This is a genomic window from Arthrobacter sp. cf158 (assembly GCF_900106835.1).
GTDB lineage: Bacteria > Actinomycetota > Actinomycetes > Actinomycetales > Micrococcaceae > Arthrobacter.
In genome coordinates, this window is record NZ_FNNR01000002.1 from 568,468 (window position 1) to 626,138 (window position 57,671).

Below are 57,671 nucleotides of genomic sequence, written 5' to 3' on the forward strand. Positions count from 1 at the left end.
TTTCCCTCAATACCGCCCACGGCGTTGACCGCGTGGTGCGCGATGCCTTCCGCCGTGCCAGCGAGCGTCCGCGCAAGCACGTCACGCTGGTCCACAAGCACAACGTACTGGTGTACGCCGGTCACTTGTGGAAGCGAACCGTTGAAGCTGTGGCCCAGGAATTCCCGGAGGTCACTCACGATTACCTGCACATCGATGCTGCCACCATCTTCATGGTGACCGATCCTTCCCGCTTTGATGTCATCGTCACCGACAACCTCTTCGGCGACATCCTCACCGACCTCGCTGCAGCCGTTACTGGCGGCATTGGCTTGGCGGCATCGGGCAACATCAACATGGACCGCACAGCACCGTCCATGTTTGAGCCCGTCCACGGCTCCGCTCCGGACATCGCCGGACAGCAGAAAGCCGATCCCACCGCGGCCATCCTCTCCGCAGTGCTTCTCCTGGACCACCTTGGCTACACCACGGCGGCCCGCAAGATCGAGGCGGCAGTAGTCGCCGACGTCGAGAGCCGCACCGGCGAGCCACGCAGCACAGCTGCCATTGGCGACGCTATTGCGGCCGCACTTTAGGCCCAATACTCAGGCGTAAGCTTGTCTTGAATTATTTACCTGCTTCCCTGGTCCATCGCTGAACCACACCCTTTTTGGGGCCCGGTTCGCCCTGCCAGGTAGCTGACTGTGGAGGAAACATGACTCAGACTGCCCATGGCGTCGAATTCAGCCAGCAGCTTTCGGAAACCCCGAAGTCTGCTGAGGAGCGTGCAGCCGTCCTGGCGAACCCGGGATTTGGCGACTACTTCACCGACCACACCGCCGTCGTCGACTACAAAGTTGACGCCGATGGCAATGGCGGTTGGCAGAATGCCCGGATCGAGCCGTACGGACCCATTTCCCTGGACCCCTCGGCTGCGGTCCTGCACTACGGCCAGGAGATCTTCGAAGGACTCAAGGCCTACCGCCACGCCGACGGCTCGGTGTGGACCTTCCGGCCCGAAGCCAACGCTGCACGCCTGAACAAGTCGGCACGCCGCCTCGCCCTTCCTGAGCTGCCCGAGGAGTACTTCCTGGGCGCTATCCGGGAACTGGTGCAGGCAGATAGGGAATGGGTTCCGTCCGGCGACGGCGAAGCCCTGTACCTGCGTCCGTTCATGATTGCCACGGAGGCATTCCTCGGAGTTCGGGCTGCCCGCGAAGTTTCCTTCCGGGTTATCGCTTCACCCGCCGGCAACTACTTCGGTGGCGAGCTCAAACCTGTCTCCATCTGGATCTCCCGTGAATACGCCCGCGCGGGCCGCGGCGGAACGGGTGCGGCCAAGTGCGGCGGCAACTACGCTGCTTCGCTGATCGCACAGCAGGAAGCCGAAGCAAACGGCTGCAAGCAGGTGCTTTTCCTGGACCACTTCAACGACGACGCCGTGGAAGAACTGGGCGGCATGAACGTCTTCTTCGTCATGAAGGACGGTTCCCTGGTCACTCCCGCGCTCAGCGGCACCATCCTGGAAGGCGTGACGCGCATGTCCGTTATCCAGGTGGCCAAGGACATGGGCCGTGAGGTCACCGAGCGCAAGATCACCCTGGACGAGTGGCGCGACGGCGTCGCTTCCGGCGAGATCACCGAGGTCTTCGCTTGTGGCACTGCAGCAGTCATCACGCCGATCGGTGTGCTCAAGGATGCCACCGAGTTTATCGGCGCCGAGGATGCCAAGGCGGGCGAAACCACCATGGCCATCCGTGAGCAGCTCCTGGGCATCCAGACCGGCACCGTCGAGGACACCCATGGCTGGCTGACCCGATTGGTCTAACCAACGGATTTCCCCCGCACAACTGAAACGCACGAAACGCACGACGGCGGTCCTGCCTCTTGGTCACCAAGCGGCAGGGCCGCCGTCCTGCATCCCGGACGCTCTCTCACTGTTCGTCGCTTTTTGGTGGATGCTCTCTCACCTTTTGTCGTCTTTTGGTGGATGCTCTCTCACTGTTCGTCGCTTTTTGGTGGTCGCTCTCTCACCGTTTGCCGCTTTATGGCGAACCTTCACTCTTCCGCCGCGAGCCGATCCCTGGGGGTGGTGAGAGAGGGTTGGTGTGGTGGGGGTGTTTGGTGAGAGAGGGTTGGTGTGGTGGGGGTGTTTGGTGAGAGAGGGTTGGTGTGGTGCCAAGATGGGACAGTGACTTCTGAATCCATGGCGACTCCCGGCAACGAAACTCCCGGCCCCACATCTTCCGGCTTTGGCTCCTCCCCTCAACGCGGCAGCGACTCTTTGCAGCGAAGCAGCGAGCTCACTCGATTCCGGCTGGCCCCCAACCCCGGTCCGATGAGTCTTGACGGCACCAACTCATACGTCATAGGCGCGCCGGGCTCCACCCGTGTGGCTGTGGTAGACCCAGGCCCGGAGGACGAACAGCATTTGTCCGATTTGGCAGCAGCCGGCGTGGTGGATGTAGTACTTATTACTCATCGCCATGCCGACCATACCGAGGCTTCTGCGCGCTTCCACGAACTGACGGGGGCGCCGGTCCGGGCTCGGTCCGCCGAGTATTGCCATGGTGGTGACCCCCTCCACGATGGCGAAGTGCTGCATGTGGGCGGTGTCGAAATCCGCGTTGTAGCCACCCCTGGCCACACGTCCGATTCGCTCTGTTTCCACCTGCCCAAGGATGGGCCCACGGGTTCCGTCCTCACAGGGGACACCATCCTGGGCCGCGGTACCACAGTGCTGGACTATCCGGATGGCAAGCTGGGGGACTACCTGGCGAGCCTGGACCGCTTGGAAGCACTCGGCGCCGCGACACTCCTGCCGGCCCACGGACCGGTGCTGCCAGCGCTGGACGAGAAGTGCCGCGAGTATCGGGACCACCGTGAGCAGCGTCTTGACCAGATCAGAACAGCCCTGGAAAACCTGGGACAGGACGCGTCAGTCGAGGCGGTCACGGATGCTGTGTACCCCGACGTCGACCCGTCCGTTCGGTGGGCGGCCGAGACTTCCGTGGCTGCCCAGTTGGATTACCTTCGAGGCTGAGCGCTGACGGTAGGCTTGAGCCCATGCGTATCGCCCGGTTTGTAGTTGATTCTGATCCCCTTTACGGCGTTGTTGAAGGCGAGCCCGGCAGTGAGGAAATCACTGTCATCAACGGCGACCCCTTCTTCAACGGCGTTGAACGTACCCATGTGAAGCACAAGCTCGAGGACGTGCGGCTCCTGGCGCCGATCATTCCGCGCAGCAAGGTGATCGGCGTGGGCCGGAACTTTGCGGAGCACGCCGCGGAACTCGGGAACGAGGTTCCCCAGCAGCCGCTGCTGTTCCTCAAGCCCAATACGTCCGTGATCGGCCCAAACGATCCCATCATCCTTCCCGAGTTCTCCGAAGAAGTGTCCTTCGAAGCTGAGCTGTGCGTCGTTATTGGCCGCATCTGCAAGGACGTCCCGGAGGAGCGCGCAGACGACGTCATCTTCGGCTATACCTGCGGCAACGACCTCACCGCCCGTGATGTTCAGAAGACCGACCTCCAGTGGGCACGCGCCAAGGGCTTCGACACTTCCGCCCCGCTGGGTCCGTGGATTGAGACGGAACTCGACCACGAAGACCTGTCCATCCAGGGACGGCTCAACGGTGAACTTCGCCAGGACGGCAGCACCAACCAGATGATTCGCGGTGTTCGCGAGCTCGTCTCGATTGTCTCCCACGCGTTTACGCTGCTCCCGGGGGACGTCATCATGACAGGTACCCCGGCCGGTGTCGGCCTGGTCAGCGAAGGCGACCGCTTCGAGGTGGAGATCGAAGGCATCGGCCGGCTCTCCAACCCGGTGGTCCGCCGCTAGGCGCCCAACCGCAAGCTGGAGCCCGACGGCGGCACGCACTTTTCGTACGGAAGGTGCGTGCCGCCGTCGGGCACTTCCAACGGGGAAACCGACGCGGTGCCAAGCGGTAAAGTTGGAACCACTATGACTACTGCTTCTGCGTCGAACGCTGCCTCCAGCGCCATCCCTGCCGTCAACGCCGAGACTCCGGTCCGCGTCCGTTTCTGCCCGTCGCCTACGGGAACCCCGCACGTTGGCCTGATCCGTACGGCCCTGTTCAATTGGGCCTATGCGCGCCACACAGGCGGCAAGTTGATCTTCCGCATTGAGGACACGGACTCTGCCCGTGACAGCGAGGAGAGCTACCACCAGTTGTTGGACGCCCTCAAATGGCTCGGCATCAACTGGGATGAGGGCGTGGAGGTGGGCGGCCCGCACGAACCGTACAGGCAGTCGCAGCGAGGTGACATCTACCAGGACGTCATTGCCAAGCTCAAGGCCGGGGGACACGTCTATGAGTCCTATTCCACTCCTGACGAGATTGAAGCCCGCCACAAGGCAGCCGGCCGCGACCCCAAGCTGGGCTACGACGGATTCGACCGCCACCTGACAGAAGAGCAGCTTGCCCAGTTCAAGGCCGAGGGCCGGGAAGCTGTGCTGCGCCTCCGCATGCCGGACGAGGACCTCACCTTCAACGATCTTGTCCGCGGCGAAATCACCTTCAAGGCCGGCTCGGTTCCCGACTTCGCGGTGGTTCGCGCCAATGGTGCTCCGCTGTACACGCTGGTGAACCCGGTGGACGACGCGCTCATGGGGATCACCCACGTCCTTCGTGGCGAGGACTTGCTGAGCTCCACCCCGCGCCAGATTGCGCTGTACCGCGCTCTCTACGCGATCGGTGTTGCGGAGTACATGCCTGAGTTCGGCCACCTGCCATATGTCATGGGCCAGGGGAACAAGAAGCTTTCCAAGCGCGACCCCGAGTCGAGCCTGTTCCTGCACCGCGAGCGTGGCTTCATCCCCGAGGGCCTGCTCAACTACCTCTCGCTGCTGGGCTGGTCCCTGAGCGCGGATGAGGACATCTTCACGGTGGAGCAGCTGGTGGCCAACTTCGACATCCACGATGTCTTGGGCAACCCGGCGCGCTTCGACATCAAGAAGGCCGAGGCCATCAACGGAACCCACGTCCGGATGCTTGCGCCGGAGGACTTCAAGGAGCGGCTGGTTCCGTACCTCCGCGCCGCCGGTTTTGTAGGGGAGATCCTCACTCCGCGGCAGGAAGAGATCCTCGCCGAGGCGGCTCCGCTGGTCCAGGAACGCATCACCCTCCTTGGCGAGGCTCCTGAAATGCTGGCCTTCCTGTTCAAGGCCGATGACGCCATTGACGTTGCGGACGACGCCCGCAAGGGCCTCCCGGCCAATCTGGAGGAAGTCCTGGACGCGGCCATTGCGGCGCTGGAGCCCATCCAGGACTGGAATGCCGAGAACATTCAGGCGGCGCTGAAACAAGCGCTCGTGGAGGATCTGGGCATCAAACCGCGGGCGGCCTTCGGGCCAGTGCGCACGGCCATCTCCGGCCGCCGGATTTCCCCGCCGCTGTTCGAGTCCATGGTGATCCTCGGCAAGGATTCCTCGCTGGCCCGCGTTCGCGCCTTCCGCGGCTAGAAGCGGCACCCGTCATGGCGATTGCAAGCTCTTTCGGTACTATCCGCGGTGTTCTGTTCGACATCGACGACACTTTGGTGGACCTTGAGTACGCCATGACCACAGCATTGCGTGACGTCAGTGAACATCTCCTGCCCGGCCTTGACCAGGCCGGGTGGGTGAAGTTCGGGCGAATCTTCACGCACGAAACCACGCATTTCTACGACCGTTACCTGGCCGGCGAGCTGACCTTTAACGAGCAGCGGCTGCTTCGCGGCAGGGCTGCATTGGGTCATTTTGGTGTGGAACTGGCGGAGGGCGAGGCGGCGCAGGCCTGGGTCATGGAGTACCACCAGCGCCAGACGGCTTACGTGCGGCCTTTTGATGATGTCCAGGATGTCCTGGATGAGCTCGATGCCGCAGGGATTCCCTATGGAGCTGTGAGCAACAACGTCCATGACTACCAACGCGCCAAGCTGGATGGCGCGGGCCTGTCGCGGATCAAGATCCTCGTCGGAACAGACACCGTGGGCGTGCCCAAGCCGGATCCGGCAATCTACCTCGAAGGTGTGCGCCTGCTTGGCACCAATCCGGGCGAGACCCTTTATGTTGGTGACAACCGGCTCCTCGACGCCGAAGGAGGAACGGCTGCCGGCCTGGTGGGCGTGTGGCTCAACAGGACCGGTGAAGTAGTGGACGAATTCAAGGGGCGCCAAGTGGATTCGCTGTCCCGGCTGCTGGTCAGGGCTTCCACCGCGGCATAGGGCTCCCACGGACATCCAAGGCCCCCATGGCACTGAGTGCCTCCGCGGCGGGCCGGGATTCATGTGATGCAGGTAACGCCTTCTCGATTTGTGCAGGTGGCAAGACTCCGGTAGAGTCATTACTCGTGCTGAGGGGCACGGAGGGAAAAGTCAAGGGAAACCGAGACGAGGAACTCCGGTCCAAAAGTCACTTTGGGATATGGTGTAATTGGCAACACTACGGTTTCTGGTACCGTCATTCTAGGTTCGAGTCCTGGTATCCCAGCTCTGAAAATCCGCGTAAACACGCGGATAATTCGGAACTACCAAGTCGCTAAGGCGATTTGGAGAGAAGCTGAAAGTATGAAATACTCATTCAGCTTGATCGCCGGAAACGGTGATAAAAAGTGCAAGGCCCCATCGTATAGCGGCCTAGTACGCCGCCCTCTCACGGCGGTAACGCGGGTTCGAATCCCGCTGGGGTCACCAACAAATCCCCCGGAACCACGGTTCCGGGGGATTTCTTTTTTCCTCTTCCGCCCGCCTCAGCGCTGATGGCAGCGATCCGGCTGGCATGATGATGCTGTGACCGCAAACGAAGACTCCGCCGCAATCCGGGCAACCCCCTCTGACCACGCTGCGGCCCTTAGCCAAGGTGCGGCCGCCGCCGTCGATATCCTGGAAGCTGCCCGTACGGAGCTTGCGGACACCACGCTTCCGCTCGCCGTGCCGGAAGCGCAGGAGGCCCGGCATTGGATCCGGGAGTCTCTCGCGCAGTTGGACGATTACGTGATTCCCCGGTACCGCAGCCTGGACGCACCGCTGCTGGCCGTCGTCGGCGGTTCAACCGGCGCGGGTAAGTCCACGCTGGTCAACGCGCTGGTTGGCTATCCGGTGACACGTGCCGGCGCCATCCGGCCCACGACCCGCCAGCCTATCCTTTTGCACCACCCCCAAGACGCGGGGTGGTTTGAAGGGCACCGCATCCTGCCGAGCCTGGAACGTATCCGCGGGAACGTATCAGCGAGCCCCGTGCCTGCCAATCAGGCAGGCGCCGCCCCGGATGCCCAAGCGATCACGTCGTTGGTGCTTGTGGGGCACCACCATGTACCTCAAGGCATCGCTCTGCTGGACGCGCCGGACGTCGACTCGATCTCTGATGACAACCGGAGGCTGGCGGGGCAACTGCTGGCCGCTGCGGACCTTTGGGTGTTCGTCACCACAGCAAACCGATACGCCGACGCCGTCCCGTGGCGCTTGCTCCTGGACGCGGCTTCCCGCGACATCACGGTTGCCGTGGTCCTGGACCGGGTGCCGCCCGCCGCAGAGAATGAAGTCAGGACCGATTTGCAGTCAATGCTGGACCGGCAGGGGCTGGGGGCCGCGAAGCTGTTCGTCGTTCCGGAGAGCCCGCTGGATGACCTCGGAATGCTGCCTGAGGAATCGGTGGCACCCTTGCGCCACTGGTTGGGGGCCTTGGCCGCGAACGCCGGGGGACGGGCGGATGTGGCCAGGCGAACACTCAATGGCGCAGTCAACGCCGTCAGTATCCGCATGGAAGGCATCGCGGCTGCAGCGGCGGCCCAGGACCTTGCGGCGCGCGAACTTGAGTCGAGCTGTCTCCATGAGTATGAGCAGGCACTCATCCGGATCCTCGACGCCACCAAGGATGGAGCGCTGCTTCGGGGTGAGGTGCTGGCGCGGTGGCAGGATTTCGTGGGGACCGGGGAATTCTTCAGGGCCCTGGAACAGAATATTGGCCGCATGAGGGATCGGGTGGGGGCGTTCTTCCGGGGTGAACCCGCGCCCGCGGTGAAGGTCGAGACCGCCATCGAGACGGGGCTGCAGGCTGTGATTCTGGACGAAGCCGCCACCGCAGCTGAGAACGTGGACAGGCGATGGCGTTCGGATACTGCCGGCCGACATCTGCTCGGCGCCGACGATCTCTCTGGAACCGGCAATGGCTTTGACGCGAAGGCCGCTGCTGCCATCCGCTCCTGGCAGGAAGGTCTGATGGAGATGATCCGCACGCAGGGACAGGGGAAAAGAACCCAGGCCCGCTGGCTCTCCTTCGGCGTCAACGGGCTCGGCGCTGCGCTCATGGTGGTGGTGTTTTCCATGACGGCAGGCCTGAGTGGTTTGGAGATCGGCATCGCGGGTGGAACTGCTGTGGTGGGCCAGAAGCTGCTGGAGGCTGTGTTTGGCGAGGACGCCGTTCGTCGCCTTGCCCAACAAGCCAGGGACGACCTCCACACGCAGTGCCAGCGGCTTCTTGATGATGAGAAAGAGCGATTCCTCAGCCGCCTAGCTGCAGCCCATCCACGCTCAGGCACTGAACTATTCCGGCATGCCAAGGCCCTTCGCAGCTTGGCAGGAGCCGCATGAGCCGGCATAGCCAGGTCCGCGAATCCTCGCAATTGCAGCGCAGGCTTGAGGCGCTCAACACTGCCCGTGAGCTCGCTGAAGGCGTTCTCCCGGATGATGCACTCCACTCCGCATACGAGGTCCTGGAACGTGCCACGTCCCGGCGCTCCTTGTCCGCGGGGCATACCGTGGTGGGCTTCTTCGGGGCAACCGGCAGCGGTAAATCGTCCTTGTTCAATGCAGTGTCCGGAAGCGGTCTGGCCACCGCGACGGCGCGGCGTCCTACGACGTCCCAACCCCTGGCCGGTATCTGGGGCGAGGATGGCAGCGGACCACTGCTGGACTGGCTGGACGTGAAAGAGCGTCACACGCTGCCACCTGTTCCGGGGTTGGCCGACGCAGACACCGGACTGGTGCTCCTGGATCTGCCGGACTTCGACTCCACCAGGGCGGAGAACCGGGAAATCGCCCAACGCATGGTGGGCATGGTGGACGTCCTGGTGTGGGTATTGGACCCGCAAAAGTATGCAGATGCCGCAGTGCACAATGATTTCCTGCGGCCCATGGCTTCCCACGGCGCGGTCACATTGGTGGTCTTGAACCAAGTGGACACGCTGAGTGCCGCCGATGCATCTGCTGTGATGCTGTCCTTGGAAGGGATCCTGGCGCGTGATGGTCTCGGCGCTGTTCGGGTGCTGGGTACATCGGCTGTAACGGGCGACGGCGTCCCTGCCGTCCGCGGGGCCATCAGGAACGTCGTGGTCCAGCGGGAGGCGACCACCAAGCGTTTGGCCGCCGACGTTGCGAAGGCGGCCGCCGAACTCGCGGCGGTTTCCGGGGAAGGGGAAGCCCGGGGCATCCATGGAGGTGCCAGGGCCCGCCTGGCGTCTGAATTGGCGACGGCGGCGAACGTGCCCGTGGTAGTGGACGCCGTCCAGCGATCTTTCGCGAGGGAGTCGGCCCGCAGGACGGGTTGGCCGGTAACGCGGTGGTTACTGCGCTTCCGTCCTGATCCGTTGCGGAGATTGAATTTGGGCAGGGGGGATACCAGGCCCGAACTGAACCGGACGTCCTTGCCCCCTGCTGGCGCTCCTGAACGTGCGCGAACTGACGCAGCTGTGAGGGATTTCGCCGATGAAGCGTCCGCTGGCGCTCCAGGTCCATGGCGTGCCGCCATCCGGAGTGTGGCCAGGGACGGCCGCGGCCAATTGCCTGATGCACTGGACCAAGCCATTGCGGGAACGGACCTGAAGGCCACCAAGCGTCCGCTGTGGTGGGTTCTCTTCAACACTTTGCAGTGGCTCGCGCTGCTGCTTGCAGTGGGTGGCTTGGGCTGGCTCGGCGTGCTGGCCGCGCTGGGTTATTTCCAGATGCCCGTCCCGGAAGTTCCGCGCACTGAAGGATGGCCATGGCCCACGCTGATGGTGACTGGGGGAGTCGCGCTGGGAATCGCCCTGGCGGTTGCGGGCCGTATTTTGGGTGGATGGGCGGCGCGAGCCCGGGCGTCCGGTGCGGCGAAGCGCCTGAAATCTGCGGTGGCAGTGGTGGCTGAGAAGTGGATCGTGGAACCCGTGGACGTAGAGATCACACGCCTGAAGGCGTTCAACGCCGCGTTGAAAGCGGCGCGCTCGGCCTAGAGGGCCGCTGCTGCGTCGCTGACCTTGATAAGCGTGCGCAGGTTCCTGGTGGTGGTGCTGGCTTTGTAGCGTGCCTTCGCGGAGAGCTTGCTGAATGGGCTGTCCAGCGTGCCGCCCGCGGGGGCCAACCATGCGGACGCTTCAGGGCCCAGACGCACCTGTTCCACGCTGCCCAGGTCCTCGCCGGCCTCGAAGAGTTCATCCAGCATGGCAGTGTCTGATGCCAAAGTGATGTAGCTGTGAGTGGCCTTGTCGTCAGCGGGGTAGGGGCAGGCCTGGACCAGTTCGGCAACCCTGGCTGCCGTGAGCACCACCACCCAGGCGTCGTAGCCGAAGGTTTTCCGCAGGCACGCCTCAAACTGTGCTTTGACGTCCTTGCTGCCGAGTTCGCTTTGCAGGACAACGTTTCCGCTGGCCAGCAAGGTCTTGACCTTGCTGAACGGGTAGTCCTGGAGCGCGGTTTTGAGATCGGCCATCTTGATGTTGATGCCGCCCACGTTGATTCCGCGGAGGAATACGGCGTAGCTGTTCATGTTAGTCGTTGTTCTTGCGCAGGGCCTCGGTGAGTACCCGGGCGGCGTTACAGACAACCTCGGCATGCAATCGGCCCGGCTGGCGGGTGAGGCGCTCAATGGGGCCGGAAATTGATACAGCGGCGATGACCCGCCCGGAGGGTCCGCGCACTGGAGCGGAAACCGAAGCGACCCCCGGCTCGCGTTCGCCCAGACTCTGACCCCAGCCCCGGCGTCGTACTCCTGCCAGGACGGTGGGCGTAAAGCGGGCGTTCTGGAGCCCCTCCAACAGGCGGTCGTGGTCTTCCCAGGCCAGCAGGACCTGGGCGGCGGAGCCGGCCTTCATGGAGAGCTGCGTACCCACCGGAATGGTGTCGCGAAGACCGATGGGCCGTTCGGCCGAGGCCACGCAGACGCGCCAGTCGCCTTGCCGGCGGAAAATCTGGGCACTCTCGCCCGTGGCGTCCCGCAGTTGGATGAGGACAGGGCCGGCCGAGGCGATGAGCCGGTCTTCACCTGCAGCGGATGCCAGTTCCACCAGCCGGCTGCCGAGCACGAACCGTCCTTGGATGTCCCGACTCACCAGGCGGTGGTGAACCAGGGCCAGCGCGAGCCGGTGAACCGTAGGCCGGGCCAGGCCCGTTGCCGCTACAAGTTGCGCGAGTGTCGTGGGCCCGGCCTCGAGGGCATCGAGTACCTGGGCCGCTTTATCAATGACACCGACTCCACTAGAATTGTCCATGTAATGATATTGCCGTCTCAATATCTGAGATGCAAGTTGTTTCACTGGCCTATTTCGCAACCGTGCTGGTTCAGTGGAAGAAGAACAGTTCAGTGGATGACGACCATCCAACCGCAGTGAAGGGAGCAAGGCCGTGGGAAAAACACTGGCCGAGAAAGTCTGGGACGCGCACGTAGTGCGCAAGGGTGAAGGCGAAGGAGCCAATGCCCAGCCCGATCTTCTCTTCATCGACCTGCACCTCGTTCATGAAGTCACCTCACCGCAGGCATTCGAAGGCCTGCGCCTGGCCGGACGGCCTCTGCGTCGCGTCGATCTCACCATCGCCACGGAGGACCACAACACTCCCACGCTGGACATCGACAAGCCGATTGCCGACCTCACCAGCCGCACCCAGATCGAAACCCTGCGCGCCAACTGCAAGGAGTTTGGTGTTCGCCTGCACTCCCTGGGGGACAAGGAACAGGGCATCGTGCACGTCGTGGGACCCCAGTTGGGGCTGACCCAACCCGGAATGACCGTAGTGTGCGGCGACTCCCACACCTCCACGCATGGCGCTTTTGGTGCGCTGGCCATGGGCATTGGTACGTCCGAGGTTGAGCACGTCATGGCCACGCAGACGTTGTCGCTGAAGCCCTTCAAGACTATGGCCATCAACGTTGAAGGTACCCTGCGCCCCGGCGTGACGGCGAAGGACATCATCCTCGCAGTCATCGCAAAGATCGGAACCGGTGGCGGCCAGGGCTACGTTCTGGAATACCGCGGCTCTGCCATCCGGGCGCTTTCCATGGACGCCCGAATGACCATCTGCAACATGTCCATCGAAGCCGGTGCACGTGCCGGCATGGTGGCTCCGGACCAGATCACCTACGACTACATGCATGGCCGCCCCCACGCGCCCGAAGGGGCGGACTGGGATGCCGCCGTCGAGTACTGGAATACATTGCACACGGACGACGACGCCACCTTTGACGTTGAGGTGGACCTCGACGCCGATACCCTGGAACCGTTCGTCACCTGGGGCACCAACCCCGGCCAAGGCGTCTCCCTCTCAGCCAAGGTCCCGTCCCCGGAAGATTTCGGTGACGAGAATGCGAAGGCTGCTGCCGAGCGTGCGCTGCAGTACATGGGCCTTGAGGCCGGCACACCCATGAAAGACATCCGCGTGGATACCGTCTTCCTGGGCTCCTGCACCAACTCCCGCATTGAGGATCTGCGTGCTGCTGCGGACATCATCCGCGGCCGGGCCAAGGACCCCAACGTCCGCATGCTGGTTGTTCCGGGCTCCGCCCGCGTCCGCCTGGAGGCCGAGGCTGAGGGCCTGGACAAGGTATTCAAGGAATTCGGTGCTGAATGGCGATTCGCCGGGTGCTCCATGTGCCTGGGAATGAACCCGGACCAGTTGGAGCCGGGGGAGCGGTGCGCATCAACGTCCAACCGCAACTTCGAGGGGCGCCAGGGCAAGGGCGGCCGCACGCACTTGGTTTCACCCGTAGTGGCCGCGGCCACGGCAGTCCGCGGCACGCTGAGCTCGCCGTCGGATCTTGAGTCCGCCCCCGCAGGCACACTGACCGGAATCGCAGTCTAGGAGGATCCCATGGAAGCATTCACAACCCACACCGGCATCGGTGTACCACTGCGCCAGAGCAACGTGGACACCGACCAGATCATCCCCGCTGTGTACCTCAAGCGCATCACGCGCACCGGCTTCGAAGACGCCCTCTTCGCAGCATGGCGCAAGGATGAGTCCTTTATTCTCAACCAGGCACCGTTTTCTGCTGGTTCCGTGCTGGTGGCCGGGCCCGATTTTGGCACCGGATCATCCCGTGAGCATGCTGTGTGGGCTTTGAAGGACTACGGCTTCAAAGCTGTCCTGTCCTCCCGGTTCGCCGACATTTTCCGTGGCAACTCGGGCAAGCAGGGGTTGCTGGCAGCACAGGTTGCACAGGACGACATTGAACTGATCTGGAAGGTCCTCGAAAACGATCCCGGTACCGAGGTCAAGGTGGACCTGGTCAGCAAGACGGTGGAGTGCGGCAACGTTGTGGCTCCCTTCGACATTGACGATTACACCCGCTGGCGCCTCCTGGAAGGGCTCGACGACATCGGTTTGACCTTGCAGCACGAGGAAGACATCACCGCCTACGAGGCCACCCGTCCCTCCTTTAAGCCCAAGACGCTCCCAGCGAAAGTTGATGCCCAGTAGCGTTTGCTGAAGCAGCCGGATTGCGCTGGAAGAGGACCGCCGAAGCCCCAAAGGAGGGCTCGGCGGTCCTTTTTCGTGGGGCTCCTGCGGGTGCCGGATCCTTGTGGCGCGGGGCGGGTCCATTTCGGTTCGGTAACGCGAGCTTCTATGCTTAGCTGGAGCCTTTGTAAGTTTGGGGGGCGAGTAGTCGTGAGGAAACCGGTATAGATGAGTAGTGTTCTGACAATCCGCGGTGGCGTCCCGTTAACAGGGCGAGTGACCGTTCGCGGTGCCAAGAACCTGGTGCCCAAAGCCATGGTGGCGGCGTTGCTGGGCAGTGAACCATCGGTGCTGAGGAACGTGCCGGAAATCAAGGATGTAGAGGTTGTCACCAGCCTGCTGCAGCTGCACGGCGTGACCGTCGTCAAGGACCCGGTATCAGGTGACCTCACCTTGGACCCCAAAGATGCCAAGACGGCGTCCAGTACCGCCATTGACGCGCACGCCGGGGATTCCAGGATTCCCATCCTGTTGTGCGGGCCCCTGATCCACGCGATCGGGGAGGCTTTCATTCCTGACCTCGGTGGTTGCAAGATCGGCGACAGGCCCATTGACTACCACCTCAACGTGCTTCGCCAGTTCGGGGCAGTGGTGGAGAAGCGCCCCGGCGGCATCCATATCTCCGCTCCGCACGGCCTGCACGGCGCCAAGATCTCCCTTCCATATCCGTCCGTTGGGGCCACCGAGCAGGTCCTGCTGAGCGCGACCCGCGCTGAGGGCATCACGGAACTTATCGGGGCGGCAACTGAGCCGGAGATCATCGACCTCATTGCGGTCCTGCAGAAGATGGGCGCCATTATCAGCGTCCAGACTGATCGCACCATACGCATCGAGGGCGTCAAGGATTTGCGTGGCTATAACCACCGCGCGCTCCCGGACCGCAACGAGTCCGCCTCCTGGGCCTCAGCTGCACTGGTCACCCGTGGCGACATTTTCGTTGAGGGCGCCTCCCAGCGCGACATGATGACCTTCCTGAATACTTACCGCAAAGTGGGCGGCGGGATGGACATCGGGGACGATGGAATCCGTTTCTACCACCAGGGCGGCAAACTTTCACCGCTCGTCCTGGAGACCGACGTGCACCCTGGGTTCATGACCGACTGGCAGCAGCCGTTGGTGGTCGCCTTGACGCAGGCCGAGGGCGTCTCCATCGTTCACGAAACGGTTTACGAGAACCGCTTCGGATTTACTGACGCGCTGGCCCGCATGGGCGCCAACATCCAGGTACATCGCGAGTGTTTGGGCAGCGTTCCGTGCCGGTTCGGACAGCGCAACTTCCTTCACTCCGCCGTGATTTCCGGTCCGACTCCACTCCGGGGTACCGACATCGACATTCCGGACCTCCGGGGTGGGTTCAGTCACCTCATTGCGGCGCTGGCTGCCACGGGCACATCGCGGGTCACAGGCATTGACATCATCAACCGCGGCTACGAGCGCTTCACCGAGAAACTGGCCGGCCTGGGCGCCGACTTCGATATCACCACCACCAAGTAGCGGGGGATCCTTTGAAGGAATCGGCCAAGAGCCGTGCCACGTTCATCTTGCTGGCGGGCCTCGCGCGCCCATTGATGAACATCCTGATGTCCAAGAAGTGGGAGGGCCTGGAAAAGCTGCCCGCCGGCGGCTTCATTGCAGTGCCAAACCATTGCACGGAGATCGACCCCATCGTGGTGGGGCACATGGTGTACAACCAAAAACGCCCGCCGCACTTCCTTGCGAAGTCCGGCCTTTTCAAGGTTCCTGTATTGGGCGCCCTGCTGCGTTCGACCAACCAGATCCCGGTTGAACGCTCGACGGCGGGGGCGAACCGATCGCTGCAAATCGCCAAGGAGGTGGTGGACGCCGGTGGCGCCATCATCATCTACCCGGAGGGAACCCTCACCAGGGACCCTGACCTGTGGCCGATGAAGGGGCATACCGGTGCCGCCCGCCTCGCACTGCAGACGGGTGCGCCCGTGGTTCCGGTGGCTCAGTGGGGTGCCCACGAGGTTTTTCCCCGCTATGCCAAACGCTTCCATGTATTCCCCCGCAAGACCGCACGCGTGCTGGTCGGCGAGCCGGTGGACCTGAGTGCCTTTGCGGACAGGCCCCTGGACAGGGCAACGCTGACCGAGGCAACCGACGTCATCATGGACGCCATCACGGCGCTCCTGGAAACGCTCCGCGGCGAGACCGCTCCGTCTGAGCGTTGGGATCCGGCAGTTCACAAACAATCCAAGCACGGCCGCTTCGTTGAGCGGGGATCCGCCGATGCCCCGGATACGGAGGAAAGTCAATGACAAGTCTCCAGAGTCCTGTTGACGCGCCCAACGTCGTAGCTGTTTTGGGGGCGGGGTCGTGGGGTACCACGTTTGCCAAAGTCCTGGCGGACGCTGCCGCCGCCACCGGTGTTGACCGCAGCATCCGGATCTGGGGACGCCGGGCCGAGGTAGTGGAGCAGATCAATTCGCTTCACCGCAATGAGCAGTATCTGAAAGACATTGAGCTTCCGGGATCGATTACTGCATCGACGGATGTTGCAGCGGTCCTGAAGGACGCAGGCATGGTGGTCCTGGCTGTCCCCGCCCAATCCCTGAGGCCCCAACTGGGCGAGTGGAAGCCGTTGCTGGCGCCTGATGCCGTGGTTGTGTCGCTGATGAAGGGCCTGGAGCTGGGTACTGACGCGCGGATGAGCGAAGTCATAGCCCAGGAGCTGGGGTTCCCGGCGTCGCGTGTAGCCGTGGTTTCCGGCCCCAACCTTGCGATGGAGATTGCCAGGGAGCAGCCAACCGCGTCCGTTGTTGCCTGCAGCGACGGCGAAACGGCTGCCGCCATCGCTTTGTGCTGCACGGCGCCGTATTTCCGCCCTTACACCAGCACCGACGTTGTGGGTGTGGAGATCGGCGGGATCGTCAAGAACGTGATTGCCTTGGCCGTGGGTATCTGCGAAGGCCGCCAGATGGGTGACAACACCAAGGCATCGGTCATTACCCGGGGACTGGCTGAAACCTCCCGGCTGGCGTTGGCCCTCGGCGGGGAAGCCCACACCATGGCCGGCCTTGCCGGACTGGGCGACCTCGTGGCCACCTGTTCTTCGGCCCTCTCCCGGAACCACACGGCTGGCCGGTTGCTGGGCGAAGGACTCAGCCTGGACCAAGTGGCCGAGCACATGACGCAGACTGCTGAAGGTATCAAGTCCGGTCCTGCAGTGCACGAGCTGGCCGGCAAACTGAATGTCGAAATGCCCATCACAGCTGCCGTTGTGGCAGTTCTGGAAGGCAGAATGTCCGTTGATGATCTGGGCCCGCGACTGCTGGCCCGGGCACTGAAGTCCGAAGGCGACTACTGATAGTGACTGAAGAATCTCCCCGCATTGCAGGCAGCCGTCCCCGCGTAGCGATCCTTTTTGGCGGTCGTTCCAGCGAGCACGCCGTCAGTTGTGTCACGGCTGCCGGCGTCATGGGAGCCATCGACAAGACCAAGTACGAGGTCATTCCCATCGGCATCGCCAAGTCGGGGCAATGGGTCCTGGCGTCGGGCGACACCAGCCAATGGTCCCTCAGCTCCGCGGCACTTCCTGAGGTAGCGCCGTCGGGAAAGACAGTGACCCTGGCGGAGGTGGGCGGTGAGCACCAACTGATTGTCACCGAGCCCAATGCCGTTCCGCAGGAACTAGGTTCCGTAGATGTGGTCTTCCCGTTGCTGCACGGGCCATGGGGCGAGGATGGAACCATCCAAGGCTTGCTCGAACTGTCCGACACCCGCTACGTGGGCGCGGGCGTGCTGGCCTCTGCGGTGGGAATGGACAAGCATTTCATGAAGGTGGTGTTTGAATCCGCCGGCTTGAGCGTGGGGCCGTACATTGCCGTCACGGACCGCGACTGGCTCACAGACGCCGAGGCTGTCCGAAAGCGGGTGGACAAGCTTGGGTTCCCGGTATTCGTCAAGCCGGCCCGTGCCGGGTCCTCCATGGGAATTTCCAAGGTCGACTCGATGGAAGAACTGGACGCTGCCGTTGAGGAAGCGCGCCGTCACGACCTGAAACTGGTCATCGAAGCGGGCATAGTCGGCCGCGAGATCGAGTGTGCTGTGCTCCAAGGCCGCGGCACGGATACACCGCGCGTCTCCATGCCCGGTGAAATCGCAGTGGCTGCCGGGGAGCACCAGTTCTATGACTTCGCTGCCAAGTACGTTGAAGACGGTGCTGCGGCACTCAGCTGCCCGGCCGACATGCCAGACGAAGCAATCGCCCGTGTGCGCGAACTTGCGGCTGTCGCTTTCGACGCGGTGGGAGCTGAAGGACTCAGCAGGGTGGACTTCTTCTATACCCCGGCGGGTGAACTGGTCATCAATGAAATCAACACCATGCCGGGCTTCACGCCGAAGAGCATGTATCCACAGATGTGGGCGGCCTCGGGTTTGGCCTATGGCGAGCTGATTGATGAACTCATTCACCTGGCACTGACCCGCAAGACCGGTTTGCGCTAGAGGCCTACTTGCTGGAGGGCAGGTTCTGCAGGTCTTCCTGGCCAACGCACTTGCCGGTGGCTTTGATTTTTCCCACAGCAGCGGCAAGCTCCGTCAGGACTGTTGCGGAGCTGATGTTGGCTGCTTCCAACTTGACCGGATCGATCAGGATTTCGGTGGCAGGTTCCCGGCCAAACGTCGTCAAGGTGTAGACGGGGTCGCCTTCCTTGATGACCCAGTCGATGTCGTTGACGCTCACGCAACGGTCCGTGGTGGGGCCGGGCACATTGACGCCGCACCGGAGGATCACCTGGGACGGGTCGCCCCAAGCCGCGGTGGCCTGGCTGTTGGTCTTGCGGAGGGCGGCGTCGCCGATCTGGTCAGGGAGTGCCACCATCATGGGGGCACAGGCAGGATTGGCGGCGTCAGCCGCGGCAGTGACATCAACGGCGGGTGAACAGGCCGACAAAGCGATGATGGACGCAGAGGCCAATGAAACTGCCAGGGCAGTCCGGCGGAGGGTCTTTTGGTGCATTCATCCAGCCTATCCCGCATGTCATCCCCGGCAGATTCGCGGAGCCCCGGTCACATTTCCAGTCGGCTTCCGGAGTTGGGCAGCGGCACAATCTTGTCGGTGGATCGCGATAGCGTAGTTCCGTGCCCGCAGAACAATTCAGACCCACAGAGCCCTTGAGCCATGCAGTGCTTTCGGGCGCCACAGTGCCTTTAACCGTCCAGGACCTCTCCGAATCTGAGCTTCTGGCCAGGATCTTTCCGCGCCTGAACCATAGCCCCGGCGTTCTTTTGGGGCCGGGCGACGACGCTGCGTTGGTTGCCGCTCCGGACGGCCGAACCTTGATCTCCATCGATACGCAGACCCAGGATCAGGATTTCCGGTTGGAGTGGAACAACGGCTACCGGACCAGCGGGTACGACGTCGGCTGGAAAGCCGCTGCACAAAACCTCAGTGACATCAACGCCATGGGCGGCAGTGCCACGTCATTGGTTGTCAGCCTGACCATGCCGCCGGAAACTCCCGTGGACTGGGTAGAGGCCTTCGCTGACGGTCTGACGGCGGCCATCATCGCCCTGGGTGCTCCGGACTGTTCAGTGGCCGGCGGTGACCTCGGCCGGGGCCGCGAGCTCGCAGTGACCGTCGCCGTCGTCGGGACTCTTGACGGGTTGGCTCCCGTACTGCGTTCCGGGGCAAAACCCGGCGACACCATCGCGGTAGCCGGGACGCTGGGCCGTGCAGCTGCCGGCTGGGCCTTGCTGGAAAGCGACATTCCCATGGAAGGTCTCAGCAGCGACGCGAAGGCCTTCATAGACAGTCAGTGCAGGCCGTCGCCTCCCTTGGCAGCTGGCCCTGTGGCTGCCCGATCCGGTGCCACGGCAATGTTGGATATTTCGGACGGTCTGCTGCGGGACGGCAGTCGACTGGCCGCGGCCAGCAACGTGGCCCTGGATTTCGATCCCGTGGTTTTGAAGATCCATGCTGCTGCATTGGAGCCGGCTGCTGCCCTGCTGGGCAGGGAGGCAATGCCCTGGGTTCTGGGTGGGGGAGAGGACCACGGTTTGCTTGCCACGTTCCCAGCCGGCATTCAGCTGCCACAGGGCTTCACTGCGATAGGCTCAGTTCAAGCCGTTGTCGAGCCGCCAGGCACCGGCGTCCGGATTGCCGGACACGCTGCTGACACCGTTGGATGGGATCACTTTGCAGACTAAGATCGCCGCGAATGCGCACGCCATGAAACGTTGGCTCGGCAAGGCGGAGGTGGTCCTGGGTAACCACAGCGACCGCCTTAATGCGATTAATATCTTCCCGGTCGCTGACGGCGATACCGGCACCAACCTGTACCTCACGGTCCGGGCGGCCGTTTCCGCGCTTGAGGGCGCGGCGACGGACGCCACCGAAGCCGGAAACGATGTTGGCGCAGTACTTTCCCGTGCCGGCCAGGCGGCCATGGAGCAAGCGCGGGGCAACTCCGGCACGCTTTTTGCCGTCTTTTTGTGTGCGGCCGCCGAGCCGTTGGCCGGAAAATCCCGGCTAAGCGCACCCCTGCTGGCCACTGCCCTGAACAGGGCCCAGATCCGGGCTTGGTCTGCGTTGAGTGAGCCCGTTGCCGGCACAATGCTGTCCGTCCTGGAAGCGGCCGCCCATGCGGCCCAGGCCGTGGACGCCGCCCAAAATTCCGACGACAGCAACCACGCACTGGGGACGTCGCTCGATGCTGTTGTGGAGGCAGCTTTCCAGGCTGTTGTCCGGACGGAAGATGAACTCGCGCAGCTGCATGAGGCCCACGTGGTGGACGCTGGAGGCGTGGGCATGCTGCTGGTGCTGGACTGCCTCCGCTCTGCTGTTCTGGGTGAGGCACTTCAGGACGAACTCCTGGACGGCCTGCACGGCTACAAACTGCAGGACCCCCACATCCACGAGCACATGCCGGCCGATGACGGCGTGGAAGTCATGTGCACCATCAGCTTGTCTCCCTTGAATGCGGCAATCCTCCGGCAGCGGCTGGACGAGATGGGCGATTCGGTGATCATGAGCCAGGTGGGCAATGCGCAAGGCCCCGATGATGACGACGATTCAACGGCAGAACCGAGCTATCGGTGGCGGGTTCATGTGCACGTTCCGGATCCGGAGCCGGCCGTAGCCTTGATCCGATCCCTGGGCGAGCCCACGGACATCGCCGTCAGCCAGTTGGCCCTTCCCCGCGAAAACGGTCAGGAAGCGGCTCCACACGAGTCAGCAGGCAAGCAAGCCAACGGTAGTACAGGCCAGTCACGGTATGACCACTGAGCTGGAATTACCCCTCGAACGCAGGATAGGCAAGAGGTCTGCGGCTGTCATCGAAAAGCACCTGGGGCTCAAGACCACAGGTGCCTTGTTGAACTACTTTCCGCGTCGTTACTTGAGCCGCGGTGAGCTGACGCCCATCAGCAACCTTCCGTTGGATGAAGAAGTCACTCTCATCGCCCGGGTCCTGTCCAACAGCACACGCCAGATGCGGGCGCGCCGCGGCTCGATCACTGACGTTGTGGTGACGGACGAGGCCGGTGGCAGCAGCGTTCCGGGCACTCTGAAAGTCAGTTTCTTCAACGGATTCCGGGCTAAGGCAGAGCTCCTGGCTGGGCGCCGTGCGATGTTCTCCGGCAAGGTGACCCGATACGGTGGTGCCCTTGGCCTGACCAACCCGGATTTCCTGTTGCTTGACGAGGATCCCGGGGCAGAGGGGTCCGTGGATCCTGAGAAGCTCGCGGCCATGCCAATCCCGGTCTATCCGGCAACTGCCAAGCTGACCAGCTGGTCCATCCACAAAGTGATCACCGCCTTGCTTCAGACCCTGGACCTGGATGCGCTGGAGGACCCCCTTCCGGTCGAAATCGTCGCCAGGGATGGACTTCTGAGTGTTGCCGAGGCCTACAGGTTGATTCATTCACCGGAGGTCGCCAAGGACTGGCAGCGTGCACAGGAGCGTTTTCGCTATCAGGAAGCCCTGGTGCTCCAGACTGCCCTTGCGCGTCGACGTGCCCAGTTGGCCGCAGAGGAAGCCACTGCCCGCCGGCCCATCGCTGGCGGTTTGCTGGGCAAGTTCGACCAAAGCCTGCCCTTTACGCTGACAGCCGGCCAATCCGCCGTCGGGAAAACACTTGCTGAAGAGCTGGGGCGGGACACCCCCATGAACAGGCTGCTCCAGGGCGAGGTTGGTTCCGGCAAGACCATCGTTGCCTTACGGGCCATGTTGCAGGTGGTGGATGCTGGTGGACAGGCTGCTTTGCTGGCGCCCACGGAGGTCTTGGCGGCGCAGCATTTCCACTCCATCCGCCGGACCTTGGGCGAGTTGGCACGCGACCATGTGTTTGGTGGCACCGGCATGCTCGGCGGAGATTCAGCGCAGGAGGCGGTGCAGGTCACCCTGCTGACGGGTTCCATGCCCACGGCTGCGCGCCGGCAGGCCATGCTGGATGCTGCCTCGGGGAATGCCGGAATCGTGATCGGCACGCACGCCCTGCTGAGCGACAAAACAAGTTTCCAGGACCTCGGCTTGATTGTGGTGGATGAGCAACACCGCTTTGGCGTGGAGCAGCGCGATGCCTTGAGGGCCAAGGCGCAACGGCCGCCGCACCTGCTGGTGATGACGGCCACGCCTATTCCACGCACTGTGGCAATGACGGTGTTCGGAGACCTTGAAACGTCAATCCTTGATGAGCTCCCGGCTGGCCGTGCCCCCATTTCCACTCACGTAGTGGGCCTCGCGGAAAACCCCGGCTGGGTGGACCGTATTTGGAAGCGGTCGCGTGAGGAAGTCGATTCAGGCCACCAGGTCTACGTGGTGTGTCCCAAGATCGGCTCGGACGACGACGGCGACTTCAGCCCCGGTGAAGCGGAACCAAGCGACGCCGACCTTGCGGATGAGGGCCCGGCGAGGGAGTTGGCGTCGGTGACGGCCGTCGTCGAGAGTCTCCTGCAGGAGCCGTCATTGGCTGGCGTGCCTGTTGCGCCGCTTCATGGGCGTCAGGATCCGCAGCTGAAGTCCGACACCATGGCATCGTTCGCGGCCAACCAGACCAAGGTCCTGGTGTCCACCACGGTCATCGAGGTGGGCGTGGATGTCCATAACGCCACCTTGATGGTCATCCTGGACGCTGACCGATTCGGAATTTCGCAGCTTCACCAGTTGCGTGGACGTGTGGGGCGTGGTGGATTGCCGGGCACCTGCCTGCTGGTCACCACGTTGGAACCGGGCCACCCCAGCCGCCGTCGTTTGGAGGCGGTTGCTTCCACCACCGATGGATTTGAGCTCTCCCAGGAAGACTTGAAGCTGCGCCGGGAAGGCGACATCCTGGGCGCTTCGCAATCGGGCGGACGATCCACACTGAAGCTCCTCCGGGTCCTGGACCATGAGGACATCATTGCCAAGGCACGCAGCGACGCCCAAGGTCTGGTGTCGGAAGACCCCACTTTGCAGCAACAGCCGGCCCTTGCAGTCGCAATCGACGAGTATTTGAACCCGGAAAAGGAGGCGTTCCTTGAACGCGGTTAGAGGTCCACGCGAAGCAGCGAATGGAGCAAGCCTGTGAGCCGTATCATCGCCGGCGTCGCCGGAGGCAACCCGCTGACCAGCGTCCCCGGAACCGCCACACGGCCCACCACGGACAGGGTCAAGGAAGCGCTGTTCTCTCGCCTGGAGTCCTTATCCGTGGTTGATGGTTCCAGGGTCCTGGATCTCTACGCAGGTTCGGGCGCTTTGGGTATTGAGAGTGGCAGCCGCGGTGCGCGCAGCGTGGATCTGGTGGAGTTTGATGCCAAGGCCAGCGATGTTTGTCAACGCAACGCGGATCTGGTGAACCAGATTTTGGGCGGGAAGCGAGTCTCGGTCCACCGCTCCAAAGTGGAGTCGTTCCTGGAACGGGCAGGGGACGCTGAGCTGTGGGATCTGGTTTTCCTGGATCCGCCATACCCCTTGGATGAGCCGGCGCTGAGTGCTGTGCTGGCCAAATTGGCCCCGCACCTGGATGACGCAGCCGTAGTGGTAGTGGAGCGGAGCTCGCGGAGTCCCGAACCCGCTTGGCCTGAGTCCTTGGAATGCTTCGCCGACAAGAAGTATGGCGAGACCAAGTTGTGGTTCGCCGAGCCTGCTTAACCCTTGGGAAAGGCGTGGCCTGTGATCCGGTCAAGGTCCACGCCGGTGAGGATACTGGCAGGATGCGGACCGCGCGCCAGCAGTTCCGTGGTCCACTCCGATGGCCACGGACTCCGGGTGCCCACCAGGACGATGTTGCCGGGGTACCGGCCGGCGAACATGCCCGTTTCCGCAAAGGCGGCGACGTCGGGCATCGCCTGCCGCAGTGCGGCCACCTGGCTGCGCACAAGCGTCAGTGCTGCTTCGTCGCCCACGTTCACGATCAGCACTCCGCGGGGGCTTAGCCGCGCGGCGGCTTCCTCGTAGAATTCCCTGCACGCAATGTGTGCCGGCGCCTCTGGCCCGGAAAAGATATCGAGAATCACGACGTCGAAACGCACGTGGGCGGGGAGCTCCGCCAATGCGTCGCGGGCGTCGCCGATGTGTGTGGTCAGGGCGGTGCCGGCGGGCATGGGCAACTTTTGGAGGACGAAGTCCAGGAGTTCACGCTCAAGCTCAACCGCGTATTGTGCCGAGCCTGGCCGCATGGCCTGGATGTACCGGGCGAGTGTGAGGGCTCCTGCGCCCAGGTGGAGGGCATTGATGGGGCATCCAGGCTCTGCGGCCAGGTCCACCACGTGCCCTATCCTGCGCAGGTACTCGTAAAAGATGTCTGCCGGATCTGCCAGGTTGACGTGCGATTGCTCGGCCCCACCAATGCTGAGGATAAAACTGCCCTCGACGAGCGGGTCTGCGTCGATGGTTGCGTGCTGCCCCGTGGTGCGAAGGAAGCGGCTGGCATGGTGGGCCGGGCCTGCGGGTTTCAGAGCCTGTCCTTGAGCGTGGCGAGGCGTCCGGCAGCTTCTTCCAGGACCTCGGTTTTCTTGCAGAAAGCAAAGCGGAGCAAGCTGCGGGTACGCTCTGCTCCCTCCGGATGGCAAAACACCGGGACGGGAATGGCGGCTACTCCCACCAGTCCCGGCAGCCGCCTTGCGAGGTCCACAGAGTCACGGATGCCAAGAGGCGCCGTGTCGACGTTGATGAAGTATGTCCCGCTCGGGTTATAGACGCCAAAGCCGGCGGCGCGCAGTCCTTCTGCAAGAATGTCGCGTTTGTTGCGGAGCGTGCTGGCGATGCCCGTATAAAACTCATCGGGAAGGCCCAGCCCAACAGCGATGGCGCTCTGGAAGGGCGTACCCGAGCTGTAGGTAAGGAATTGCTTGACGGTGCGCACGGCTGCCACCAAATGCTCCGGCCCGGTGAGCCACCCTATTTTCCAGCCGGTGAAGGAGAACGTCTTTCCGGCAGAAGAGATGGTGATGGTCCGTTCCGCAGCGCCGGGCAGCGACGTGATGGGTATGTGTGCCACGCCGAAGGTCAGATGTTCGTAGACTTCGTCGCTGACAATGATTGCTTGGTATTTGGTAGCCAGGTCCACGATCTTCGCCAGGACAAGTTCCGGGAAGACCGCGCCAGTGGGGTTATGCGGATTGTTAAGGAGTACCACCTTGGTGCGGCTGCTGAAGGCGTCCTCCAATGCCGTGAGATCAGGCATGAAGTCAGGAGCCAGCAGGGGAGCGGTGACGTGTTTGGCTCCAGCCATGCCAATGATGGCTCCGTACGAGTCATAGAAAGGTTCGAACGTCAGGACTTCATCCCCGGGCTGGATAAGGGCGAGCAATGTTGCTGCGATGGCTTCTGTTGCACCGGTGGTGACCAGGACTTCGGTGTCCGGGTCCGGGTTCAGCCCGTAGAAACGGCCCTGGTGGGCTGCGATGGCATCCCGTAGGGCGGGAACGCCTTTGCCGGGTGCGTACTGATTGGCCCCTGAGGCCATGGCTTCCTGGGCGGCAGCCTTGATCTCAGCCGGCCCGTCCTCATCGGGAAATCCCTGGCCCAGATTGATGGAGCCCGTGGACATCGCCAAGGTGGTCATCTCCTCAAAGATGGTTACCCCCAAGTCCCCGTTGGGCGACAGAAGGTTTGCTCCGGTGGCGGCCCGTTGCCATGGTGCGGGACTGCCTGCGCTGGTGCCTGTGCTCATGTCAAGAAAGGGGCTGCTGCTGCCTGCGGATGCCATGTCAGCCATGGTATCCCGGCAACGCTATGGGGTAGGTTCGTCTCATGAGACGCGCGGTATGCCCTGGATCCTTTGACCCTATCCACAATGGACATCTCGAAGTCATCGCCCGGGCTGCCGGCCTGTTTGACGAAGTGATCGTTGCCGTGTCCACGAACTACACCAAGAAGTACCGGTTCAGCCTTGAAGACCGGATGGAAATGGCACGCGAAACCTTGGCTTCCCTGCGCGGAATCATTGTTGAACCGATGGGCGAAGGATTGCTTGCCGAATACTGCCGCCACCGGGGCGTTTCTGCGATCGTCAAGGGTTTGCGCTCGTCCTCGGATTTTGACTACGAGTTGCCCATGGCCACCATGAATCGTCAGCTGACCGGTGTTGAAACAGTGTTCCTTCCGGCCGAGGCCCACTACGTCCATCTGTCCTCAACACTGATCAAAGAGGTTAATGTCCTGGGCGGCGACATCTCGGACTTCGTTCCCAAATCCGTGTTGAAGCGGCTCCTTGCTGGCGAGCCTGCAACGGAACAGCCCCGCAGAGGGTAGGCTTGACCGGTACCTCGCAGCTTCATGCGGAGTGCCCCAAGCTGAAACCACCGCGTGCTTGCGCGCGCCCGGCGTCAGTTTGAGTCCTCAAGCGTGATCAGGCTAAGATGGTACGTCGGTCATATGTTCTACAGGAGTTCTCATTAAGCGAGATGCAAGTTCGCCCTTGGCGCTGGTAGTCAAGGACCTTGGACGCAGTCCAGGGACCATGCGGACACTCAACGAGCATGTACCTGCGCCAAGTGACCTTGGTGTGGCGCTCATTGGCGTAAAGGAAGGCTCGGATATCGAGCTGGATCTTCGCCTTGAGGCCGTACACGAAGGAATTCTGGTATCTGGCTCTGTCCTCGTCGAAGTAACCGGCGAGTGCGGTCGATGCCTGGATCCCCTTGCGTATGACCTTGAGGTCAATGTGCAAGAACTTTTCTTCTATGAAGGTGTTGAGCTTTCAGGCGAAGAAGACGATGAAGAGCAACGTCGAGTCGAGTACGATCTAATCGATCTTGAGCCGGTGTTGCGGGACGCAGTTGTCACTATGCTGCCGTTCCAGCCGGTGTGCCGGGAAGACTGCCAGGGTCTGTGCTCCGAATGCGGAGCGCGCCTGGAAGACGAGCCGGGGCACCACCACGAGGTCATTGACCCTCGCTGGGCTGCCCTAGCTGATCTGGCTAAGACTGACCGGCAAACCGATTAGTAAGTGTTCGTCTAAGAGAGAAATGAGATAGCCGTGGCTGTTCCCAAGCGGAAAATGTCTCGCGCAAATACACGCGCCCGCCGTGCCCAGTGGAAGGCAACTGCCCCCAACTTGGTCAAGACCATCGAAAACGGTCAGGTTGTCTACAGCCTGCCGCACCAGGCAAAGGTCGTCACTGACTCTGCCGGCACCGCGCTGTTCCTTGAATACAAGGGCCGCAAGGTCGCAGACGCCTAATCTGCCGTACAGGCTGACTAAGGATGTCTTCAACTGAAGAGCTTCTGAAGCGTCTCGGTGTCTCGATTGACACCGAGACGCTTCGTCTTGCTCTGACACATCGCTCATACGCGTATGAGAACGGCGGGATTCCCACCAACGAGCGCCTGGAGTTCCTTGGCGACTCCATCCTGGGATTCTCCGTCACGGATTCTCTTTACCGTGAGAATCCCTCGCTTCCGGAGGGCGAGCTTGCCAAGCGGCGTTCCGCCGTCGTCAGCACGCGCGCCCTGGCCGGAATTGGCCGGTCGATCGGCGTTGGGGAGTTCATCTACCTCGGGCAAGGCGAAAAGCTGACCGATGGCAAGAACAAGGCCTCAATCCTGGCTGACACCATGGAAGCGTTGATCGGTGCCACGTACCTCTCGAACGACATCGAGACTGCGCGCCAATTGGTCATGCGCCTGGTAGGACCGCTCCTCAAGGATGCAGGTGCCTTGGGAGCAGGAACCGACTGGAAGACGAGCATTCAGGAACTGACCGCCAGCCGGCAACTTGGGGCCATCCACTACGCCGTAGAAGGTTCGGGACCGGACCACGCCCGCACTTTCGAGGCCGTGCTGAACATCGGTGGGACACCCTATGGCAGGGGTTCCGGCCACTCCAAAAAAGAAGCCGAGCAGGAAGCTGCCGCTGACGCCTGGCGAGCCTTGACGGCCCTGGACGCCACAACTGCCGGTCCTGCTTCCGACTGACTCCCATGCCTGAGCTTCCCGAAGTAGAGGTTGTCCGCCGTGGCCTGGCCCGTTGGGTCCGTGGCCGTTCCATCACTGGCGTTGATGTCCTTGATCCACGTTCCATCCGCAGGCATGCCCTTGGGACGGAAGACTTCGTCGGAAACCTTGAACACGCCACGGTGCAGGATGTCGTCCGTAGGGGCAAATTTCTCTGGTTGCCGCTGGCCATGAACAACACCCTGGAGTCCACTCCTGCAGAACTCCCTAAGGTGGCTCTGATGGCGCATCTGGGGATGAGCGGCCAACTGCTGATGCAGGACCCCCACGTCCAGGACGAGAAGCACCTCAAAGTCAGGATCCGGCTCAGTCCTGCAGAAGGTATGCCGGAGCAACTGCGGTTCGTCGACCAGCGTATATTCGGCGGCCTGTTCGTCACGTCCTTGGTGCCGACGCCCGACGGTGGGCCAGGTGGGCTGGGCGAAACGCCGCTGCCCGAAATCGCCGAGGAAGCTTCCCATATTGCCAGGGACCCGCTGGACCCATACTTCTCGTTTGAGGACTTCTACCGCAAGGTCAAGAGTCGGAAGACCGGACTGAAACGGGCGTTGCTGGACCAATCAGTCATTTCGGGCATAGGCAATATCTATGCCGATGAAGCCCTGTGGCGTGCGCGCCTTCATTACGCCAGGGCGACGGATACCTTGCGCCGTCCCGATGCCGAACGGTTGGTGGAGGCGGTCAAGGATGTCATGAACGCTGCGTTGGCCGCTGGCGGGACAAGTTTTGATTCGCTGTATGTGAACGTCAACGGCGATTCGGGGTACTTTGCGCGGTCCCTCAACGCCTATGGGCGGGCCGGAGAATTGTGTGGCCGCTGTGAGGAAATGGGCCTGCACAGCATCATGAAGAGGGAACAGTTCATGAACCGCTCTTCCTACACTTGCCCCGTCTGCCAGCCGCGGCCACGGAACGGACGTTGGTAGAGCCAAAACTGTTCCCGAATCCGGGTGGCAATGGCAGACTGTCCCCATGAACAGCTTGGCGCTTCGAATCGCCATCGCGCAGGCCAACGCCACCACAATGTGGGTGGCGTCAGTTCTACCTGTGACACTTCCTGAATACGCCTCCACCTTTCCCCTGAGCGGTCCTTCCGGATCAGGTAAGCCATGATGGCGCGGCGGCTGGTCATCGCGGGTATTTGCCTTGCCGTGCTGATTGCCGCCGTCGCCATAGTGCTGGACCAGATGGCAAAGCCGGGTGCCACCTCCGCGCAGAGCCCGCCATCCTCCAGTTCAAGCCAGGGTGCCACTCCTTCGGGCGCCGGCACGTCTACGTCCGGCAGTACGGCGTCGGGAGCTGAGGGCAGTGGAACCGGTACCGGCGGGACCGAAACAAACGGAACCGGGAACGACGACGGCGGAGGTTCCGGACCTTCCACCGCCAAACCGCTGGAGGTCCTCCCGCCGGTAACTGCCACCCCCACGGGTTTACCTGCGCCGTCGGCGCCTGCCCCGCTCATCACAGGCGCGCTCCCGGCAGCTGGCAGTGCGTCAGGTGAAATGGTGGACGGCTGGCCTGACGGAGTCCTCACTCTGCCCTCCGGGACCACCATAGGATCTACCTCCGTGTCGACGTCGGGCAATATCCTCCAAGTGACTGCGGACGGTATCCTTGCCAAGCCGCGGGCCGAGGTCCTCGATTTCTTCCGTCAATCCCTGGTTTCGCACGGCTTCTGGTCGGAGGAAGCCCCCGCTGCGCAGGACGCTGTAGCCGCTCGATTTGTGCGGGGGACGGACTCCGTGACGGTTTCAGTGTCCACCACGGGGACAGGCAGCTCGCGCTTCCAGCTGCTGGGCAGCCTTCACACTACGGCGGGCTAGGGGCATCCATGTACATTTCGCTTTCGGACCGCAGCGGCGGTAAACGCGACAAACCACAGGGCAACGGAACGGCACTGGCAAGCGAGGTGCCGTTCCGTTTGTCCCCTGTCATCCTGTGGCTGGGCATCGTGAGCATGGTGACTGATGTGTCCTCCGAGTCCGTTACGGCAATCCTTCCCCTGTACGTGACCGGGTTCCTGGGGCTGTCCACCATCGCCTTTGGATTCATTGACGGTATTAATCAAGGTGCCAGCGCCATCGTCCGGATCGCTGCCGGCTGGGCTGCGGATCGCAGCGGCCACCCCAAACGGATCGCCTTGGCCGGCTATGGACTATCCATGCTCGCCAGGATCGGGTTCCTCTTCGCAGGGGGATTCTGGGCGATCGCCGCCATCGTGACGGGGGACCGGATTGGCAAGGGGATTCGCACGGCTCCCCGGGACGCTCTCATATCAGTGTCCGCGCAGCCTGAACATTTAGCCCGGTCCTTCGGCGTGCACCGAATGCTGGACAACATCGGGGCTGCGGCCGGCCCGTTGATTGCCTTTTTTGTGTTGTTAATGATTCCACAAGGCTTCAGCACTGTTTTTGTGGTGTCATTGGCGTTCGCCGTGATCGGCGTCGCCGTTTTGGCTTTGGTTGTGCCTGACATCCAGGCCCGGGGACTGAAAACTGCCGGGGGACGGGAGGGGCGCAGGCTTTTCGCTTTTTCCTGGAGCCATCTCAAGGAACCTGGGCTGGGCAAGCTGCTGATTGCTGCCGGGCTCCTGGGACTGGTGACCATTGGCGATGGGTTCATCTACTTGGTGTTGCAAGCCAGGGATTCGTTTGCCGTCCAGTGGTTCCCGCTGTTGTTTGTGGGTACCAACGTAGTGTTCCTGGCGCTGGCCATTCCGCTGGGACGGCTCGCGGACCGTGTGGGTAAGGTTCCGGTGTTCATTGGCGGGCACCTCGCGTTACTGATCACGTATTTGCTGGCCTCGGCCCCCTTTGGTGGACTGTGGGGAACCGTGGGCTGCCTGGTTCTGCTGGGGGCGTTCTACGCAGCAACCGACGGCGTGCTGGCCGCCCTGGCCAGCCAGCTGACACCACCTGGCAAGCTTGCCACGGGTATCGCCTCGGCGCAGACCGTGGTGGCGTTGAGCCGCATGACCGCCTCCGCGGGTTTCGGCGTTCTCTGGTATGCCGTGGGTGCAGCCACGGCAATGATCGTGGCCGGTGCCTTGCTGGCCTGTGCCTTGGTTGCTGTGGCGCTCATCCTGCGTGGTACAAAGTCCGGTCCCCGCAGCGACCTGGGCGGAGGGGCATGAGCGGAACCCTGGCTGCCGGCAAAACCAAGTGGGGAATTCTCCTGGCCGTGACAGCCATTGTTCTGGTGGCGGCCGGCATTTATGCCGTGGGAGCCTACCAGCGCTTTGAGGAGAGCCGTACCGCAGCCTCGTCAGTGGGTGTTACGGCGGGCCAACCGCTTCCGGGCGTGCCATTCGTCCTGTTCCGGAATACAGCATCGGGCCAGGGCTATGGCAACGCGGCAACCGTGCCGCTGAGTGCTCCGAGCGGCACCAGGGCCGTCAGCGACCAAGAGTGTGACCGCGTCTATGGAACCCATGAAACAGTGGTGTGCCTCAAGACAAACCGGGGCCTGGTCACAGCTTTCGAAGCGGCTGTGCTGAACAGCGATTGGCAACAACAGCGCACCTGGCCTGTCCCGGGCATTCCCAGCCGGACCCGGATCAGTCCGGACGGGTCCATGATTGCCACCACGGTGTTTGTCAGCGGGCACTCGTACGCAACAGCGGGCTTTTCCACGGCGACGGAGATCACCCTGCCGGGTGGGACCTCCGGAAACCTTGAGGACTTCGCCCTCATGGTGAATGGGGAGCGCCTGGTCACTACGGACAGGAACATTTGGGGTGTCACGTTCGCTCCGGGCCAGAGTGATGTCTTCTACGCCACCGCTGCGTCATCGGGCCGGATCTGGCTGGTCCGTGGGAGTCTTTCGGCGAGGACCCTCACGGCCATGCACGACAATGTGGAGTGCCCGTCGATATCGCCGGACGGAACCCGGATTGCCTTCAAGAAGAACGACGGCGGGGCGTTGGCTGCGCACTGGAAAGTCGCTGTGCTTGACCTCGCTACGGGACAGGAAACGGTCTTGTCGGAAAAGCGAAGCGTGGATGACCAGATTGAATGGTTGGACGACCACAACCTGCTTTACGGTTTGGCGGATGAGGCTGTTGAAGGGGACAGCAACATCTGGAAACTGGGGACCGAAGCAGCGTCGCAGCCCGGCCTGTTCATCGCCCATGCGTGGTCGCCCAGCGTAGTGCGCTGACCGGAGCCGGACCAGAAGGAGAGCCGGCCCGCAGCAAGACAACTCCGCTGGCGCCCGGCCCGGAGTTCGGGGGCAGTGCGCCAGCGGAGCCAGCCTTTACCTTCGGGTCAGCAGAGCCCGAGCAACCCGCAGAGCAGCCCGCCGGATTGTGTGGGGCTGGGCGACGGACTCGGAGTTGCCGTTGCCGTCGCCGTTGGTGACGGTGTAGGCGTCGGGGTTGCCGTTGCCGTTGCTGTAGGTGACGGAGCCGGTGCAGCCAGCTGTTGTGCCGGCGCTGTGGTGGAGTACACCACATCCACAAAGTAGTTCGTGGCATTCCAGGAGCTGGTCGGCATGACCCCGCCAGTGCCATACCGGTAGCGTCCGTTATTTGGGCCGCTGGCTATGAATACTCCGCTGGTGTATGTCTGGTTGAAGAATCCAGAGGTGTAGGAGTAGCGGCCATTGGGTGCTCTGTACGAGACGACGTAGGTTTGGCCCGTCACCAACGCTACGGGGGTTGCCAACGTAGCGGTCTGCCAGCCAGTGGCTGTTTCATTGGTAAAGGTCACCTGGGCCAGCCGTGTGCCTGCCGAGTTCCAGAGCGATCCCACGTGGGTTCCGGTATTGCCGGTCCCTTTGTAGAAACGGATGCCCGTGACGTTCCCGGCCTGCGAAACGGTGAAGGCAGTCCCCAGTTCAACGGACAAGATATCGGGTGCCGATAGCGTCTGGGGTGTCAGAGCGCCGAAGATGGTGGATACCTGGACGGCCGGTGCAGCGGTGGTGAATTGCCAGTTGGTAGTGGGGAACGCTTGCCCCTGTTGGGAGACAACGTTGGCCACACTGGCGGAAATCACCGTGCTGTTGGGAAGCGGTGCGGCAGGGGTGAACGTGACGGACTTGCTGTCCGCAGAGAGGGATGCTGTGCCGGCCACAGAGGCGCCGTTCGCAGTCAGAGTAAACGACGAGCCCGTATTGATGGCGGAGGAGAACGTTATGGATGGCTTCACATCCGTCGGAATCCCGGTGGCACCTGGGGCGGGAACTTGCTCGGACACCGTCAGTGGCGGTGTTGAGGTAGCGAAGACCAGGTCCACCAGGTAACTGGCAGTGGACGTGGCATTGGGGAAATCGCTGTTATAGGCGAAGGCCCCCGAATCCGCGTCGGTGCGCAGTGGCCCACTGGTGAAGCCGGCACCAAACCCTCCGGCAGTGTAGGAGTACTTACCCGTCGGAGCCTTGTAGGCTGCTACGTACTCCGTGTCGGCCTCGATATTCACTGGCTGGCTGAAGGAAGCGGTCTGCCAACCAGAACTGGATTCATTGGTGAAGGTGACTGTGGCCAGGAGTTGACCGGTGGCCGTGTAGAGCGATCCAGTGTGTGTTCCTGTGTTGCCGGCCGCCTTGTAGAAGCGCACACCGGTTACCTGGCCAGGCGTATCACTGGCAAACCGGACCCCAAGTGACAACGGCATGCCGTCGTTGGCGTCAGGCGTCGAGGGCGTCACCGTGTCCTGGTAGAGCGTGCAGGGGCACACGCCAGGCGTCCTGGGAGCCGGAACTGTGGTGAAGCTCCAGGTGCCACCAGCCGTCATCGGCTGCCCGGACACTGATGTCGCCGTCACCGTTGCCGTGTAGGACGTCCCTGCAGTGAGTGCCGCAGTGGGCGTGAAGGTGACCTTACGGCTCGTAGCGTCGTAGCTGGATGTCCCGGCTACGGCAGCTCCGCTGGTGACCTTCAATGCCATAGTGACGCTCGACGCCACGGCGGCCTCCGACAGCACGGCAGTGACAGCAGTGTTGAGGGGAACGCTGGACGCATTCGGCAACGGCGAATGCGAACCCACCGTGAACGGGGTGTTCGGTACAGTGACCACCACGTCCACCAGATAGCTGGCTGTGGACCGCGAGGACGCAAAGTCGCCGCTGTACGTGTAGGCGCCAGCGTCAGACGCTGCCCGGAGCGGTCCTACGCTCATGCCGGAACCGAAACCGTTGGCAGTTGCCGAATACGTTCCGGTCAGGGACTTGTAGGACACGATGTATTCGGTATTGGCAGCCATCTGGACTGGTTGGCTGAACATGGCAGTCTGCCACCCGGACGCACTCTCGTTGGTGAACGCCACCGTGGCCAGCTGCTGGCCGGTGGCCGAGTACAGGGCGCCGTTGTGGGTGCCCGTGTTTCCAGCGGACTTGTAGAAGCGAACACCCAGCACCTCGCCCGCGGACACGCTGGAGAATCTCACACCCAGGGTCACGGGCACGCCCTCACGGAGCTCCGCGATTCCCGGGGTCACCGAGTCGTCAAAAAGGCTGCAGGGGCAGGAACCCGGCACAGGCAGGGTGGCGGCGGTGGTGAAGGACCAGGTCCCGCCTGCTGTCACGGGACCACCGACAGAGTCGGTGCCGGCCAACGTCGCCGTGAATTGGGTACTGAATGCCAAGGCGCTCGACGGCGTGAAGGTCGCCCGCCGCGTGGCGGCGTCATACGCTGTAGTGCCCGCCACTGGACCCGATGGGGACTGCAACGTGAGTTGGACGCTGGCTGCCGTAACAGGCTTGGAGAATACAGCGCTGACCTTCGTATTGACTGACACGCTGGACGAAGACGGGACGGGCGTGTGGCCCGAGACCGTCATGGGCGAGCTGTCAACGGTGCTGAACAGGGCATCGGCAAAGTAGTTTCCGCCGTTGTAGCTGGTGGTCGGGAAGCCTTGGGAGGTGCTGTACACGCCGGCCGGTTCAGCGCCGAAGCCACCGGCCACCTTCAGCGGAGCATCAGTAGAACCAAAGCTCGCCCATTGATAGTCCTTGGTGGCGTAGTGGCCATTGGGTGCCCAATAGGAGGCTGTGTACTTTTGTCCGGCCGCTACAGGCACTGCCTGGCTGAACAGGGCCGTTTGCCAGCCGGAAGCGGTCTCGTTGGTGAACGTCGCTGTCGCCAGGCGCTCGCCGGTGGAGCTCCACAGGGATCCGGTGTGGGTGCCGGTATTGGCTGTGCTCTTGTAGAAGCGGACACCTGTGATGAAGCCGTCCACTGACGGGGTGAAACGCAGGCCCATCTCGTAAGCGCCGCCATCGCCGGAGTCCTTGACCACTGGGACGGTCTGGCCGAAGACGCTGTACGGGCCGCTAAGCGTGATGCTCCGAGTCACGGCCGTTCCGATGTTGGCGCTGTCGTCAATGGCCCGCGCCTGAACGGTAGCCGTCGTGAGGCCCTTCTGGATATAGGTGTAGGTCCAGGTCTGCTTTCCCTGTGCAGGGTGCCAGGTGGCACCCCCATCAGTGGAGACTTCGACGCCGGCCACCACACCGCCAACATCGGCGGCAGTTCCGGTCACGGTAACGCTGCTGCCATGTGCCACGGTGGCTCCTGTGGCGGGAGCAGAGATGGCCACTGTTGGTTTGGTGGTGTCGGTGCTCGCTACGGCAGCAACCAGTCCGGCTGCCCTGGTTGCCGGTTGCGCGCCCATATCGGCCAGCAGGTTGACCTGGGCCTGCCGCATCCGGACATCGGCCGGTGCGCCATCGCCGTCGTGCTCCTGGTCCAGGCCCCACGTCCACTGGACGCTTCCGGCGGAAAAGACCAAAGCGCCACTGGCTGCCTTGTAGAGGGTCACGTTGTGGGTAGTGCTTCCTGGTGCCACGGTATTGCCGAAGTCCTGAAGGTACTCGGGCACGCTGCCAACAGTGGTGGAGAGCCGGATGAGCCCCGCCGGCCGGAAGCCATTGTCCAGGTCTTCATTGGATTCGTAGCCCACGGTGTGTGCCGCAAGAGCTGCAGAAGACCCTGCAGGCAACGATGCAAGGGTGGTGTTTCGCCAGAGCCTGGTCTTCCCTTCGTCCGCTTTGACAGTGATGGGCAGGTCCGAGTGGTTGGACATGTACATGGTGCCGGTCAGGCCATTCTCCGGCAGCCCGCCGCCATTGGACTGGGAGGCAAAGCGCGGGTCGCGCCAAGTGCCTGTCCACTGGGCGCTGGGATCAATCTTGGCGTTGCCCCAGGTTTCCTTGTAGCAAGTGAGCGTCCGGTTGGCGGCGCCGTCCACCGTTGAGGGTTCAAAGCGGGTACGCCAGTACATCTCGTTGCCCGACAGGAATTGCAGGTTCACCCCGGCGTCCCGGGCAGCAGTGACGTTGGCCCGTTGGGGGCCGGACCAATACTCGTCGTGCCCGACGGACAGGAACACCTTGTGGTTCAGCAATTCCGCGCCGCTGCGATCGGTATCAAGGCCGCTGATATAGCTGACGTCATAACCGTTTTGTTCCAGGAAGCGAACCATGGGGTACTCATTGGAGAAGTAGAAGTCGCGGCCACCGGGGCCGTCCCTGGTTGCCATGGGACGGTTGTAGCTGACTTTGTAGGACCGGCCGTTAGCGGCACCCTGGTAGAAGTCCGAGCCGCCGTAAGTGTTGTAGGCCTGCCAGGTCTGGTCAGCGGTCTGGAAGACGACGGCGGAACGGTTGCCGTCGTTGCGCACGACGAACGTGATGTGGCTCTTCGCTCCCGTGTCAGGGCGCGTGAGCAGTGCAATGTAAACGCCGGACACAGCCGTAGCCGGTACCTGCCACGTTGCAGACACCGCCCACGTACCGCAGTCATAGAGTTCGGTGCTCACGTCAGTCCGGCAAGCGGGCTGGTTCTGGCGGAGGACCGACGGCGTCACATCGGCGATCTTCCGGGCCCCGTTGCCGCCGTACCAGCCTGTCCGGTAGATGCCAATGGTGTACGTGAGCGCATTTGTGTCCACCTTGAATCGGATGGGCTGCCCGGCGTTGACGCTGATCTCAGTGGAGAAGCCCTGAATACTGTCGTCGCCGGCACCGTTGATGTCCCACTCGGAGGGCGGACTTCCGGTTTTGGAGTTCTCGCACGCCACCAGGTTCACCACCGGATCGCAAGGACCGGCAGCCACTGCAGGGCCTGCGGTGAGGGGAAGCAAAGCCGCCACCATGGAAATCACCAAAGGCACAAGGAGTCCCTTGAGGCTTCGCTGGGGTCGGGTAGCTGAAGGACCGGGCATCAGAACTCCTGGAGTGGTACGCCAATTGCTTAGACGGGCCCGCCGATTTCCGTGCACGGTCCCTGCTTGTCGCTCCCCAGCCAGGGTCAAACCAAGATCTTCAGTTGTGTAACTCAGGGTTTCTGCACTTGGGGTCGTCGTTCCGAAGATCGGGACCGGATCCGGAAGGGGCGGAACAGAAGTTCACGCCATTGCCGGATCACCGGAACGATAAGGCCAAGTAGCCCTTGGCAGGAGTGTAGGGGTGCAGCCTGCCGCCCGCAAGGCGTTCCGGCATCAGATCCGTAGATTTCCATCAAACGGCAGTAGATTTAGGGGATACAACCACCCGGGCCACCCAGGAGAACCGAAGCGCCTTGCACCTTAAAAGTCTGACTGTCCGAGGATTCAAGTCGTTCGCGTCGGCCACGACGTTCGACTTCGAGCCCGGCGTCACTGCCGTCGTGGGACCCAACGGATCGGGCAAATCCAACGTGGTGGATGCGCTGGCCTGGGTCATGGGGGAGCAGGGCGCCAAGACCCTGCGCGGCGGAAAAATGGAAGATGTCATCTTCGCCGGCACCTCCGGCAGGGCGCCGTTGGGCCGCGCCCACGTGTCCCTGACCATAGACAATGCCGACAATGCGCTCCCCATCGAATACAGCGAAGTCACCATCTCCCGGACACTCTTCCGTACCGGGGGATCCGAATACGCCATCAATGGCGCACCGTGCCGTCTCCTCGATATCCAGGAACTCTTGTCAGACTCCGGCCTTGGCCGGGAAATGCACGTCATCGTGGGGCAGGGCCAACTTGACCGCGTCCTGCACGCCACCCCCGAGGACCGCCGGGGATTCATTGAGGAAGCTGCGGGAATTCTCAAGCATCGCCGCCGCAAGGAAAAGACCGTCCGCAAGCTGGAAGCAATGCAGGCCAACCTTGCACGGCTCGGAGACCTCACAGCTGAGATCCGGCGCCAACTCACTCCACTGGGCAAGCAGGCAGAAATAGCGCGGCGCGCCCAGACGGTTCAATTCGATGTACGCGATGCCCGGGCCCGCCTCCTTGCTGACGACCTCGTGCAGCTCACAACCAGCCTCGAACAGGACGTTGCCGACGAAGCTGCGCTCAAGGAACGCCGTGTGGTGGTCGAAACCGGGCTGGGAGTGGGACGGCGTCGCCAGGCAGCCTTGGAGCAGCAGGCCGCCCAAGCCACCCCGCGCCTCAACGCAGCACGCGACCATTGGTACCAGCTCTCAGCAGCCCGGGAGCGCCTGAGATCACTGGGCTCGCTGGCCTCTGAACGCCGCAGGCTCCTCGGGTCCTCGGAGGCCACCCCAGACACCGGCCGTGATCCCGAACAGCTTGAGCGCCAGGCCGTCCGGGTTCGGGAAGAGCAGTCGGCTTTGGAACACGACATCCTTGCAAAACAGGCTGCACTCCTTGAAGCAACGGTCGCAAAGGACGGGGCAGAGGCGCTCGCAGCTGCCGAGGACAAGCGGCTGACCGCCATGTTGAGGGCAGCCGCCGATCGGCGTGAAGGCCTGGCCAGGCTGGCCGGTCAGGTTGCGGCCGCTCGATCCCGTGCCGAGGCCGCCGAAGCCGAACGCGGCCGCCTCCGCGAATCACTGGCATCGGGCGACGAACGGCGCCGCAAGGCCCAGAGCGAGTTCACAGCCCTCGAATCCCAGGTGGCCGGCGTAGAAGATGGCGAAGAGAGCCTCGATGCAGAGTATGAAAATGCCAACGATGTCCTGGATGCTGTCCTCGCCGAAATCGAGGAACTGAAAACTTCCGAGGCCGAAGCTGTCCGCGAAAGGGACGCCCTCACGGCGCGCCGTGACGCGCTGCAACTGGGACTCAACCGGAAGGACGGCTCTGGCAGCATCCTTACAGCCGACGGCATCCTGGGGCCCTTGGCCGCGTTGATAGCAATCGAGCCTGGCTACGAGGCGGCCATAGCTTCCGCCCTGGGAAGCGCCTCGGATGCTTTGGTGGTCGCCGGCCCGAAGGCCGCCGTCGCAGCCATCCAGTCGTTGAAGGATGACGACGCCGGCAGGGCAGCTTTGCTTCTGGGGGGCGGTTCAGGTGTGAATGACGAACGGCACGCTGTATCAGGGCTGCCCCCCGGCGGACGTTGGGCAGTCGACGTCGTGAAGATCGCTGATCCAGCCGCCCAAGGTGCCTTGGCGCTGCTTGCCCGCACCGTCGTCGTCGATGATCTTGAGGCAGCCGCAGAGCTCGTCGGGGATCATCCGGAGGTCAGGGCTGTCACCCGGGAGGGTGACGTCGTTACCCATGTGACCATCATGGGCGGCTCGGCCACCGCTCCATCGCTGCTTGAAGTCCAGGCAGCAGTGGACGACGCCGTTGCCAGGCTTCAGGAGGTCACAGCCCGCCTGGAACGTGGGCGGTTCGCCTTGGCAGGAGCTCAAGCCCGCCGCGACGAAGCACAGGACCGGGCCGATGCCGCGCTGGAGCGGTTGCACGAATCCGACGCCAGGCTTGCCGCTGTGGCGGAACGTCTGGGCCATCTCAACTCCCTGCTGCGCAGTGCAGTGGGAGAAAGCGAAAGGCTTGCCGCCTCCATGGCGAAGGCTGAAGCGAATATCGCCGAGGCCCAACTTGACCTTGAAGTCGCCGCGGAGCGTCTGGCTGCTGCACAGGAGGCCCCGGACGAGGAACCATCAACGGATCAGAGGGATGAACTCGCAGTTCAGGCAAGGGCCGCCCGGGCGCTTGAAACAGAAGCCCGTCTGGCACTTCGTACAGCGGAAGAGCAGTTGGGTGCCATCAGTAATCGAGCGGCATCGCTGGAACGGGCAGCAGCTACGGAACGACGCGCCCGTGAAGAGGCGGCACGCAGGGCGCAGCGACGACGTGCCCAGGCACAGCGCGCCGCGGCCGTAGCCTCGGCCGCAGAACAGACACTGAAGTTCCTCGATATCTCCGTGGAACTGGCCGGCTGGGAGCGCGACCTCGCGGAACAAACCCGGGAGCAACTGGAGAAAGAACTGGCAGAGGTCCGTTCCGGGAACGATGCCCTCGCCCGGGAACTCGCAGACCTGACCGATTCCGTGCATCGCGATGAGATGGCGCGAACCCAGCAGCGGTTGCGCATTGAAGCCCTGGAGGCACGGTCCATCGAAGAACTGGGCCTCTCTGCTGAGCAGCTTGTGGCCGATTACGGTCCGGACCAACCCGTGCCGCTTCCTGCCGGAACCACCACCGACAAGTGGGCTGAGCTCCGCGCACCAGTGGATGAGAATGGAGACCCTGTGGTTGAAGGGGTTCCGTTCGTCCGCGCTGAGCAGGAAAAACGGCTCAAGAAAGCTGAACGGGACCTCGCGGCGCTGGGCAAGGTCAACCCGCTGGCGCTCGAAGAGTTTGCCGCCCTGGAGGAACGGCATCAATTCCTCAGTTCCCAGCTGGAAGACCTGAAGTCCAGCCGGAAGGATCTCCTGGACATCATCAAAGAGGTGGACAACCGCGTTCAGCAGGTCTTCACCGAGGCCTTTGCCGATACCTCGGCCCAGTTCGACCACGTCTTCGCCAGGCTTTTTCCTGGTGGCGAGGGCAGGCTGGTGCTTACTGACCCGGAGGACATGCTGACCACTGGAATCGAAGTGGAGGCCAGGCCGGCAGGCAAGAAGATCAAGAGGCTTTCGCTCCTCTCCGGCGGTGAGCGCTCCCTGACCGCAGTGGCACTCCTGGTGGCGATCTTCAAGGCACGGCCGTCGCCGTTTTATGTCATGGACGAAGTGGAGGCAGCGTTGGATGACACCAACCTCGGCCGGCTCATCACTATTTTCGAAGAATTGCGGGAGTCCAGCCAGCTGATCGTGATCACCCACCAAAAGCGCACCATGGAAGTCGCCGACGCGCTTTATGGCGTGACCATGAGGGGCGATGGCGTCTCCACCGTCATCAGCCAGAGGCTCGGTGCCGGGGCTTAGCTTTATGAGAAGGTAGGGGAGTGAACGATTTCCTACCCATAATTCTGTCCATTCTCGCTGCGCTCGTGGTGGTCGGCGGACTCGTGCCGGTACTCCTGAAGGCCCGGAAGTCCGGCGCCAAGTACCCAGGAACGCGGGATGCGAACGACCCCCTCCAGTCATCGGCAGCAGGCGGCGGAACCCTTGTGGAGGACCGCCCGGACGCGGTGAAGGCGCCGGCCCCAACTTTTGACGGAACCGTCGAAGGCACGGATGTGCCGGACGACGCCGCCGGGCTCGAAACCATCGCGATTGATACTCCGGCTCCGGTGGAGGGTCGCCTGACGCGCCTCCGCGCGCGCCTGATCAAATCCAACAACATCCTCGGCAAGGGCCTCCTTGCCTTGTTGTCCGGCGACAAGATCGACGAAAACGTGTGGGATGAGGTGGAAGAGACCCTCTTGCTGGCCGATCTCGGTACAGAACCCACCATGCAGCTGGTTGATGCCCTGCGGGAGCGCGTCAAGGTGCTGGGCACCCGCAGCCCCGAAGACGTCAAGGCCATGCTTCGTGAAGAACTCATCAAGCTCGTTGATCCCACCATGGACCGGTCCCTGAATGTGGAGCGAAAGGCGGACCGGCCCGCCGTCGTGCTTGTTGTGGGTGTGAACGGCGTGGGCAAGACCACCACCGTCGGCAAGCTGGCACGTGTCCTGGTGGCGGAAGACAAGGATGTCCTGTTGGGCGCTGCTGATACGTTCCGCGCGGCAGCGGCCGAGCAATTGGCGACGTGGGGCCAGCGGGTGGGCGTCCCCACCGTTAAGTCCGACATCGACGGTGCCGACCCCGCCTCTGTAGCCTACGAGGCCGTGAAGGCCGGTATCGACCAGGAAGTCGACGTAGTCATGGTGGACACCGCGGGCCGCCTCCAGAACAAGACGGGCTTGATGGACGAGCTCGGCAAGGTCAAGCGGGTCATCGAGAAGCTGGCAGAGGTTGATGAAGTCCTGTTGGTCCTGGACGCCACAACAGGCCAAAACGGCCTGAACCAGGCACGCGTTTTCGCCGAGGTAGTCAATATCACGGGCATTGTGCTGACCAAGCTGGACGGAACCGCCAAGGGCGGCATTGTTGTGGCTATCCAGAAATCACTGGGTGTCCCGGTGAAACTCATTGGCTTGGGCGAAGGCCCGGACGATCTTGCACCGTTCGACGCCGAAAGCTTTGTGGACGCGCTCCTCAACTAGCGCTCCAGCTACAAACTGACTGGCAGGTGTGGTTGTTCTGCGCTTCAGGACAACCCCACCTGCCAGTCAGTTTTTGGGTTTAAGGGGCTCGCGCGCAAACAGCCAGCCTGCAGCTGTGAGCAGCAGTACACCGCCGGTCATGCCGAACGCCCACCCATAGCCCAGACGGTCAGCGAGGAGACCCGCCACAACAGGACCGATGATGGCGCCCGTATCGGCGGCCATTTGGAAGACTGCCAGAACCTTGCCCCCGGAGTGTCCCCGGCCAATCACGTCGGCGACGGCGGCCTGCTGCGCCGGGCCCAGCAAGCCGGAGCCGAATCCCGCTACCGCGGACGCAATCAGGAAACCTGTGAGGTCCGTTGTCAGGCCAATGACGCCGGTAGCAAGCCCGGTGATGACGAGTCCCGGGATCAGCAGGGGCTTCCGTCCCCAGGCATCGGCCAAACGCCCGCTGAAGGTGAGGGCCAGGGCGTTGCCCACAGCGAAGATGGCAAGCGCCCACGCCGCCGTTGCCGGTTGTGACTGCAGGACGGCAACGGCGAACAACGGGATGGTGGCCATGCGGACGCCGAATGTCACCCAGCCGTTGCCGAAGCTCGAGAAAACCGCTGCGCGGTAGGCCGAATCACCGAGCGCTTCCTTCAGCGTCATCGCCGGGGCAGGAGCAGCGTCTGCCGCGGTGTTGCCTTCGCCGCCCAGCATGGTGCGGACCACCAAAGCCGCCGCCAACAGAGCCGCGGCGTACGCGAGGAAGGGGACCCGGAGGCCGAAGCCCGCCAACAAGCCGCCCACCACCGGGCCCAGCACACTCCCGATCAGGAACGCAGATGCATAGGCGCCGGAGACCCGGCCACGGCGTTCGGGTGGGGCGAGCCGGATGAGCAGGCCCATGGCCGCGACGGTAAACATCACCGAGCCGGCACCGCCGAGGCCGCGGAAGATCAGCAACTGCCAGTAATCCTGTGCAAAGGCGCACGCCGCTGTGGAGACTGCCACGATCAGAAGACCGGAGACGTACACATTCCGTTCGCCGAATCGTCCGATCAGGGCACCGCCCGCCGGGGCGAAGACCAGGCGCATGAACGCAAAGATGCTGACGATGATGGCGGCGGCCGTTGCCCCGACGTCGAATGTTGTGGCGAATTGCGGAAGGACAGGTGCCACCAGTCCGAATCCCAAGGCGATAAGGAATGCCGCGGCCAGCATGACCTTGATGTCGCGGGGGAGAGGTGCCTTCTCCGACTGGATCCTTGGTGCGTCAACGGATCTGGGAGACTGCGTCATCTGGTGCTGGTCCTTCACATGGGTTCTTGTGGCGATATCCGGGTAATTCCGGTGAAGTCTGACGTCTGAAACATATCCGTAACACTGGGGATATGCACCATTTACGTTGGGGAGGTTGTTGTAACCAGCCCGCAATGTAAAACCCGCGCAGGTGAAACACGGCGGCACAAAACTCTTAAGCAGGACGCAAAGGGCGTCAGGACAGCGGTTGAACCGCAGATCTAGCAAGAGAGGAACGTGCACCATGGAACTTACCGCAGGTCACGTATGGGTCATGGTGGCGGCGGCGCTTGTGCTGTTCATGACACCTGGTCTGGCATTTTTCTACGGCGGCATGACACGCGCCAAAGCAGCCCTGAACATGATGATGATGAGCTTCATCTCCATCGGTATTGTCGGCGTTGTTTGGGTACTGTGGGGCGCCTCAATGAGCTCCGGCGAAGGCTTTATGGAGATCGTGGGCAACCCGTTCGCCACCTTCGGCCTGGAAGGCATCAGCACTCCTGATGGCTTGATCAAGGTAGGCTACGCAGCCACGTTCGCCATCATTACGGTGGCACTGATCAGCGGCGCCATCGCCGACCGTGCAAAGTTTGGCGCCTGGACCATCTTCGTCCCGGTCTGGGTCACCTTGGTTTACTGCCCGCTGGCCTACATGGTGTGGGGCGGCGGCCTGTTCGGTCCGGAAGGCGCCATCGGCAAGGCTCTCGGTCCGGCGATCGACTTCGCCGGCGGCACCGTAGTTCACATCAATGCCGGTGTAGCCGCGCTGGTCCTGGTCCTCATCATTGGTAACCGCCGCGGCTTCGGCAAGGACCCGAACCACCGCCCGCACAACATCCCGTTCGTCATGCTCGGAGCAGCAATTCTCTGGTTCGGCTGGTTCGGCTTCAACGGCGGTGCAGCCACCACTGCAGAGCAGGGCGGCCTGATCTGGGTCAATACCCTTGCAGCTCCGGCAGCCGCCATGATCGGCTGGCTCATCACTGAACGTATCCGCGACGGACACCCGACGTCGCTGGGCGCAGCCTCCGGTGTAGTTGCCGGTCTGGTTGCCATCACCCCCGCCTGTGCAAACGTCAGCCCGGTTGGTGCCCTCGGACTCGGTGTAGTTGCCGGTGTCGCGTCCGCTCTTGCTGTAGGTCTCAAGTTCCGCTGGGGCTTCGATGACTCCCTGGACGTTGTAGGCGTCCACCTCGTCTCCGGCATCATTGGCACCGTTGCTCTGGGCTTCATTGCCCTTCCCACGGACGGTGTTGGCGGCGGTCTCTTCTACGGCGGCGGTATGACACAAATGTGGGCGCAGCTCGCAGCAGCCGGTATCGCCATCGCTTTCTCGGCCATCATGACGGCCATCATTGCCTTCGCCATCCACAAGACCATGGGCTTCCGGGTCTCCACCGAACAGGAGAACGTTGGCGTGGACCTCAGCCTGCACGCTGAGACGGCCTATGAGTTCGGTGTCAACGGCCACGGTGGCAGCTTCCAGCCGCTGCACGAAGCAATGACCGGCAAGTCCGAAGAGAAGGCTCCCGCAGAAGGCAAGGAGAGTGTCCAGGCATGAAGCTCATCACAGCGATCGTCCGACCCGAAAAGCTTGAAGCAGTCCGGGAAGGCCTCGAAGCATACGGGGTCCAGGGCCTGACGGTCAGCGCGGCCAGCGGGTACGGCCGCCAGCGCGGCTACACCGAGGTGTACCGGGGAGCCGAGTACAACGTGGACCTGCTTCCCAAGATCCGCATCGAGGTTCTCGCCACGGATGAGCAGGCAGATGACATCCTGGATGTTCTGATCGCCAGTTCCAACACCGGACGCGCCGGTGACGGCAAGGTGTGGACCGTGGATGTCTACGAAGCAGTCCGGGTCCGGACCGGTGAGCGCGGCGCAGCCGCAATCTAAGTTCGTAACGCACAACAAGCGGGCCGGGTACCCATCAAGGTACCCGGCCCGCTTGCGCGTTCCCGGTGTCTTTTTCTCTACTGCACGACGTCGCTGGGCCAGTTCGCCGGTCCGCGGCTGCCGGCGTCGTACTCATCCAGCGGAACGGTACCGCCCTCCCAGGCGCGCAGGACCGGCTCGATGATCCGCCAGCAGTCCTCCGCGGTGTCACCCCGGACTGAGAGAAGGGGGTCGCCTGTCAGGATGCCTTCCAGCACTTCTCCGTAGGGCAGCATGCCCGGGGCATTGAGCTCAGCCACCAGGCTTGCCCGGTCCAAGGTGAAGACGTCGCCCGGGCCGTTCACATCCACGTCCAACTGCAGGACGTCCGGACCGAAGCCGATCCGCAGCTGGTTGGGAGAATCCACGCCGGAGAATCCCTTGGGCAGGTGGGGGACGGGGCGGAAGGTGATTACGGCTTCCTTGCGCCGGTGTCCCAGGGCCTTGCCGGAGCGGAGGATGAAGGGGACTCCCTTCCACCGCCAGTTGTCGATGTCCACGTGGACCTCGGCCAGGGTTTCGGTATTTCGGGCCGGATCCACGCCTTCCTCGGCTGCGTAGTCCGGCACTGTCCGCTCCCCGAGGGTGCCTGCCGTGTACCGGGCGCGTCGGGTGGAGTGGCTGTAGGGCGCCTTGATGCTGCTGGCGCGCAGGACTGTGGCCACAGCGTCACGCAAGTCTCGTTCCTCGATGGTGGCCGGGGCGTCGATGGCCAGGAAAGCCATGATGTGGAGCAGATGGCTCTGGATCATGTCCCTAAGGGCCCCGGCATTGTCGTAGTAACGTGCCCGCCCCTCAAGGGCCAGGTCCTCGTCAAAGACCACTTCAATCTTCTCGATGTGTTCGCGGTTCCACACCGGCTCCAGGAACCTGTTGGCAAAGCGGAGGCCCAGGATGTTCAGCACGGTCGCTTTGCCCAGGAAGTGGTCCACTCGGTGGATATGGTCCTCGGATACCAAGGTGGCCAGTGTCTTGTTCAGCTCATGTGCCGATTCCGCGCCCGAACCGAAAGGTTTCTCCATGACCAGGCGTGTCCCTGCAGGCAGTTGGTCCTGATGGAGGACCTCACATGCCTTTTGGCTGACCTGCGGTGGGAGGGCGAAGTAGATGGCAACAGGTCCCTCCAGTTGGGCCAAAAGCGCGGCCAGCGGTCCGTCCGCTGTCACATCCACCTGGTGGTATTCGGTAGCGTCGGCAACGCGGGCCAGCGCGGCGCGCCCGCTGGCGTCAGCTGTTTTCGATGCAGCCTCAAAGGCGCCGTCCACCCGTTGCCTCCATTGGTCGGGAGACCAAGGGTCAGATCCGGCGCCCACCAGTTGGAGCCCTGGAGCCCGTCCGGAAGCAAGGAGGCCGGCCAGCCCCGGGAGCAGGAGCCTGCCCGTGAGGTCCCCGGACGCGCCGAGGATGAGCAACGTTTTTACAGTTGTTTTGCTGGTCACTGTGCCAGCATGCCATCTTGCAGGTGCGACTTGGTACCCTAGATAGTCGAGTCCCCTAGTCGATTCAGATTTGTTGGGTTTGAGACATGTTTGCTGGGGGCAATCGTCAAGACTCTGGTGGGCCGCTTTGGCCGCCATTCGTAGACCATCGAAAGAAGTGCACGGCGCGTGTTCAATTCACTCTCTGACCGGTTGACAGCAACCTTCAAGAACCTCCGTGGCAAGGGCCGCCTCACCGAGGCTGATGTCGATGCCACCGTCCGGGAGATTCGCCGTGCCCTTTTGGACGCCGATGTTGCCGTGTCTGTGGTCCGCGAGTTCACCGGCCGCATCCGCGAACGCGCCCTGGGCGCTGAAGTCTCGGGAGCGTTGAACCCGAGCCAGCAGATCGTAAAGATCGTCAACGAGGAACTCAAGGAGATCCTCGGTGGTGAGACCCGCCGCATTCGCCTGGCCAAGACCGGGCCCACCATCATCATGCTCGCTGGCCTCCAAGGTGCCGGTAAGACCACCCTTGCCGGCAAGCTGTCCAAGTGGCTCAAGGCCCAGGGACACAGCCCCATGCTGGTAGCCTGCGACCTCCAGCGCCCCAACGCTGTCACGCAGCTCCAGGTTGTTGGCCAACGCGCAGGCGTCCCGGTCTTCGCTCCGCACCCCGGCGCGACCTCCGAACTTGAGCACCCCGCCGGTGATCCGGTGGCAGTCGCCAAGGCCGGCGTTGAGGAAGCCCGCCAGAAGCTGCACGACGTCGTCATCGTTGACACCGCCGGCCGCCTTGGCGTCGACGCCGAAATGATGGACCAGGCACGCCGTATCCGTCAGGCGATCATTCCCAACGAAGTCCTCTTCGTGATCGACTCCATGATTGGCCAGGATGCCGTCAACACGGCGATGGCCTTCGATGAAGGCGTCAACTTCACGGGCATCGTGCTGTCCAAGCTCGACGGCGACGCCCGGGGCGGCGCCGCTTTGTCAGTGGCGTCCGTTACCGGTAAGCCGGTCATGTTTGCGTCCACCGGCGAAGGCCTGGACGACTTTGAACTCTTCCACCCTGACCGCATGGCTTCCCGCATCCTGGACATGGGTGACGTCCTCACCCTGATCGAACAGGCAGAGAAGGCATGGGACAAGGACGAAGCCGCCAGGATGGCGAAGAAGTTCGCCGACCAGGAAGACTTCACCCTGGACGACTTCCTCGCCCAGATGCAGCAGATCCGCAACATGGGCTCCATGAAGAAGATGCTCATGATGATGCCGGGTGCGCAGAACATCCGTCAGCAGCTTGAGAACTTCGACGAAAAAGAGATCGACCGCGTCGAGGCCATCGTCCGCTCCATGACTCCCCATGAGCGTGTTGCGCCGAAAATCATCAACGGCTCACGCCGCGCGCGTATCGCCAAGGGCTCAGGTGTCCACGTTTCCGAGGTCAATGGCCTGTTGGAGCGTTTCGCCCAGGCGCAGAAGATGATGAAGAAGCTGGCCCAGGGCGGTGGCATGCCAGGTATGCCGGGAATGCCCGGGCTGGGCGGTCCCGGTGGCGGACGCAAGAACGGCAAGAACGCTCCCAAGAAGAAGGCCCGTTCCGGCAACCCGGCCAAGGCTGCGCAGGAGTTGCGCGACGCCGAGGCCAAGCGGGCCAATGCAGCCTCAGCTGCACCCACGGGCGCGGCTTTCGGGCAGGGCGCCGCGGATTTCGACCCGTCTTCCCTCAACCTTCCCAAGGGCTTCGACAAGTTCCTCGGAAAGTAGACATCGCTTCCCAAGGGGCCGGGTCTGCCGGTCCCTTGGGATGTCAGAGCCGTGGAATAGGCTGAACCAATGCACAAGCAGCGCGTAGTCTTCGTTCACGGCCTGGGCAGTTTTGGTGCTGCGGCATGGCCGAAACAACATGGCATGGCCCTCGCTTATGATGCCTTGTTCCTCCGGCGGTTCGGCTTCGATGCTGTGGCCGATCCCCAGGAATCCAATGTGGCGGCCGACGTCGCCATTGTTGTCAATGCCCTGGTTGACTCTGGCGGCGGTCACATCGTGGCTCACGAGCAAGGTGCAATTTCCGCCATGCTGGCAGCGATCGAACGCCCCGATCTGGTGTATTCGCTCACGTTGGTGGAACCCGCGTGTTTGTCGCTGACGGCCGAGCTTCCGGCAACCGGTTCCCACCGGGCACTCATGGAACCACTGTTTGACGTCCGCGCGCAGCTTAACGACGCCGATTACCAGCGTGAGTACTTCCGGCGGGCCTTCTCTGCGGAGACCGGGGGACTGGATACTCCGGAAGCGCGCCGTTCCGCCCGCAGGCTGAGGCTCCAAGCGCCGCCCTGGGAGGCTCCGCTGCACATTGTTCCCGGTGTTCCCACGCTGGTGCTGACCGGAGGCTGGGAACCTCTTTATGAGGAAATCGCCGGCTACCTCCAGGAAACCGGTGCCCTCCGCCGTGTTGCAGCGGGAGGACACCGGCCCCAGGATTCAGTCGACGGCGATCACATCATCCGCACGTTTGTTGCCGATGTGGGACGCGCCATGTCAGTTCAGGCTTCCTGAACCGCCCGTGCTCTGGCTGGCCGGGACCTGGAGTTCCGGAAGGTAAACCTTTCCGCCGGCAGCCAGGAACTCCGCGCTCTTCTCCCGCATCCCGCTGTACATGTCAGCGATTGCCGCTTGTGCCTCGGCGGAACCGTACTCGTCGCGGATGTCCTGGCTGATCCGCATAGAGCAGAATTTGGGGCCGCACATCGAGCAGAAGTGGGCCGTCTTGGCCGGTTCTGCCGGCAGCGTTTCGTCATGGAACGCTTCGGCCGTCACAGGATCCAGGGACAACGCGAACTGATCGCGCCAACGGAACTCGAACCTGGCTTTGGAGAGGGCGTCATCCCTTTCATTCGCCCCGGGGTGACCCTTGGCGAGGTCAGCAGCGTGGGCGGCGATCTTGTAGGTAATGACACCTGTCTTCACGTCGTCCTTGTTCGGCAGTCCAAGGTGCTCTTTGGGAGTGACGTAGCAAAGCATGGCGGTGCCGTAGCGGGCGATCTCGGTGGCGCCTATGGCCGAAGTGATGTGGTCATAGCCGGGGGCGACATCGGTAACCAGCGGGCCAAGCGTGTAGAAGGGGGCTCCCTTGCACAGTTCCTGCTGGCGTTCCACGTTTTCCCGGACCAGGTGGAACGGCACATGGCCGGGGCCTTCCACCATTACCTGAACGTCGAACTCCCAGGCTCGCTGCGTCAGCTCGGCGAGGGTATCCAGCTCGGCGAACTGGGCGGCGTCGTTGGCATCGGCCGTCGCACCGGGGCGCAGGCCATCGCCCAGGGAGAACGCGACGTCGTATTGGGCGAAGATTTCGCAGAGCTCGTCAAAATGCGTGTACAGGAAATTTTCCTGGTGGTGTGCCAGGCACCAACCGGCCATGATGGAACCGCCGCGGGACACAATGCCCGTGACCCTGTTGGCCGTGAGGGGTACATAGCGCAGGAGCACGCCGGCATGGATGGTCATGTAGTCCACGCCTTGCTCGCACTGCTCGATCACGGTATCGCGGAAGATTTCCCACGTGAGCTTGTTCGCTTCACCATTGACCTTTTCCAAGGCCTGGTAAATGGGAACGGTGCCGATGGGAACCGGGGAGTTGCGGATGATCCATTCGCGGGTGGTGTGGATGTCATCGCCAGTGGAGAGATCCATGACTGTGTCCGCACCCCATTGGGTGGCCCACTGCAGTTTGTCCACTTCCTCGGCGATGGAGCTCGTCACCGCGGAGTTGCCGATGTTGGCGTTGATCTTCACCAGGAAGGCCTTGCCAATGATCATTGGCTCGGATTCCGGGTGGTTGATGTTGTTGGGGATGATGGCCCTGCCGGCGGCGACTTCGCTGCGGACAAGCTCAACATCGCAGTTCTCCCGCAAAGCAACGAACTGCATTTCCCGGGTTACCATTCCCTGTTTCGCGTAGTGCATCTGCGTGACGGTCTTGCCCTCCACGGCACGGCGGGGCACCGGTTGCCCACCTTTCCATTCCGCTGATGCTGCCCCGCGCCGAACCGCAGACTTGCCGTCGTCAAGCAAGTTGCGTGCGCGCCCGGAGTAGGGCTCGGTGTCGCGGCGATCTTCGATCCACGCCGAGCGGAAGGGCTCAAGGCCAACCACGGGATCGCTCCCGGGTCCGGCCGTCCGATAGACCTGCAACGGCTCATTGGCCAAGCCGTTGGGCGACGGCTCCAATGCAATCTCCGTAACGGGAACGCGGATGCCATTGGTGGGATCCTCCACCCACGCCAGCGAGTGGGACTTCAGCGATTGCGTCACCGTCTCAACGCCGGTTTCGCCGGAGCCTGGCTGGTTTTGGCCTGCGCTCAACTCGTTTTGGCCCGCGTTCTTCCCGTTTTGGGCAGGGCTGTGCTGTGTTTCCGTGGTGCTCAAGGATTACTCACTTCCTTCGCCGGCATTACCCGGACAGGTTCAACGGTCGCAGACTGCATCAGTCCGATCTCAGCCCCTGCAGGGGCCCCCGTGTGGTCGTAGATGAAGCTACCACAGCTGCCTACTGGCGCACAGTCACATGGACGCATCCGGTCCACGTGGCCCTGCTGCGGATTAGGCTTTTCCCATGGCCTCCATCATTGAATTCAGCGGACCTGTGCTTGTCTCGTCGGTCGAAGAGCGCCACGGAATGTGGTCTGTGGACGGTGTTCTGACCTTCGAGTGCCCCTCGGAAACGCCGGACAGGGTGTTGGATGGCTGGGTCCTGCCCGGATTCGTGGACGCCCACTGCCACATAGGGCTCGGAGCGGGAGGGGCCGTGGACGAGCAGGTCACTTTCGCCCAGGCCACAGCAGACCGCGACGCCGGAACGCTGCTCATCCGCGATGCCGGATCACCCAGCGACACACGATGGGTGCAGCAGCGGCGGGACCTGCCGCGCCTGATCAGGGCAGGGCGGCACATTGCCCGGAGCCGGCGCTACCTTCGCGGACTGGGGCATGAAATTGAACCCGGCCAGCTGGTGGAGACTGTGCGGAAGGAAGCCCGCGACGGCGATGGCTGGGTAAAGCTCGTGGGGGATTGGATCGACCGCGGTGTGGGGGATCTGGCGGCCTCTTTCCCGGCCAAGACAGTCAAGGACGCCATCGCTGCCGCGCACGACGAGGGCGCCCGCGTCACGGCTCATTGTTTCGCCGAGGACACCATCGATGACATGCTCGATGCCAACATCGACTGCATCGAACATGCCACGGGTCTTCTGCCACGGCACCTTCCCCGCCTCGTGGAACAGGCAGTGCCCATCGTTCCGACGCTGGTCAACATCGCTACCTTTCCGGACATCGCCAGCCAGGCCGCCCCAAAGTTTCCGGTGTACGCGGACCACATGGTGCGTCTTTGGGAGCGTCGCAGGGAGCGGGTCCTCGAAGCTTTTGAGTCCGGCGTTGAGATTTTCGCTGGAACGGACGCGGGCAGCGTGATCAAGCACGGCAGGATCGCTGACGAAATGATGGAACTGCACGACGCCGGCCTGCCGCCGGCCGCTGTCCTGGACGCCGCAGCCTGGCGTGCCCGTGCATGGCTGGGAGCCGAGGGCATCAGCGAGGGGGCAAGTGCCGACGTCGTGCTGTGCAGTGAGGATCCGAGGCGTGACCTAAGGACTGTCACCGAGCTCAAGCACATCGTCCTCCGTGGCAATGTGGTGGGTTAGGAATAAATTGAAGCTTCAAGTAATTTACTAAGGTAGAAAGGTGCCGATGCGCGGCCACCTCAGAACCAGGAGCTTCACATGACCACTTCATCCACCCAGGATCTTCTTCCTGCCGAACTCACCATGGGCACCGTGATGCTCAAGGTTGGCGACATGAAGGTCATGGGCGATTACTATCAGCGCGCCCTGGGCCTGGACATAGTGGCCGAGCAGGACGGTGGGCTGTATCTGGGGCGCATCGGAAAGCCGGTGGTGCATCTTGCCCCTGCGGCCGGCCTGCAGATTCCAGGTCGCGGCGAAGCGGGCCTCTTTCACACTGCCATCCTGTTCCAGGACCAACCCTCGCTTGCCGCCACTATTGCCACGGCCGCCGAGTATGAGCCCCGCGCCTTCGCCGGCAGTGCAGACCACCTTGTCAGTGAAGCTTTCTACTTCACCGATCCTGAAGGTAACGGCATTGAGCTCTACTACGACAAGCCCCGCGAGCTGTGGCAGTGGGATGGCACCTCTGTGGTCATGGACAACGTTGCGCTCCCGCCGCAGCGGTTCCTGCAGCAGCACTTGAGTGAAGCTGCCGTGACCGGTCAGCGCGAGGCTGCTGCCGGCGTCGGGCATGTGCACCTGCAGGTGGGTGACGTCGAGTCTGCGCAAAAGTTCTATGTGGACACCCTGGGCTTCGAACGTACAGCCGGTTGGCACGGCCAGGCCCTGTTCGTCTCCGCCGGTGGGTATCACCACCACATGGCCATGAACGTCTGGAACAGTCGCGGTGCAGGTCCGCGGCGGGACACCCTTGGCCTGGGGGAGGTCCTGATCGAAGTGCCCGGCATGGATGACGTGGCGGCGCTGGCCGATCGACTCAAGATCGCGGGCGTGCAAAACCATCACACGGGCGCTGAGCTGCGGTTTGATGATCCGTGGCGGAACAAGCTGCGTGTCGCCGTTCGCTGACCCGGCTGTCCGGTCCTCGATGGCGCCGGTCCCTGACTGCACTAGGCTGGGCAGTGACGGCACGGAACCTTTGTTCGTGTGCCGCCGCCCCGTCAGCACGAAGGAATGAGAGTACTTTCCATGGGCTTTGCCGAAATTTTTGTAGCCACCCACGATGAAGCACTCAAGCGGGCAGCAGCCTTGGACAAGGGTGCGGACGTCGGCGGACCCGCCGTCAGGATTGATGGGATCACCGATTTTGAGGTGGAGCAGTTGGGCGACCTCGCGGGCCAGGCCGTCCATGCCGCAGGCGCCGACTACGAACTCGCTTTGGTTGATGTCACCAGCGACGCGCTTTTGGGTGTCCCCGAAGCCATGGTCCGGGCGCTCGCCGAGCTGCTCACCTATGAGAGCGAAGGCGACGCCAACGTGCTGGATGACGTCGCTGCGGCGTGGGCCGCGCAGGATGACATGCCCTTCGACGCTGGCCAATCGCGGCAGTACGTCCAGCAATTGGCTGCCCTGGCTACGGATGTGGAAAAGGTTGAACGCTCCGGGCTGTACGTCTGGTCCGTCTGACGGAATATCCGGAGGCGGGAGTCGCGTCCGGAGCTGGAGTGAGCAAGAACACGCCGCCCCACGTGGTGGAAGTCGTAATTGAGGCGGGCATCTGGCACAATAGACAGGTACTCGATCGGTGCGGCCCCTCTCTCCGTGCTCGTATCTTGTCCTTCGAACCGTCAAGTATGGCCCGCCCCACGGGTGCAGAACGTCGGGTTCAACCCCGTTTCAGAAACAGGAGTGACCACAAAAGTGGCCGTAAAGATTCGCCTTAAGCGCTTCGGTAAGATGCGCGCACCGTACTACCGCATCGTCGTCATGGATGCCCGCGCCAAGCGCGATGGCCGTGCCATTGAAGAAATCGGCAAGTACCACCCCACCGAAGAGCCGTCGTACATCGAGGTCGCTTCCGAGCGCGCCCAGTACTGGCTTTCCGTCGGCGCCCAGCCGACTGAGCAGGTTGCTGCGATCCTCAAGATCACCGGTGACTGGCAGAAGTTCAAGGGCCTCCCGGGCCAGGAAGGCACCCTGAAGACCAAAGCTCCGAAGGAAGCTTTCGTAGCTCCGGAGAAGGGTTCCGTCATCATTCCGGAAGCCATCACCAAGAAGGCCAAGAAGGACGACGCTGCTGAGGCTCCGGCCGAGGCTGAAGCAGAGACCACCGAGGCTGAGTAAGTTGCTGGCAGAAGCGCTCGAGCACTTGGTCCGTGGGATCGTTGACAGCCCTGAGGATGTCAAGGTCAGTGCCAAGAACAACCGCCGCGGGGAATCCCTCGAGGTGCGCGTTCACCAGGAGGACCTCGGACGGGTGATCGGCCGTCAAGGACGCACCGCACGCGCATTGCGCACTGTGGTTGCAGCTTTGGCTGGTGGCGAGCAGGTCAGGGTCGACGTCGTCGACACCGACCGCCGCCGGTAACGCGCTCAGCACTACTTGTCTTAGATCCGGCCCCTTCACCGAATATGGTGGAGGGGCCGGATTGCTTTATCCACCATTTCATCACCGTGGCTGCCCGGCGGCCCGGTACACAAGAATTCAGAGGAATCCATGCAGCTCCAGGTGGCCCGGATCGGCAAACCCCACGGCATTCGCGGCGAGGTCACGGTGCAGGTACTCACTGACGCGCCTTCCGAGCGGTTTGTCGCAGGAACCGAGTTCGTCGTGGAGCCGGCCTCTGCCGGCCCGCTGACTATCCGCAGCGCCCGGTGGAACAAGGACATCCTTTTGCTTGGTTTCGAGGAAATCGCGGACCGTAACGCTGCCGAGGCTATCCGTGGCGCCAAGCTCTTCATCGAAACAGAAGAACTCGACGACGAAGACGACGACGAGGGCTGGTATGAGCACGAACTGCTTGGCCTTGAAGCTCGGGTCGGATCGCAGGTTGTTGGTAAAGTAGCCGCACTCACGACGTTGCCGGTCCAGGATCTCCTGACGGTCAAGACGGAGGAGGGCAAGGAGATCCTCATTCCGTTCGTCGATGAGATCGTGCCGGAGGTCAACATCGAAGCCGGGTACGTCCTGATCACTCCGCCTGCCGGCCTTTTTGAGATCAACGACGCCGCGGTTGAGGAATCAGGGGATGATGCCTGAATGAGGATAGATGTCGTCAGCATTTTTCCTGAGTACCTGGCGCCCCTGGAGCTCTCACTCATAGGCAAGGCCCGCCAGGATGGCTTGCTTGAACTCAACGTCCACGATCTCCGGACCTTCACCACTGATAGGCACCGTACGGTGGACGATACCCCGTATGGCGGCGGTGCGGGCATGGTCATGAAGCCGGAACCGTGGGCGCAAGCCCTTGAATCTGTGGCGACTTCGCGTGAAGGTTCCAAGCCCGTCCTGATTGTTCCTTCGCCGGCAGGGGAGCGGTTCAATCAGGCGCTGGCCTATGAACTTGCCGAGGAAGAACACCTTGTCTTCGCTTGTGGTCGCTACGAGGGAATCGATGAGCGCGTCATTGATTGGGCGAAGGAACACTTTACCGTCCGGCCAGTGAGCCTGGGCGACTATGTGCTCAACGGCGGCGAAGTAGCCGTCTTGGCCATGGTGGAAGCCGTCGGGCGTCTCCTTCCGGGGGTAGTAGGTAATCCCGAATCCCTGGTTGAGGAATCCCACTCCGATGGCTTGTTGGAATATCCGGTCTACACCAAGCCGTCCGCGTGGCGTGACCATGAAGTACCGGCCATCCTGCTCAGCGGCAACCACGGAAAGATTGCCCAGTGGCGGCGCCACGAACAGTTTCGCCGCACGGCGGAGCGGCGGCCGGACCTTCTGGACGGATTCGACGCCGGTACGCTGACCCGCGCTGACCGCAACGCCCTTGCGGACCTGGGGTACGCGGTGGTCGAGGGCCGCCTGCGCCCCCGGCCCGGCGGCGACGCCGAAAACTAAAGCCACCTTCCGGCGTCGAACCTTCCACGAGTCCGGCAGTTGGCCGGATGGGTGCGCTTATGGCAGAATTAACCCTTGTGTCTGCTGGGCTGACACCTGCCACAGGGGGAGTTCAGCCAACAGTCGGACAACCCGGCGACGCCAATCAGTGGTGGAGCCGGACACAAAGAAACTTCGGCGGAGATTTCCGGCTGGCTTTCATGCCCCGGGCTTGTTCGCCGTAACCCAAAGTGAATGACCTGTGGCGTTCACCAGGAGTGGATTAATGCATATCCTCGATAGCGTAGATGCAGCCTCGCTGCGTAGCGATGTTCCGGAGTTCCGCGCGGGCGACACCCTCAAGGTTCACGTCAACATCATCGAAGGCAAGAACTCCCGTGTCCAGGTATTCCAGGGCTTCGTCCTGGGCCGCCAGGGCGACGGCGTTCGCGAAACCTTCACCGTGCGCAAGGTTTCCTTCGGTGTCGGCGTAGAGCGTACCTTCCCGGTACACTCCCCGATCATCGACAAGATCGAGGTCGTCACCAAGGGTGACGTCCGCCGCGCCAAGCTTTACTACATGCGCGCACTGCGCGGTAAGGCTGCGAAGATCAAGGAAAAGCGCGACTTCGCCAAGTAAGTCCTGCGACTTACGCAACGGGTCCAGGATTCGTGCCCGGTTGTTCCGGAGCAATCCGCAACGCAACAGGGATACGAGTCATGGACACATCAGAACGCCAGCCCCGGAAACAGGGCTGGCGTTTTGTTTTGCTCGCATTGGTGCTGGCCGTTGCGATCAGCGGCCTGGTCCGGTCCTTGTGGCTGGATGTTTACTACATTCCGTCCGAATCCATGGAGCCCTTGCTGGAGTCGGGAGACCGAATCCTGGTGTCCCGTACAGCGTTCGCCAGACAGCCGATTCAGCGGGGCGACATCGTGGTTTTTGATGGACGTGGATCCTTCGCTCCGCTGAGCAGCGGACAGGGACCATTCGTGGATGCCGTGTCCGCAGCCAGCCAGTGGTTTGGACTCACGGGCAGTGACACCACC

General features: G+C 62.8%; 50 protein-coding genes, 2 tRNA genes and 1 riboswitch (2 of these 53 only partly in view). Of the genes, 43 read left to right on the top strand and 9 right to left on the bottom strand.

Going from position 1 to position 57,671, the window contains the following annotated elements:
• The 10 genes from BLW08_RS05665 to BLW08_RS05710 all read left to right on the top strand — a co-directional run.
• On the top strand, positions 1 to 575 hold the 3' portion of the coding sequence (locus BLW08_RS05665; RefSeq protein ID WP_090818834.1) for a 3-isopropylmalate dehydrogenase. It extends 478 nt beyond the left edge of the window; only the last 575 of its 1,053 coding nucleotides appear in the window; its start codon lies beyond the left edge, outside the window; its stop codon occupies positions 573 to 575.
• A gap of 119 nt (positions 576 to 694) precedes the next feature.
• A complete protein-coding gene (locus BLW08_RS05670) occupies positions 695 to 1,807 on the top strand; it encodes a branched-chain amino acid aminotransferase (RefSeq protein ID WP_091323825.1) in 1,113 nt (370 codons plus the stop codon).
• A gap of 363 nt (positions 1,808 to 2,170) precedes the next feature.
• Complete coding sequence (locus BLW08_RS05675) at positions 2,171 to 3,022, top strand: MBL fold metallo-hydrolase (protein ID WP_254779705.1); 852 nt, start codon at positions 2,171 to 2,173, stop codon at positions 3,020 to 3,022.
• 23 nt (positions 3,023 to 3,045) lie between these two features.
• Positions 3,046 to 3,822, top strand: a complete 777-nt coding sequence (locus BLW08_RS05680) for a fumarylacetoacetate hydrolase family protein (RefSeq protein ID WP_090818840.1) — start codon at positions 3,046 to 3,048, stop codon at positions 3,820 to 3,822.
• Between the two features lie 123 nt (positions 3,823 to 3,945).
• Positions 3,946 to 5,466 (top strand): glutamate--tRNA ligase, encoded by a 1,521-nt coding sequence (gene gltX / locus BLW08_RS05685; RefSeq protein WP_090818843.1) that lies wholly within the window; start codon positions 3,946 to 3,948, stop codon positions 5,464 to 5,466.
• A gap of 14 nt (positions 5,467 to 5,480) precedes the next feature.
• The gene (locus BLW08_RS05690; protein WP_091323827.1) at positions 5,481 to 6,209 is read left to right on the top strand and encodes an HAD family hydrolase; all 729 of its coding nucleotides are present in this window, start codon (positions 5,481 to 5,483) and stop codon (positions 6,207 to 6,209) included.
• A gap of 193 nt (positions 6,210 to 6,402) precedes the next feature.
• Positions 6,403 to 6,474: transfer RNA gene (locus BLW08_RS05695), tRNA-Gln, on the top strand.
• 127 nt (positions 6,475 to 6,601) lie between these two features.
• A tRNA-Glu gene (locus tag BLW08_RS05700) sits at positions 6,602 to 6,677 on the top strand.
• 123 nt (positions 6,678 to 6,800) lie between these two features.
• Positions 6,801 to 8,573, top strand: a complete 1,773-nt coding sequence (locus BLW08_RS05705) for a dynamin family protein (protein ID WP_091323900.1) — start codon at positions 6,801 to 6,803, stop codon at positions 8,571 to 8,573.
• The gene (locus tag BLW08_RS05710) at positions 8,570 to 10,189 is read left to right on the top strand and encodes a GTPase (protein WP_091323829.1); all 1,620 of its coding nucleotides are present in this window, start codon (positions 8,570 to 8,572) and stop codon (positions 10,187 to 10,189) included. The genes BLW08_RS05705 and BLW08_RS05710 overlap by 4 nt, the downstream gene beginning before the upstream one ends.
• Here BLW08_RS05710 and BLW08_RS05715 read toward each other — a convergent pair.
• Together BLW08_RS05715 and BLW08_RS05720 are read right to left on the bottom strand one after the other, a co-directional pair.
• Entirely contained in the window at positions 10,186 to 10,722 is a 537-nt protein-coding gene (locus BLW08_RS05715) for a DUF1697 domain-containing protein (protein ID WP_090818853.1), read from the bottom strand. The two genes, BLW08_RS05710 and BLW08_RS05715, sit on opposite strands and share 4 nt — an antisense overlap.
• Before the next feature lies 1 nt (position 10,723).
• A complete protein-coding gene (locus tag BLW08_RS05720) occupies positions 10,724 to 11,443 on the bottom strand; it encodes an IclR family transcriptional regulator (RefSeq protein ID WP_014922101.1) in 720 nt (239 codons plus the stop codon).
• Positions 11,444 to 11,576: 133 nt separating this feature from the next.
• On the opposite strand from BLW08_RS05720, the gene leuC reads away from it, so the two are divergent.
• The 6 genes from leuC to BLW08_RS05750 all read left to right on the top strand — a co-directional run bounded on the left by leuC (position 11,577) and on the right by BLW08_RS05750 (position 18,152).
• The gene (leuC, locus tag BLW08_RS05725) at positions 11,577 to 13,028 is read left to right on the top strand and encodes a 3-isopropylmalate dehydratase large subunit (RefSeq protein ID WP_090818856.1); all 1,452 of its coding nucleotides are present in this window, start codon (positions 11,577 to 11,579) and stop codon (positions 13,026 to 13,028) included.
• Between the two features lie 9 nt (positions 13,029 to 13,037).
• Complete coding sequence (gene leuD / locus BLW08_RS05730; protein WP_090818858.1) at positions 13,038 to 13,646, top strand: 3-isopropylmalate dehydratase small subunit; 609 nt, start codon at positions 13,038 to 13,040, stop codon at positions 13,644 to 13,646.
• A gap of 207 nt (positions 13,647 to 13,853) precedes the next feature.
• Positions 13,854 to 15,179, top strand: a complete 1,326-nt coding sequence (gene murA, locus BLW08_RS05735; RefSeq protein WP_090818861.1) for a UDP-N-acetylglucosamine 1-carboxyvinyltransferase — start codon at positions 13,854 to 13,856, stop codon at positions 15,177 to 15,179.
• An 11-nt stretch (positions 15,180 to 15,190) separates the two neighbouring features.
• On the top strand, positions 15,191 to 15,964 hold the full coding sequence (locus BLW08_RS05740; RefSeq protein ID WP_090818864.1) for a lysophospholipid acyltransferase family protein: 774 nt from the start codon (positions 15,191 to 15,193) through the stop codon (positions 15,962 to 15,964).
• Positions 15,961 to 17,013 carry an NAD(P)H-dependent glycerol-3-phosphate dehydrogenase gene (locus BLW08_RS05745; RefSeq protein WP_091323832.1) on the top strand — a complete coding sequence of 351 codons (1,053 nt, stop codon included), beginning with the start codon at positions 15,961 to 15,963 and terminating at the stop codon, positions 17,011 to 17,013. Before BLW08_RS05740 ends, BLW08_RS05745 begins: the two co-directional genes overlap by 4 nt.
• On the top strand, positions 17,013 to 18,152 hold the full coding sequence (locus tag BLW08_RS05750; RefSeq protein WP_091323834.1) for a D-alanine--D-alanine ligase family protein: 1,140 nt from the start codon (positions 17,013 to 17,015) through the stop codon (positions 18,150 to 18,152). Before BLW08_RS05745 ends, BLW08_RS05750 begins: the two co-directional genes overlap by 1 nt.
• 4 nt (positions 18,153 to 18,156) lie before the next feature.
• Here BLW08_RS05750 and BLW08_RS05755 read toward each other — a convergent pair whose 3' ends face one another.
• A complete protein-coding gene (locus tag BLW08_RS05755; protein ID WP_090818873.1) occupies positions 18,157 to 18,666 on the bottom strand; it encodes a DUF3515 family protein in 510 nt (169 codons plus the stop codon).
• Positions 18,667 to 18,821: 155 nt separating this feature from the next.
• On the opposite strand from BLW08_RS05755, the gene thiL reads away from it, so the two are divergent.
• Genes thiL through rsmD form a run of 4 tightly spaced genes read left to right on the top strand, consistent with a single transcriptional unit; the run spans position 18,822 to position 23,779 of the window.
• Positions 18,822 to 19,856, top strand: a complete 1,035-nt coding sequence (gene thiL / locus BLW08_RS05760) for a thiamine-phosphate kinase (protein ID WP_090818877.1) — start codon at positions 18,822 to 18,824, stop codon at positions 19,854 to 19,856.
• A gap of 22 nt (positions 19,857 to 19,878) precedes the next feature.
• Positions 19,879 to 20,934: a DAK2 domain-containing protein gene (locus tag BLW08_RS05765; RefSeq protein ID WP_091323836.1), complete on the top strand. Its 1,056-nt coding sequence runs from the start codon at positions 19,879 to 19,881 to the stop codon at positions 20,932 to 20,934.
• Positions 20,924 to 23,179 (top strand): ATP-dependent DNA helicase RecG, encoded by a 2,256-nt coding sequence (locus BLW08_RS05770; protein WP_090818882.1) that lies wholly within the window; start codon positions 20,924 to 20,926, stop codon positions 23,177 to 23,179. Before BLW08_RS05765 ends, BLW08_RS05770 begins: the two co-directional genes overlap by 11 nt.
• Before the next feature lie 33 nt (positions 23,180 to 23,212).
• The gene (gene rsmD / locus BLW08_RS05775) at positions 23,213 to 23,779 is read left to right on the top strand and encodes a 16S rRNA (guanine(966)-N(2))-methyltransferase RsmD (protein WP_090818885.1); all 567 of its coding nucleotides are present in this window, start codon (positions 23,213 to 23,215) and stop codon (positions 23,777 to 23,779) included.
• Here rsmD and BLW08_RS05780 read toward each other — a convergent pair.
• Positions 23,776 to 24,585, bottom strand: coding sequence for a spermidine synthase (locus BLW08_RS05780; protein WP_175538598.1), 810 nt, complete (start codon positions 24,583 to 24,585; stop codon positions 23,776 to 23,778). The genes rsmD and BLW08_RS05780 overlap by 4 nt on opposite strands.
• Complete coding sequence (locus tag BLW08_RS05785; RefSeq protein WP_254779719.1) at positions 24,582 to 25,802, bottom strand: aminotransferase class I/II-fold pyridoxal phosphate-dependent enzyme; 1,221 nt, start codon at positions 25,800 to 25,802, stop codon at positions 24,582 to 24,584. The genes BLW08_RS05780 and BLW08_RS05785 overlap by 4 nt, the downstream gene beginning before the upstream one ends.
• Before the next feature lie 80 nt (positions 25,803 to 25,882).
• Here BLW08_RS05785 and coaD point away from each other — a divergent pair, with 80 nt between their 5' ends.
• The 8 genes from coaD (at position 25,883) to BLW08_RS05825 (ending at position 32,245) form a co-directional block, all read left to right on the top strand.
• Positions 25,883 to 26,383, top strand: coding sequence for a pantetheine-phosphate adenylyltransferase (gene coaD / locus BLW08_RS05790; RefSeq protein WP_090818893.1), 501 nt, complete (start codon positions 25,883 to 25,885; stop codon positions 26,381 to 26,383).
• 166 nt (positions 26,384 to 26,549) lie between these two features.
• Positions 26,550 to 27,077 (top strand): YceD family protein, encoded by a 528-nt coding sequence (locus BLW08_RS05795; RefSeq protein WP_090818898.1) that lies wholly within the window; start codon positions 26,550 to 26,552, stop codon positions 27,075 to 27,077.
• A 33-nt stretch (positions 27,078 to 27,110) separates the two neighbouring features.
• Positions 27,111 to 27,314 carry a 50S ribosomal protein L32 gene (rpmF, locus tag BLW08_RS05800; RefSeq protein WP_090818901.1) on the top strand — a complete coding sequence of 68 codons (204 nt, stop codon included), beginning with the start codon at positions 27,111 to 27,113 and terminating at the stop codon, positions 27,312 to 27,314.
• Positions 27,315 to 27,337: 23 nt separating this feature from the next.
• A complete protein-coding gene (rnc, locus tag BLW08_RS05805) occupies positions 27,338 to 28,048 on the top strand; it encodes a ribonuclease III (RefSeq protein WP_090818904.1) in 711 nt (236 codons plus the stop codon).
• A 5-nt stretch (positions 28,049 to 28,053) separates the two neighbouring features.
• Entirely contained in the window at positions 28,054 to 29,013 is a 960-nt protein-coding gene (gene mutM, locus BLW08_RS05810; RefSeq protein ID WP_090818907.1) for a bifunctional DNA-formamidopyrimidine glycosylase/DNA-(apurinic or apyrimidinic site) lyase, read from the top strand.
• A 183-nt stretch (positions 29,014 to 29,196) separates the two neighbouring features.
• Entirely contained in the window at positions 29,197 to 29,910 is a 714-nt protein-coding gene (locus BLW08_RS05815) for a hypothetical protein (protein WP_091323839.1), read from the top strand.
• An 86-nt stretch (positions 29,911 to 29,996) separates the two neighbouring features.
• On the top strand, positions 29,997 to 31,220 hold the full coding sequence (locus BLW08_RS05820; protein ID WP_091323902.1) for an MFS transporter: 1,224 nt from the start codon (positions 29,997 to 29,999) through the stop codon (positions 31,218 to 31,220).
• Positions 31,217 to 32,245 carry a TolB family protein gene (locus tag BLW08_RS05825; RefSeq protein ID WP_091323841.1) on the top strand — a complete coding sequence of 343 codons (1,029 nt, stop codon included), beginning with the start codon at positions 31,217 to 31,219 and terminating at the stop codon, positions 32,243 to 32,245. The genes BLW08_RS05820 and BLW08_RS05825 overlap by 4 nt, the downstream gene beginning before the upstream one ends.
• A 107-nt stretch (positions 32,246 to 32,352) precedes the next feature.
• On the opposite strand, the gene BLW08_RS05830 is transcribed toward BLW08_RS05825, so the two are convergent.
• Positions 32,353 to 37,251 carry a DUF4082 domain-containing protein gene (locus tag BLW08_RS05830; protein ID WP_091323842.1) on the bottom strand — a complete coding sequence of 1,633 codons (4,899 nt, stop codon included), beginning with the start codon at positions 37,249 to 37,251 and terminating at the stop codon, positions 32,353 to 32,355.
• 356 nt (positions 37,252 to 37,607) lie between these two features.
• Between BLW08_RS05830 and smc the strand changes: the two genes are divergently transcribed.
• Together smc and ftsY are read left to right on the top strand one after the other, a co-directional pair.
• Entirely contained in the window at positions 37,608 to 41,186 is a 3,579-nt protein-coding gene (smc, locus tag BLW08_RS05835) for a chromosome segregation protein SMC (RefSeq protein WP_175538586.1), read from the top strand.
• Between the two features lie 20 nt (positions 41,187 to 41,206).
• Positions 41,207 to 42,412 (top strand): signal recognition particle-docking protein FtsY, encoded by a 1,206-nt coding sequence (gene ftsY / locus BLW08_RS05840; RefSeq protein WP_090818919.1) that lies wholly within the window; start codon positions 41,207 to 41,209, stop codon positions 42,410 to 42,412.
• 66 nt (positions 42,413 to 42,478) lie between these two features.
• Here ftsY and BLW08_RS05845 read toward each other — a convergent pair whose 3' ends face one another.
• Entirely contained in the window at positions 42,479 to 43,699 is a 1,221-nt protein-coding gene (locus BLW08_RS05845) for an MFS transporter (RefSeq protein WP_091323906.1), read from the bottom strand.
• A gap of 244 nt (positions 43,700 to 43,943) precedes the next feature.
• Here BLW08_RS05845 and BLW08_RS05850 point away from each other — a divergent pair, with 244 nt between their 5' ends.
• Both BLW08_RS05850 and BLW08_RS05855 read left to right on the top strand, forming a co-directional pair.
• Positions 43,944 to 45,263 carry an ammonium transporter gene (locus BLW08_RS05850; RefSeq protein ID WP_090818923.1) on the top strand — a complete coding sequence of 440 codons (1,320 nt, stop codon included), beginning with the start codon at positions 43,944 to 43,946 and terminating at the stop codon, positions 45,261 to 45,263.
• Positions 45,260 to 45,598: a P-II family nitrogen regulator gene (locus BLW08_RS05855; RefSeq protein WP_017199639.1), complete on the top strand. Its 339-nt coding sequence runs from the start codon at positions 45,260 to 45,262 to the stop codon at positions 45,596 to 45,598. The genes BLW08_RS05850 and BLW08_RS05855 overlap by 4 nt, the downstream gene beginning before the upstream one ends.
• Positions 45,599 to 45,675: 77 nt before the next feature.
• Here BLW08_RS05855 and BLW08_RS05860 read toward each other — a convergent pair whose 3' ends face one another.
• On the bottom strand, positions 45,676 to 47,076 hold the full coding sequence (locus BLW08_RS05860; protein WP_175538587.1) for a glucose-6-phosphate dehydrogenase: 1,401 nt from the start codon (positions 47,074 to 47,076) through the stop codon (positions 45,676 to 45,678).
• A 168-nt stretch (positions 47,077 to 47,244) separates the two neighbouring features.
• Here BLW08_RS05860 and ffh point away from each other — a divergent pair, with 168 nt between their 5' ends.
• Together ffh and BLW08_RS05870 are read left to right on the top strand one after the other, a co-directional pair.
• Complete coding sequence (gene ffh / locus BLW08_RS05865; RefSeq protein ID WP_018776214.1) at positions 47,245 to 48,825, top strand: signal recognition particle protein; 1,581 nt, start codon at positions 47,245 to 47,247, stop codon at positions 48,823 to 48,825.
• Between the two features lie 69 nt (positions 48,826 to 48,894).
• On the top strand, positions 48,895 to 49,617 hold the full coding sequence (locus BLW08_RS05870; protein ID WP_091323845.1) for an alpha/beta fold hydrolase: 723 nt from the start codon (positions 48,895 to 48,897) through the stop codon (positions 49,615 to 49,617).
• Here the strand turns inward: BLW08_RS05870 and thiC are convergent.
• Positions 49,600 to 51,426, bottom strand: a complete 1,827-nt coding sequence (gene thiC / locus BLW08_RS05875) for a phosphomethylpyrimidine synthase ThiC (RefSeq protein ID WP_302846899.1) — start codon at positions 51,424 to 51,426, stop codon at positions 49,600 to 49,602. The genes BLW08_RS05870 and thiC overlap by 18 nt on opposite strands.
• Before the next feature lie 57 nt (positions 51,427 to 51,483).
• A riboswitch (TPP riboswitch) is annotated at positions 51,484 to 51,591 on the bottom strand.
• A gap of 85 nt (positions 51,592 to 51,676) precedes the next feature.
• Here thiC and BLW08_RS05880 point away from each other — a divergent pair.
• The 9 genes from BLW08_RS05880 to lepB all read left to right on the top strand — a co-directional run.
• Positions 51,677 to 52,759 (top strand): amidohydrolase family protein, encoded by a 1,083-nt coding sequence (locus BLW08_RS05880; RefSeq protein WP_091323848.1) that lies wholly within the window; start codon positions 51,677 to 51,679, stop codon positions 52,757 to 52,759.
• A gap of 78 nt (positions 52,760 to 52,837) precedes the next feature.
• The gene (locus BLW08_RS05885; RefSeq protein ID WP_091323850.1) at positions 52,838 to 53,710 is read left to right on the top strand and encodes a VOC family protein; all 873 of its coding nucleotides are present in this window, start codon (positions 52,838 to 52,840) and stop codon (positions 53,708 to 53,710) included.
• Positions 53,711 to 53,830: 120 nt separating this feature from the next.
• Positions 53,831 to 54,268, top strand: coding sequence for a hypothetical protein (locus BLW08_RS05890; protein ID WP_254779707.1), 438 nt, complete (start codon positions 53,831 to 53,833; stop codon positions 54,266 to 54,268).
• Positions 54,269 to 54,502: 234 nt separating this feature from the next.
• Positions 54,503 to 54,925, top strand: a complete 423-nt coding sequence (gene rpsP, locus BLW08_RS05895; RefSeq protein WP_018776208.1) for a 30S ribosomal protein S16 — start codon at positions 54,503 to 54,505, stop codon at positions 54,923 to 54,925.
• Between the two features lies 1 nt (position 54,926).
• Positions 54,927 to 55,169 (top strand): RNA-binding protein, encoded by a 243-nt coding sequence (locus tag BLW08_RS05900; protein ID WP_011775119.1) that lies wholly within the window; start codon positions 54,927 to 54,929, stop codon positions 55,167 to 55,169.
• 129 nt (positions 55,170 to 55,298) lie between these two features.
• A complete protein-coding gene (gene rimM, locus BLW08_RS05905; RefSeq protein WP_091323851.1) occupies positions 55,299 to 55,841 on the top strand; it encodes a ribosome maturation factor RimM in 543 nt (180 codons plus the stop codon).
• Positions 55,842 to 56,642, top strand: a complete 801-nt coding sequence (trmD, locus tag BLW08_RS05910; RefSeq protein ID WP_090818945.1) for a tRNA (guanosine(37)-N1)-methyltransferase TrmD — start codon at positions 55,842 to 55,844, stop codon at positions 56,640 to 56,642.
• A gap of 265 nt (positions 56,643 to 56,907) precedes the next feature.
• Positions 56,908 to 57,261, top strand: coding sequence for a 50S ribosomal protein L19 (gene rplS, locus BLW08_RS05915; protein WP_090818948.1), 354 nt, complete (start codon positions 56,908 to 56,910; stop codon positions 57,259 to 57,261).
• 80 nt (positions 57,262 to 57,341) lie between these two features.
• On the top strand, positions 57,342 to 57,671 hold the 5' end (the start) of the coding sequence (gene lepB, locus BLW08_RS05920; RefSeq protein ID WP_090818951.1) for a signal peptidase I. Its footprint extends 348 nt past the window's final position; the window shows 330 of its 678 coding nt (coding positions 1–330); it begins with the start codon at positions 57,342 to 57,344; its stop codon lies off the right edge, out of view.

Excerpts from the sequence above, each read along its gene's own strand:
- BLW08_RS05690 (WP_091323827.1), top strand. The coding sequence starts at position 5,481 with ATGGCGATTGCAAGCTCTTTCGGTACTATCCGCGGTGTTCTGTTCGAC.
- BLW08_RS05845 (WP_091323906.1), bottom strand. The coding sequence starts at position 43,699 with ATGACGCAGTCTCCCAGATCCGTTGACGCACCAAGGATCCAGTCGGAG.
- BLW08_RS05870 (WP_091323845.1), top strand. The coding sequence starts at position 48,895 with ATGCACAAGCAGCGCGTAGTCTTCGTTCACGGCCTGGGCAGTTTTGGT.
- BLW08_RS05765 (WP_091323836.1), top strand. The coding sequence starts at position 19,879 with ATGAAACGTTGGCTCGGCAAGGCGGAGGTGGTCCTGGGTAACCACAGC.
- BLW08_RS05880 (WP_091323848.1), top strand. The coding sequence starts at position 51,677 with ATGGCCTCCATCATTGAATTCAGCGGACCTGTGCTTGTCTCGTCGGTC.
- murA (WP_090818861.1), top strand. The coding sequence starts at position 13,854 with ATGAGTAGTGTTCTGACAATCCGCGGTGGCGTCCCGTTAACAGGGCGA.
- BLW08_RS05850 (WP_090818923.1), top strand. The coding sequence starts at position 43,944 with ATGGAACTTACCGCAGGTCACGTATGGGTCATGGTGGCGGCGGCGCTT.
- mutM (WP_090818907.1), top strand. The coding sequence starts at position 28,054 with ATGCCTGAGCTTCCCGAAGTAGAGGTTGTCCGCCGTGGCCTGGCCCGT.
- BLW08_RS05755 (WP_090818873.1), bottom strand. The coding sequence starts at position 18,666 with ATGCACCAAAAGACCCTCCGCCGGACTGCCCTGGCAGTTTCATTGGCC.
- coaD (WP_090818893.1), top strand. The coding sequence starts at position 25,883 with ATGAGACGCGCGGTATGCCCTGGATCCTTTGACCCTATCCACAATGGA.
- BLW08_RS05745 (WP_091323832.1), top strand. The coding sequence starts at position 15,961 with ATGACAAGTCTCCAGAGTCCTGTTGACGCGCCCAACGTCGTAGCTGTT.
- BLW08_RS05785 (WP_254779719.1), bottom strand. The coding sequence starts at position 25,802 with ATGAGCACAGGCACCAGCGCAGGCAGTCCCGCACCATGGCAACGGGCC.
- BLW08_RS05715 (WP_090818853.1), bottom strand. The coding sequence starts at position 10,722 with ATGAACAGCTACGCCGTATTCCTCCGCGGAATCAACGTGGGCGGCATC.
- BLW08_RS05710 (WP_091323829.1), top strand. The coding sequence starts at position 8,570 with ATGAGCCGGCATAGCCAGGTCCGCGAATCCTCGCAATTGCAGCGCAGG.
- BLW08_RS05830 (WP_091323842.1), bottom strand. The coding sequence starts at position 37,251 with ATGCCCGGTCCTTCAGCTACCCGACCCCAGCGAAGCCTCAAGGGACTC.
- BLW08_RS05680 (WP_090818840.1), top strand. The coding sequence starts at position 3,046 with ATGCGTATCGCCCGGTTTGTAGTTGATTCTGATCCCCTTTACGGCGTT.
- BLW08_RS05890 (WP_254779707.1), top strand. The coding sequence starts at position 53,831 with ATGGGCTTTGCCGAAATTTTTGTAGCCACCCACGATGAAGCACTCAAG.
- BLW08_RS05720 (WP_014922101.1), bottom strand. The coding sequence starts at position 11,443 with ATGGACAATTCTAGTGGAGTCGGTGTCATTGATAAAGCGGCCCAGGTA.
- rimM (WP_091323851.1), top strand. The coding sequence starts at position 55,299 with ATGCAGCTCCAGGTGGCCCGGATCGGCAAACCCCACGGCATTCGCGGC.
- leuD (WP_090818858.1), top strand. The coding sequence starts at position 13,038 with ATGGAAGCATTCACAACCCACACCGGCATCGGTGTACCACTGCGCCAG.
- trmD (WP_090818945.1), top strand. The coding sequence starts at position 55,842 with ATGAGGATAGATGTCGTCAGCATTTTTCCTGAGTACCTGGCGCCCCTG.
- BLW08_RS05770 (WP_090818882.1), top strand. The coding sequence starts at position 20,924 with ATGACCACTGAGCTGGAATTACCCCTCGAACGCAGGATAGGCAAGAGG.
- BLW08_RS05815 (WP_091323839.1), top strand. The coding sequence starts at position 29,197 with ATGATGGCGCGGCGGCTGGTCATCGCGGGTATTTGCCTTGCCGTGCTG.
- gltX (WP_090818843.1), top strand. The coding sequence starts at position 3,946 with ATGACTACTGCTTCTGCGTCGAACGCTGCCTCCAGCGCCATCCCTGCC.
- BLW08_RS05885 (WP_091323850.1), top strand. The coding sequence starts at position 52,838 with ATGACCACTTCATCCACCCAGGATCTTCTTCCTGCCGAACTCACCATG.
- rnc (WP_090818904.1), top strand. The coding sequence starts at position 27,338 with ATGTCTTCAACTGAAGAGCTTCTGAAGCGTCTCGGTGTCTCGATTGAC.
- BLW08_RS05825 (WP_091323841.1), top strand. The coding sequence starts at position 31,217 with ATGAGCGGAACCCTGGCTGCCGGCAAAACCAAGTGGGGAATTCTCCTG.
- BLW08_RS05855 (WP_017199639.1), top strand. The coding sequence starts at position 45,260 with ATGAAGCTCATCACAGCGATCGTCCGACCCGAAAAGCTTGAAGCAGTC.
- BLW08_RS05670 (WP_091323825.1), top strand. The coding sequence starts at position 695 with ATGACTCAGACTGCCCATGGCGTCGAATTCAGCCAGCAGCTTTCGGAA.
- rplS (WP_090818948.1), top strand. The coding sequence starts at position 56,908 with ATGCATATCCTCGATAGCGTAGATGCAGCCTCGCTGCGTAGCGATGTT.